General features: G+C 64.6%; 49 protein-coding genes and 1 riboswitch (1 of these 50 running past the window's edge). Of the genes, 15 read left to right on the forward strand and 34 right to left on the reverse strand.

What is annotated here, in order from left to right:
- Nucleotides 1-130 precede the first annotated feature (130 nt).
- Nucleotides 131-1,885: a chloride channel protein gene (locus tag ACZBJS_RS29340; protein ID WP_253625349.1), complete on the reverse strand. Its 1,755-nt coding sequence runs from the start codon at nt 1,883-1,885 to the stop codon at nt 131-133.
- Nucleotides 1,886-2,076: 191 nt separating this feature from the next.
- Here ACZBJS_RS29340 and ACZBJS_RS29345 point away from each other — a divergent pair, with 191 nt between their 5' ends.
- A complete protein-coding gene (locus ACZBJS_RS29345; protein ID WP_016845270.1) occupies nt 2,077-2,634 on the forward strand; it encodes an HNH endonuclease in 558 nt (185 codons plus the stop codon).
- Between the two features lie 58 nt (nt 2,635-2,692).
- Here the strand turns inward: ACZBJS_RS29345 and ACZBJS_RS29350 are convergent, their stop codons facing one another.
- The 4 genes from ACZBJS_RS29350 to ACZBJS_RS29365 are packed head-to-tail and all read right to left on the reverse strand — an operon-like array spanning nt 2,693 to nt 3,606.
- Complete coding sequence (locus tag ACZBJS_RS29350; RefSeq protein ID WP_028333636.1) at nt 2,693-2,905, reverse strand: hypothetical protein; 213 nt, start codon at nt 2,903-2,905, stop codon at nt 2,693-2,695.
- A 29-nt stretch (nt 2,906-2,934) separates the two neighbouring features.
- Entirely contained in the window at nt 2,935-3,171 is a 237-nt protein-coding gene (locus ACZBJS_RS29355; RefSeq protein WP_229190373.1) for a hypothetical protein, read from the reverse strand.
- Complete coding sequence (locus ACZBJS_RS29360; RefSeq protein ID WP_316398132.1) at nt 3,168-3,395, reverse strand: DUF6894 family protein; 228 nt, start codon at nt 3,393-3,395, stop codon at nt 3,168-3,170. Before ACZBJS_RS29360 ends, ACZBJS_RS29355 begins: the two co-directional genes overlap by 4 nt.
- A 16-nt stretch (nt 3,396-3,411) precedes the next feature.
- On the reverse strand, nt 3,412-3,606 hold the full coding sequence (locus tag ACZBJS_RS29365; RefSeq protein ID WP_316398131.1) for a hypothetical protein: 195 nt from the start codon (nt 3,604-3,606) through the stop codon (nt 3,412-3,414).
- Nucleotides 3,607-3,818: 212 nt separating this feature from the next.
- On the opposite strand from ACZBJS_RS29365, the gene ACZBJS_RS29370 reads away from it, so the two are divergent.
- From ACZBJS_RS29370 to ACZBJS_RS29385, 4 genes are read left to right on the forward strand one after another with little or no spacing between them, the layout of a single operon-like run.
- Nucleotides 3,819-4,304, forward strand: a complete 486-nt coding sequence (locus ACZBJS_RS29370) for a MarR family winged helix-turn-helix transcriptional regulator (RefSeq protein ID WP_057017738.1) — start codon at nt 3,819-3,821, stop codon at nt 4,302-4,304.
- A gap of 2 nt (nt 4,305-4,306) precedes the next feature.
- Nucleotides 4,307-6,358: an FUSC family protein gene (locus ACZBJS_RS29375; protein ID WP_316398130.1), complete on the forward strand. Its 2,052-nt coding sequence runs from the start codon at nt 4,307-4,309 to the stop codon at nt 6,356-6,358.
- On the forward strand, nt 6,355-6,561 hold the full coding sequence (locus ACZBJS_RS29380) for a DUF1656 domain-containing protein (protein WP_076827400.1): 207 nt from the start codon (nt 6,355-6,357) through the stop codon (nt 6,559-6,561). The genes ACZBJS_RS29375 and ACZBJS_RS29380 overlap by 4 nt, the downstream gene beginning before the upstream one ends.
- A complete protein-coding gene (locus tag ACZBJS_RS29385; protein ID WP_225646561.1) occupies nt 6,558-7,424 on the forward strand; it encodes an efflux RND transporter periplasmic adaptor subunit in 867 nt (288 codons plus the stop codon). Before ACZBJS_RS29380 ends, ACZBJS_RS29385 begins: the two co-directional genes overlap by 4 nt.
- Nucleotides 7,425-7,496: 72 nt before the next feature.
- On the opposite strand, the gene ACZBJS_RS29390 is transcribed toward ACZBJS_RS29385, so the two are convergent.
- Together ACZBJS_RS29390 and ACZBJS_RS29395 are read right to left on the reverse strand one after the other, a co-directional pair.
- Complete coding sequence (locus tag ACZBJS_RS29390) at nt 7,497-8,360, reverse strand: tetratricopeptide repeat protein (RefSeq protein ID WP_168857815.1); 864 nt, start codon at nt 8,358-8,360, stop codon at nt 7,497-7,499.
- Between the two features lie 37 nt (nt 8,361-8,397).
- The gene (locus ACZBJS_RS29395) at nt 8,398-9,036 is read right to left on the reverse strand and encodes a FecR family protein (protein WP_194295347.1); all 639 of its coding nucleotides are present in this window, start codon (nt 9,034-9,036) and stop codon (nt 8,398-8,400) included.
- Nucleotides 9,037-9,482: 446 nt separating this feature from the next.
- Between ACZBJS_RS29395 and ACZBJS_RS29400 the strand changes: the two genes are divergently transcribed.
- Nucleotides 9,483-13,991, forward strand: a complete 4,509-nt coding sequence (locus tag ACZBJS_RS29400) for a DUF5801 repeats-in-toxin domain-containing protein (protein ID WP_463439623.1) — start codon at nt 9,483-9,485, stop codon at nt 13,989-13,991.
- 104 nt (nt 13,992-14,095) lie between these two features.
- Here the strand turns inward: ACZBJS_RS29400 and ACZBJS_RS29405 are convergent, their stop codons facing one another.
- Nucleotides 14,096-15,865, reverse strand: coding sequence for an alkaline phosphatase family protein (locus ACZBJS_RS29405; RefSeq protein WP_316398128.1), 1,770 nt, complete (start codon nt 15,863-15,865; stop codon nt 14,096-14,098).
- A 306-nt stretch (nt 15,866-16,171) separates the two neighbouring features.
- On the opposite strand from ACZBJS_RS29405, the gene ACZBJS_RS29410 reads away from it, so the two are divergent.
- A complete protein-coding gene (locus ACZBJS_RS29410) occupies nt 16,172-17,602 on the forward strand; it encodes a cytochrome c peroxidase (RefSeq protein WP_316398127.1) in 1,431 nt (476 codons plus the stop codon).
- A gap of 12 nt (nt 17,603-17,614) precedes the next feature.
- On the opposite strand, the gene ACZBJS_RS29415 is transcribed toward ACZBJS_RS29410, so the two are convergent.
- The 4 genes from ACZBJS_RS29415 to ACZBJS_RS29430 form a co-directional block, all read right to left on the reverse strand.
- Nucleotides 17,615-18,298, reverse strand: a complete 684-nt coding sequence (locus tag ACZBJS_RS29415; protein WP_463439624.1) for a hypothetical protein — start codon at nt 18,296-18,298, stop codon at nt 17,615-17,617.
- 118 nt (nt 18,299-18,416) lie between these two features.
- Complete coding sequence (locus tag ACZBJS_RS29420; protein WP_410469796.1) at nt 18,417-20,468, reverse strand: alkaline phosphatase family protein; 2,052 nt, start codon at nt 20,466-20,468, stop codon at nt 18,417-18,419.
- A gap of 243 nt (nt 20,469-20,711) precedes the next feature.
- Nucleotides 20,712-22,088 carry a cytochrome c peroxidase gene (locus ACZBJS_RS29425; RefSeq protein ID WP_463439625.1) on the reverse strand — a complete coding sequence of 459 codons (1,377 nt, stop codon included), beginning with the start codon at nt 22,086-22,088 and terminating at the stop codon, nt 20,712-20,714.
- Entirely contained in the window at nt 22,085-22,870 is a 786-nt protein-coding gene (locus ACZBJS_RS29430; RefSeq protein ID WP_092080432.1) for an EfeM/EfeO family lipoprotein, read from the reverse strand. Before ACZBJS_RS29430 ends, ACZBJS_RS29425 begins: the two co-directional genes overlap by 4 nt.
- A 298-nt stretch (nt 22,871-23,168) precedes the next feature.
- Between ACZBJS_RS29430 and ACZBJS_RS29435 the strand changes: the two genes are divergently transcribed.
- On the forward strand, nt 23,169-23,606 hold the full coding sequence (locus tag ACZBJS_RS29435) for an A24 family peptidase (protein WP_316398124.1): 438 nt from the start codon (nt 23,169-23,171) through the stop codon (nt 23,604-23,606).
- Nucleotides 23,607-23,626: 20 nt separating this feature from the next.
- Here the strand turns inward: ACZBJS_RS29435 and ACZBJS_RS29440 are convergent, their stop codons facing one another.
- The 10 genes from ACZBJS_RS29440 to ACZBJS_RS29485 are packed head-to-tail and all read right to left on the reverse strand — an operon-like array spanning nt 23,627 to nt 31,812.
- A complete protein-coding gene (locus tag ACZBJS_RS29440; RefSeq protein WP_463439626.1) occupies nt 23,627-24,271 on the reverse strand; it encodes a hypothetical protein in 645 nt (214 codons plus the stop codon).
- Nucleotides 24,268-24,831: a type II secretion system protein GspM gene (gspM, locus tag ACZBJS_RS29445; RefSeq protein WP_316398122.1), complete on the reverse strand. Its 564-nt coding sequence runs from the start codon at nt 24,829-24,831 to the stop codon at nt 24,268-24,270. Before gspM ends, ACZBJS_RS29440 begins: the two co-directional genes overlap by 4 nt.
- On the reverse strand, nt 24,828-25,901 hold the full coding sequence (locus ACZBJS_RS29450) for a PilN domain-containing protein (RefSeq protein ID WP_229190383.1): 1,074 nt from the start codon (nt 25,899-25,901) through the stop codon (nt 24,828-24,830). Before ACZBJS_RS29450 ends, gspM begins: the two co-directional genes overlap by 4 nt.
- Entirely contained in the window at nt 25,901-26,815 is a 915-nt protein-coding gene (locus ACZBJS_RS29455; protein WP_316398121.1) for a type II secretion system minor pseudopilin, read from the reverse strand. Before ACZBJS_RS29455 ends, ACZBJS_RS29450 begins: the two co-directional genes overlap by 1 nt.
- Nucleotides 26,815-27,522, reverse strand: a complete 708-nt coding sequence (locus tag ACZBJS_RS29460; protein WP_316398120.1) for a PulJ/GspJ family protein — start codon at nt 27,520-27,522, stop codon at nt 26,815-26,817. The genes ACZBJS_RS29455 and ACZBJS_RS29460 overlap by 1 nt, the downstream gene beginning before the upstream one ends.
- Complete coding sequence (locus tag ACZBJS_RS29465; RefSeq protein WP_463439627.1) at nt 27,519-27,938, reverse strand: prepilin-type N-terminal cleavage/methylation domain-containing protein; 420 nt, start codon at nt 27,936-27,938, stop codon at nt 27,519-27,521. The genes ACZBJS_RS29460 and ACZBJS_RS29465 overlap by 4 nt, the downstream gene beginning before the upstream one ends.
- Nucleotides 27,904-28,368 (reverse strand): prepilin-type N-terminal cleavage/methylation domain-containing protein, encoded by a 465-nt coding sequence (locus tag ACZBJS_RS29470; protein ID WP_316398118.1) that lies wholly within the window; start codon nt 28,366-28,368, stop codon nt 27,904-27,906. The genes ACZBJS_RS29465 and ACZBJS_RS29470 overlap by 35 nt, the downstream gene beginning before the upstream one ends.
- 15 nt (nt 28,369-28,383) lie before the next feature.
- On the reverse strand, nt 28,384-28,902 hold the full coding sequence (gene gspG / locus ACZBJS_RS29475; protein ID WP_316398117.1) for a type II secretion system major pseudopilin GspG: 519 nt from the start codon (nt 28,900-28,902) through the stop codon (nt 28,384-28,386).
- Between the two features lie 17 nt (nt 28,903-28,919).
- Nucleotides 28,920-30,131 carry a type II secretion system F family protein gene (locus ACZBJS_RS29480; protein ID WP_316398116.1) on the reverse strand — a complete coding sequence of 404 codons (1,212 nt, stop codon included), beginning with the start codon at nt 30,129-30,131 and terminating at the stop codon, nt 28,920-28,922.
- Nucleotides 30,132-30,135: 4 nt separating this feature from the next.
- Nucleotides 30,136-31,812 carry a GspE/PulE family protein gene (locus ACZBJS_RS29485; RefSeq protein ID WP_463439628.1) on the reverse strand — a complete coding sequence of 559 codons (1,677 nt, stop codon included), beginning with the start codon at nt 31,810-31,812 and terminating at the stop codon, nt 30,136-30,138.
- Nucleotides 31,813-32,148: 336 nt separating this feature from the next.
- On the opposite strand from ACZBJS_RS29485, the gene gspD reads away from it, so the two are divergent.
- Both gspD and ACZBJS_RS29495 read left to right on the forward strand, forming a co-directional pair.
- Nucleotides 32,149-34,536, forward strand: coding sequence for a type II secretion system secretin GspD (gene gspD, locus ACZBJS_RS29490; protein WP_316398114.1), 2,388 nt, complete (start codon nt 32,149-32,151; stop codon nt 34,534-34,536).
- Between the two features lie 76 nt (nt 34,537-34,612).
- Nucleotides 34,613-35,086: a tetratricopeptide repeat protein gene (locus ACZBJS_RS29495; RefSeq protein WP_076827489.1), complete on the forward strand. Its 474-nt coding sequence runs from the start codon at nt 34,613-34,615 to the stop codon at nt 35,084-35,086.
- Between the two features lie 7 nt (nt 35,087-35,093).
- On the opposite strand, the gene ACZBJS_RS29500 is transcribed toward ACZBJS_RS29495, so the two are convergent.
- The 6 genes from ACZBJS_RS29500 to ACZBJS_RS29525 form a co-directional block, all read right to left on the reverse strand.
- The gene (locus tag ACZBJS_RS29500) at nt 35,094-36,593 is read right to left on the reverse strand and encodes a PepSY domain-containing protein (RefSeq protein ID WP_316398113.1); all 1,500 of its coding nucleotides are present in this window, start codon (nt 36,591-36,593) and stop codon (nt 35,094-35,096) included.
- A gap of 2 nt (nt 36,594-36,595) precedes the next feature.
- Nucleotides 36,596-38,878: a TonB-dependent receptor gene (locus tag ACZBJS_RS29505; protein ID WP_316398112.1), complete on the reverse strand. Its 2,283-nt coding sequence runs from the start codon at nt 38,876-38,878 to the stop codon at nt 36,596-36,598.
- Nucleotides 38,879-38,983: 105 nt separating this feature from the next.
- A riboswitch (cobalamin riboswitch) is annotated at nt 38,984-39,178 on the reverse strand.
- Nucleotides 39,179-39,405: 227 nt separating this feature from the next.
- Nucleotides 39,406-40,335: a CobW family GTP-binding protein gene (locus ACZBJS_RS29510; protein ID WP_229192543.1), complete on the reverse strand. Its 930-nt coding sequence runs from the start codon at nt 40,333-40,335 to the stop codon at nt 39,406-39,408.
- A 1-nt stretch (nt 40,336) separates the two neighbouring features.
- Nucleotides 40,337-41,827: an amidohydrolase family protein gene (locus ACZBJS_RS29515; protein WP_168857765.1), complete on the reverse strand. Its 1,491-nt coding sequence runs from the start codon at nt 41,825-41,827 to the stop codon at nt 40,337-40,339.
- A gap of 153 nt (nt 41,828-41,980) precedes the next feature.
- Nucleotides 41,981-42,373 carry a hypothetical protein gene (locus ACZBJS_RS29520; protein ID WP_225646584.1) on the reverse strand — a complete coding sequence of 131 codons (393 nt, stop codon included), beginning with the start codon at nt 42,371-42,373 and terminating at the stop codon, nt 41,981-41,983.
- Nucleotides 42,374-42,525: 152 nt separating this feature from the next.
- Complete coding sequence (locus ACZBJS_RS29525) at nt 42,526-44,382, reverse strand: ABC transporter ATP-binding protein/permease (protein WP_283067604.1); 1,857 nt, start codon at nt 44,380-44,382, stop codon at nt 42,526-42,528.
- Nucleotides 44,383-44,576: 194 nt separating this feature from the next.
- Between ACZBJS_RS29525 and rpmE the strand changes: the two genes are divergently transcribed.
- Nucleotides 44,577-44,804, forward strand: coding sequence for a 50S ribosomal protein L31 (gene rpmE / locus ACZBJS_RS29530; RefSeq protein ID WP_016845230.1), 228 nt, complete (start codon nt 44,577-44,579; stop codon nt 44,802-44,804).
- A 398-nt stretch (nt 44,805-45,202) separates the two neighbouring features.
- Here rpmE and ACZBJS_RS29535 read toward each other — a convergent pair whose 3' ends face one another.
- Entirely contained in the window at nt 45,203-45,775 is a 573-nt protein-coding gene (locus ACZBJS_RS29535; protein ID WP_057017714.1) for a hypothetical protein, read from the reverse strand.
- Here ACZBJS_RS29535 and ACZBJS_RS29540 point away from each other — a divergent pair.
- Nucleotides 45,765-46,832, forward strand: coding sequence for a LysR family transcriptional regulator (locus ACZBJS_RS29540; RefSeq protein WP_316398111.1), 1,068 nt, complete (start codon nt 45,765-45,767; stop codon nt 46,830-46,832). The two genes, ACZBJS_RS29535 and ACZBJS_RS29540, sit on opposite strands and share 11 nt — an antisense overlap.
- 110 nt (nt 46,833-46,942) lie before the next feature.
- On the opposite strand, the gene ACZBJS_RS29545 is transcribed toward ACZBJS_RS29540, so the two are convergent.
- Entirely contained in the window at nt 46,943-47,497 is a 555-nt protein-coding gene (locus ACZBJS_RS29545) for a hypothetical protein (protein ID WP_253588773.1), read from the reverse strand.
- Nucleotides 47,498-48,053: 556 nt separating this feature from the next.
- On the opposite strand from ACZBJS_RS29545, the gene ACZBJS_RS29550 reads away from it, so the two are divergent.
- On the forward strand, nt 48,054-50,597 hold the full coding sequence (locus ACZBJS_RS29550; RefSeq protein ID WP_463439629.1) for an MASE1 domain-containing protein: 2,544 nt from the start codon (nt 48,054-48,056) through the stop codon (nt 50,595-50,597).
- Nucleotides 50,598-50,683: 86 nt separating this feature from the next.
- Here the strand turns inward: ACZBJS_RS29550 and ACZBJS_RS29555 are convergent, their stop codons facing one another.
- Both ACZBJS_RS29555 and ACZBJS_RS29560 read right to left on the reverse strand, forming a co-directional pair.
- Nucleotides 50,684-51,301, reverse strand: coding sequence for a LysE family translocator (locus ACZBJS_RS29555; protein ID WP_316398109.1), 618 nt, complete (start codon nt 51,299-51,301; stop codon nt 50,684-50,686).
- 148 nt (nt 51,302-51,449) lie between these two features.
- Nucleotides 51,450-52,076: an FMN-binding negative transcriptional regulator gene (locus tag ACZBJS_RS29560; protein WP_316398108.1), complete on the reverse strand. Its 627-nt coding sequence runs from the start codon at nt 52,074-52,076 to the stop codon at nt 51,450-51,452.
- Between the two features lie 110 nt (nt 52,077-52,186).
- On the opposite strand from ACZBJS_RS29560, the gene pdxR reads away from it, so the two are divergent.
- On the forward strand, nt 52,187-53,701 hold the full coding sequence (gene pdxR / locus ACZBJS_RS29565) for a MocR-like pyridoxine biosynthesis transcription factor PdxR (protein ID WP_316398107.1): 1,515 nt from the start codon (nt 52,187-52,189) through the stop codon (nt 53,699-53,701).
- 13 nt (nt 53,702-53,714) lie between these two features.
- Here the strand turns inward: pdxR and rcdA are convergent, their stop codons facing one another.
- Together rcdA and ACZBJS_RS29575 are read right to left on the reverse strand one after the other, a co-directional pair.
- A complete protein-coding gene (gene rcdA, locus ACZBJS_RS29570; RefSeq protein ID WP_028340279.1) occupies nt 53,715-54,227 on the reverse strand; it encodes a protease adaptor protein RcdA in 513 nt (170 codons plus the stop codon).
- A 574-nt stretch (nt 54,228-54,801) separates the two neighbouring features.
- On the reverse strand, nt 54,802-54,993 hold the full coding sequence (locus ACZBJS_RS29575) for a DUF1192 domain-containing protein (RefSeq protein WP_016845225.1): 192 nt from the start codon (nt 54,991-54,993) through the stop codon (nt 54,802-54,804).
- A 273-nt stretch (nt 54,994-55,266) separates the two neighbouring features.
- On the opposite strand from ACZBJS_RS29575, the gene metG reads away from it, so the two are divergent.
- On the forward strand, nt 55,267-56,669 hold the 5' portion of the coding sequence (metG, locus tag ACZBJS_RS29580; RefSeq protein ID WP_316398106.1) for a methionine--tRNA ligase. The gene runs 277 nt beyond the window's last position; 1,403 of the gene's 1,680 nt are visible here — the first part of the coding sequence; its start codon is at nt 55,267-55,269; its stop codon lies beyond the right edge, outside the window.

A 56,669-nucleotide genomic window follows, 5' to 3' on the forward strand; every position in this document is an offset into this window, starting at 1 on the left:
CAACCGAAGCTGCCTGGCTGCTGATTGCACACATCAGGCTCCTGACCCGCAGACTCGCGGCTGCAGCTAAGGTTGGGTGATTTATGAGTCAGACTCTCAGGATGACGGGTCGAAAAGCGTTCCCGCGCAATCAAATCTCGCCGATCACCTCGCGGCGGCGCTGCTCGGATTCTTCCGCGTAGCGCCGCATGGCGTGCGCTTCGGTGAGCAGGCCGATCGGCCGGCGGTCACCTTCGACCACGGCGAGCGATTCCGCTTCGGCCGCGTCGAACACCGCGATCGCCTCCTGCACGTTCATGCCGGGATGCAGCACCACATCGGCATAGCGCAGAATCGCGGCAAGCCCCTTGTCGGCCTCGATATCGGGCGCATGCGCTTCGGCGACCAGCGCAAGCCCGGCGTAATGCCCCTCGCCGTCGACCGCGACGACCTGGGTCTTCGAGCCCGGGGGGAATTCCTCGCGGAACGCCTCGATCGGCATCGCGGCGTTCACCGTCGTCATGTCCTGCCGCATCATCTTGCCGACCGTGAGATCGCGGATCCAGCCGATATCGGCGGCGCTGCGGATGGTCTCGCCGCGCAGATGCAATCGCCAGGTCGCGAACGAATAGCCGAATAGCTCGCGCGTGATCGTGGTCGAGATGATGACCGCGACCAGCACCGCGGTGGTAAGCCAGAGGTTGCCGGTGGATTCCAGCGCGATGAACGACATCGTCAGTGGACCGCCGATCACCGAGGCCGACAGCGCGCTCATGCCGATCACCGCATAGGCGTTGGGGTCGAGGTTCAGCCCCGGCCACACGATGTCGACGCCGGCGGCGAACAGCCGGCCGCCGAGCGCGCCCATGAACAGCGTGGCGAAGAACAATCCGCCACGAAAGCCCGAGCCGAGCGAGATGATCGAGGCCACCGCCTTCAGCGCGAACACGCCGGCGATGAAGGCAAGCGGCATCGCCACGATGCCCGCGAAGCGCAGCGCGCCATGGCCCGACGACATCACCTGCGGCGTCAATAGCGCCATCGCGCCGACCGCAAGCCCGCCGAGCGCCGGCCGCAGCGGCGGCCACAGCCGGCTCTTGGTCAGCAGCGCCTCGCACAGCGTCACCCCGCGCATGATCGCAATGCCGGTCAGGGCCGCGACCATGCCGAGCAGCGCTGCAATCGCAAGATCCCGTCCGAGCACATCGCCGACGGTTCCGACGCCGACGCCGAGCGGCAGCGGTTCGAAGGCATGGGCAACGAAGTAGCCGGTCACCGCCGCCACGCCGACCGGGGTCAGGCTGGCCGGCGTATAGCCGCCGATCACAAGCTCGAAAGCGTAGAACGCACCCGCAAGCGGCGCGCTGAAGGCGCCGGCGATCGCCGCCGCCGCACCGCAGCCCACCATGATTCGCTGGTCGTTGCGGCGGAGGTGAAAGCCGCGCCCGAGCGAGGCGGCGAGGCCGCTGGAGAGCTGGGTGTAGCCGGCCTCGAGCCCGACCGAGCCGCCGACGCCGCTTGACCAGATCGTCTGCAGCGCCACGATCACGCTGCCGCGGAACGACATCCGCCCGCCATAAAGCGCGTTGGCCTCGATCGGGTCGATTTCGCGGGCCGGCCGCACCCGGAGCAACAGAAGGAATGCAAATCCCAGCAGCAGGCCGCCGATCGTGGGAACCACGAGCGCGCGCACGGGATCGATGCTGGGCTGGCTCGACAACCGGTCGCCGAGCGGCAGATTGAACAGCACCGAATGCAGCACCGTGACGAGGCCGCTCATGACCGCCACCACGAGGCCGCCAATGGCGCCGATCAGCACCGCCAGCACCACAAGGCTCGTCTCGTGCGCGCGCACGAACGCGCGCAACCGGCGCGGCGCCTCGAGATAGCTTGAGGTCGTGGTCATCGGCAGGGTCCGTCACTGGCCGACAGGGCCTTGCGGCTCCCTTTACGGGCCTCGCGGGCGGGAGGCAATCGGGGCAGGAACATGGCAGGGCGCGGCGGATAAGCCGCTCATTGCTCTTCACAATCCCGTCACGCTGCCTGTAGTATGTGAGTGCATGCTGCTTCGCAGCTAGTGGGAGTCAGGAGCGTTATTTGAACGCACATGTCTCGCAAGGCGGTTGGCCGGTGCTGGTCTTGAATGCGGACTTCCGGCCGCTGAGTTATTACCCGCTGTCGCTCTGGTCCTGGCAGGACGCGATCAAGGCGGTGTTCCTCGATCGTGTCAACATCGTCGAATATTACGACCGGGCGGTACGAAGTCCTTCCTTCGAAATCCAGCTGCCGAGCGTCGTATCCCTCAAGTCCTTCGTCAAGCCGACCACCCACCCCGCCTTCACCCGGTTCAACGTTTTCCTGCGCGACCGATTCAGCTGCCAGTATTGCCTGTCGGGCGACGATCTCACCTTCGATCACATCATTCCGCGCAGCAAGGGTGGCCAGACCACCTGGGAAAACGTCGTCGCCGCCTGCTCGCCCTGCAATTTGCGCAAGGGCAATCTGACGCCGCAGCAGGCCAAGATGTTTCCGAAGCAGACGCCCTACGCCCCGACCGTGCATCAGCTGCATCGCAACGGCCGGCTGTTTCCGCCGAACTATCTGCACGAGAGCTGGCTCGATTATCTCTACTGGGATACTGAGCTCGATCCGTAGAGCGCGCTGGCGCGCATCGTCGTCACATCGAATGCAAGCCGTACTGCTGTGATTTGGATCAGGCGGGTCGCTTGGTGAGGGCCGCTTCACCCTCCTCGCGCCCGGGAACGCTGACGTGGACCTCGTGCCCCATCCTGATCGCCAGAGCCGCGGCGGCCGCCGCGGATTCGAATGCAGCTTCCTTGGTGGCGTATCCGCCGTTGAGATTGCCGTCGTGCAGGACGCCCCATTCCTCGCCGGCTGCAATCACCGCATATTGAGCCAATCCCATCGTCTCCTCCTTGCGCCAGCGGCGCTGCGTCAGGTCTCATTCCGCTTGTATCTGTCGCGGACGACCTCCTCGCCGGCCTGCACCGTGCGCCTGCTGCGAAAATGGTGTTGAAGCACGCCGAAGATCAAAGCGGTCAGCAGCACGAGCGCTCCGATGCCGTAGATGATCTCAAGGCCCATATCCATTTGGTCTCTCCAGGCCTTGTTCTCAAAGCCTTGTTCTCGAAGCCTTGCTCTCTTGCCGCCCGCCGGGGCGGCATCGTTCATCCGCTCTTCGCGGCACTGTCGATGCTTTCGCGGTGAATTTCGCGGGCGTCGCTGCGGATCACCGAGATGTAGTAGCCGCGGCCCAGATATTCCTGTCGGGTCTCCGCAAGGTCGATGGCGAGCCGCTTGGCCACCGCAATGGCTTCATCGCGGTCGGCAACCGGCTGACCGGTTGCATCGATCACACGCTCATCATTCACGATCGCGAAATGAAAGGCGGACATTGGCTATCTCCGCGCATCAATGCGTGTTCGATTCATGCCACTTTTCCAGGTCCGGCTTCTCGTCTTCGGAGGCCTTCGCGTCTCCTGAGCGCCTCGCATCTCCGGAGCGCTGCTCCTTCTCCGGGTTTCCCTTCCACGGCTTGTCGGTTTGCGCGTGGGAACCCCAGTCGCTCGAGCGTCCGGAATCCTGCGTTACCGGCTTTCTGTTCATGACAATCTCCTCAAGAACAGAAGCATCTGTATCCCGATGTGTTCCTAACCCGCCGCGCTCAAGGTCCGCCCGCAACCGAGCATAACCAGCGCATCGAGGTCGATCCCGCAGCAGTACTGACACTCCCTCACGCAGGATCGCATTCGCGTGATCATCCGCGATGTTCGTACTATATCGTTGCATCCTAATAGTTCGTATCCTATCTAGTTTACATGCCTTCACAGTCCCACATCCACGCCGAGATCGGCCGCCTGGTGACCAGGCTGGCCCGGATCTGGCGCCGCGAGTCGGATCAGGCCTTGTCCGACCACGGACTGTCCTACGCGACGGCGATTCCGCTGCTGGTGTTGTCGCGCCAGGGGGAAAACGTCCGGCAAGGCGTGCTTGCGGATGAATTGGGAATCGAGGGGCCTTCACTGGTGCGGCTGATCGATCTGCTGCAGTCCGAAGGCCTGGTCGAGCGTCGCGAGGACCCGACCGACCGGCGCGCCAAGACGCTGCATCTCACCGCGGCCGGCGGAGCCAAGGTCGAGGAGATCAATCGGGTGCTGCGTCGCGTACGGGCCAGCCTGCTGAAGGATATCGGCAGCGCGGAACTTGCGGTAACCTTCGAGACGCTGCAGCTCATCGAGCAGCGGGCGAGCCGCCTGCAGGACGCCAGGACTGCGCCAGCCAGGACTGCTCCAGAGGCGAAATAGTCATGCGCGCGGAAGAGCCGTTCCTGGTCCGCCACGCGGATCTCATCTTCGCGTTGAAGACGTTCGCGGCGTCGATGCTGGCGCTTGTCATCGCCCTGGCGATCGATCTGCCGCGTCCCTATTGGGCGATGGCGACGGTCTACATCACCTCGCAGCCGCTGGCCGGCGCGACCAGCTCGAAGGCGTTCTTCCGCGTGATCGGTACGCTGGTCGGCGCGAGCGTCACGGTCGCCCTGGTGCCGAACCTGGTCAATGCACCGGAGCTACTGTGCCTCGCGATCGCGCTCTGGGTCGGGCTCTGTCTCTATTTATCGCTGCTCGACGGCACGCCGCGCAGCTATGTCTTCATGCTGGGCGGATATACCGTCGCGCTGATCGGCTTTCCGTCGGTGGCCGAACCGGGCAGCATCTTCGATGTAGCGCTGGCACGAGTCGAGGAGATCTCGCTCGGCATCATCTGTGCGAGCCTGGTGTCGACGGTGGTGTTTCCCCGCAGCGTCGCGCCGGCGGTCGGCGGCCGCATCAGGAGTTGGCTGTCGGATGCGCGCCGTCTGTCCCGCGACGTGCTGCTTGACCGCGGGACCGGCGAGACGCGCCGGGCCCAACGCCTCCGTCTTGCGACCGACATTGTCGAGATCGATACGCTGGCGACCCATGTCGCCTATGACCGGCTGGCCGACGCCGGCACCGTGCGTGGCCTCGGCGAGGTCCGGCTGCGCATGCTGATGCTGTTGCCGATCATCACGTCGATCGAAGACCGGCTTACCGCACTTGGCGAAGCGGCGCTGCAACGGCAACCGGAGCTGCAACGCCTGATCGGCGATCTCGCCGCATGGATCGTGGACGAGGACCGCCAGCGGCAATCCGGCGAGCAGATCCGCACCGCAATCGCCGAGCGGCAATCTGCGCTCGACGGAATCGCGCCGCGGGAACGCATCATCACGGTCAGCCTGCTGCTCCGGCTGCGCGAGCTTGCCGACATTTCGGCCGACTGCCGCGCGCTGGGCGATGCGATCACCGCGGGCCGGGATATCTCCAGCGTCCAGCTGGCGTTCCACCCGGAGTCGGGGGCCGCACCGGTCCGTCATCGCGACCACGGCATGGCGCTGTGGTCGGCCGCGGGCGCGGCGGTCGCCATCCTGATCTGCTGCGGCCTGTGGATTGCGACCGGCTGGGCCGATGGCGCCTCGGCGCCGATGATGGCGGCGGTCGCCTGCTCCTTCTTCGCCGCACAGGACGAGCCTGCGCGCAGCATCCGGGCCTTCGGCCTGTTTTCACTGGTCGCGATCGTCATCGTCGCAATCTATCAGTTCGCGCTGGTGCCCGGCATCTCCCATGTCGAGGTCCTGATCGCGGCGCTGGCGCCGACCTTCCTCCTGTACGGCTTTTTGATCGCACGACCCAAGACCGCGCCGATCGGCATGGCGCTCGCCGCCAACACCGCGACGCTGCTCGCGCTGCAATCGACCTACAGCGCGGATTTCGCCAGTTTCGCCAACACGTCGGTCGCCTTCTTCCTCGGTGTTGTGATCGCGGAGATCGTGACGCGGATCGCGCGCGGCGTCGGCGCCGAATGGATCGCCAAGCGGTTGATGACGTCGAGCTGGCAGACGCTCGCGGTCGCGGCCGAACGGCGCGGCCACGGCGATCGCGCGCAGTTTGCCGGCCTGATGCTGCATCGGCTCGGACTATTGGTCCAGCGCATCGCCTTCATCTCGGAGAGCGACCGCCGTGATGCCGACAGCTTGGTCCAGCTCCGCATCGGGCTCAACATCATCGACCTCCGGCGGGCCCGCTACGGCCTCGCCGCAGTGACCGTGCGTGCCATCGACGACATGCTGGACGACTTCGCGGCGGCGTTTCGCGCCCGTGCGGACCAGGCAATGCCGGCCGAACTGTTGTCATGCATCGATGCGGCGCTGACCGCGGTCGTCAAGGACCCCAATGAGCGCGCGCGGGACGATGCGTTGCTCGGCCTCGTCGGCATCCGCCGCGGCCTGTTTCCGGATGCACCCGCGTATCGATCGCAGCCCGAGGAGAGCTTTGCCGCATGAGATATGAGCTCGACATTTACGGCGTGCTCGTTCCGGCGCTGCTGCTGTGGCTGATCGTTGCCTATGCATTGAGCGCAGTGGCAAGCCGGATCTTGCAGCGCTTCGGGTTCTACCGGCTGGTGTGGCATCGCGCGTTGTTCAATTTCGCCCTGTATGTATGCCTGCTCGGCGTCGTGGTTTATCTTTCGGAGTTTCTGCCATGAAAGGGAATTTCGCCTGGCTCGGCCGGGTTGCGCTGACCGCGGTCGCCGTCATCGCTGCACTCGCTGTCGCTCGCGCGCTCTGGGTCTACTATATGGAATCGCCGTGGACCCGCGACGGCAGGGTTCGCGCCGACGTGATCCAGGTGGCTCCCGACGTCTCCGGCTTCGTCACCGACGTGCTGGTCAGGGACAATCAGCCGGTGCGTCGCGGCGACATCCTGTTCCGGATCGATCGCGCCCGCTTTGCCCTGGCGCTGAAGCAGGCCGATGCTGCGGTCGCCGGCCATCGCGCGACGCTGGATCAGGCCGACGCCGACCTCAAACGCTACAGCTCGCTGACCACCGATGCCGTGTCGCAGCAGAAGCAGGAGCAGGTTCTGGCGACGCAGCTGCAGGCCAAGGCGGCCTATGACCAGGCGGTCGCCGACCGCGCCGTCGCGCAGCTCAATCTGGATCGCAGCGAGGTGCACGCTTCGGTGAACGGCACCATCACCAATATGGACCTGCGGCCGGGCGCTTACGTCACCGCAGGCAAGGGCGTGATGGCGCTGGTCGACACCGACACGCTGCATGTGGAGGGCTATTTCGAGGAGACCAAGCTCGCGCGCATTCGCGTCGGCGACAAGGCGCAGATCCGGCTGATGGGCGAGCCGGTGCGGCTCACCGGACATGTCGAGAGCATTGCGGCCGGCATCGAGGATCGCGACCGCGCGGCAGGCGCGAGCCTGCTCGCAAACGTCAACCCGACCTTCAGCTGGGTTCGGCTCGCACAGCGCATCCCCGTGCGCATCGCGCTGGACCACCTGCCGGATCGCATCGCGCTGGTCGCCGGCCGTTCGGCGACGGTCGAGATCATGGACTAGCCGGCTGGCCGGGCGCATCCGCGGCGACAGCATCGAGCCGGTGCACCTTACTGCGGCTCGTCGACCACTCGCCTATCGCACGCCGTAGCGTGTGAAATCGTCGCCGATGCTGCCCTGGATCGCCTTGGCCGCCGCCATGTCGGTATTGCCGCCGGCCTTGTCACCCTGCTTCAACTTCGCCAGGCCGCGGCCATAAAGAGCGCTTGCGAGCTTGGGATCGATGCGAAGTGCGGAGCTGTAGTCGGCGATCGCCGCGCCCAGCTCGCCGGTCTTCAGATAGATAAGGGCACGCGAGTCATACGTCGCGGCGTTGGTTGACGCCAATTGAAGGGCCTTGTTGCAATCTTCCAGCGCCGCCTGCAATTCGCCGAGGATGGCCCGGCTCCAGCAGCGTCCGTTCCACACCCCGTCGAGCTTCGGCTCGAGGCGAATGGCCTCGTCGTAGTCCTGCGCCGCGCGCGCATAATCGTTCTTCTTCAAATAGGCGCCGGCGCGGTTGGCGAAGGCCTCGCCGTAGTTCGGGTTGAGCTTGATCGCCTGATCGAAGGCGTCGGTCGCGCGATCATATTCGCGCTTCCTGAGATAGGCCACGCCGCGGTTGTTGAACGGCTTGGTGTAGGTCGGATTGAGCTCGATCGATCGATCGAAATCCCGGATGGCGCCGTCATAGTCTCCCTTGGCGGCGTAGGCGTTGCCACGGTTGTTGTAGGCGATCGCGAGGCCAGCCTGGGTCATGTCCTGCCCCGCATCGATCAGCGCCGTGCAGGCAGCAATGCGCGCGTCGGCCGGTGTGCGATCGAGGCCGCTGCACAATCCGATAGTGCGGAGATAGCTATCCTTCTTCGGGTTCTGCGCGATCGCCGGCAACACTGGGAGCGTCGCAACGAGGAGCGATATCAGGCTGACAATTGCGCCGGCGCTTGCACGAAGTTTCATATCGGGCCTTGCTTGCACGAAACTGGCTGCGCCTGGCCTAGCACCCTCGACAGATGTTGGGATTGAACTTGTGAAGGGTGTTTTGCTCAGGTTGCTGCGGCGTTCGAGTCCCGACCTTCCTGACCTTGCTCTTGCCCTCTTCAACGAGCGTGGCGAACCTCACCGTTCCATCGTCCGATATCTCGATGCGTGGCGTGGTGCCTCGAATGCCCATCGTTGCGACAGGGGTGTCGATCTTCATGTCTCCGGTCTTCGCAATGTTGCCGGCAACGAAGGTGAACGTCCCATTGGTCAGTTTGAGCAAGGTCGAGTTCGACTTGCCGTTCGGGTCGTACACGAACTCGGTCATCGCCATCTTGGCGTTGCTCGACAGATTGAACGAAGTGCCGTCGGAGAAATTGATCCCAACGCGTCCGTCGGCTCCAGTTTGCACCACGTCGCCCAGATACACGGGGTCGCCGACCTGCGCCTGAGGCAGTTTGCCGGGCAGCCCTGCCTGAACGACGACTGCATTCGGATGCTCGATCGTGACCGAACCGGTGGCGGCTACGACCCTTCCGATGAATTTCAATTGGATATTGTCCGGTTCGGTTTGCGCCTGCACCTGGCCGGGCGTGAGCGTTGCGAGCGCCAGGACGAAGCTTGCAAGCAATTGAACAATCAAATGGATGCGCACGATCCCCTCCTCGAAAAGGTCTTGTCGTGCCGGGGCTCGATGGGTGACCGGAACCACCGGGCCGAGACCGCAGGACCTTGAGTGCCAAACGAGTTGTCGCAGACAGGCCTAAATGCCTGACGCAGTTCGACTAAAAATTAATAAGTGGACAATTTGCATGGTAATCATACTATTAATTTTGCGGGGCTGCACGCGCGATAAAGGACAGCTGCTCTGACCTTTTCGTAAGGCTCCCCCGCAGTATTGGAATTCCATTTTTACTGCCGAATTTGGTTTCAATCAGGACGTTTCAGCGGACAAGCCTATGGCTGACGGCGCGGGGTTTTTCGCCGCGTGGCCGAACCAAGCCAAAATAAAAAGACTGCGGCGCCACTTTCCGCTCGAACTGCCTAACAGGCAAAAAGCCAATGTCAGTTGCGTCCGGCGTAGAGTTCGGGGACGCGTGCATGGCCGTTTTCGGCCAGCCGCCCCGCTTAGTTGGCACTGTTCGGACGGCGATCGGCTGCGGCACGATCGCGGGAGCCCGGGGCATACCGATTCAAATCGTAGCTGGCGATTCCGTTCGCCAGGGTGACGTCATCGAGGTCGGAGCCGGCGGGCGGATCGAAATCCGCCTGGTCGATGGCAGGGTGCTCAATTTGCCGGCCGGCACCCGGCTGGAGTTGGACATCGCGCAGGACCCCACCGGGGGCTTGCGGCCGGGTCTGTTCGCGAAAACCAGAAGCCTCTTCCGCCTCATCGGCAGCCGGCTCGCAGGGTCTGGCGTCCTGACGGCGGACACACCGGTTGGCACCATCCGCGCCAGCGGCCTCGGCATGCTGTCGCTGGCCGCCCTGACCTTCTCGCTGCTGGAGGACGCCCGGGCCGCGGAGCCGAACGTCACGCTCCTGGACGACGACAACATCAAATACAAGGACCTCCACCACGGCGTGTTCGAACTCGTCACCAAGGAGGCGATCCCCCGTCACATCATCGTCGAGGATCCCGAAGAGACGATTATTCTGAGCAGAAAAGGCTCCTCCGTCGGGGTGAACCAAGCCACGAATTCCCCTGCGCACATGGAGGAACTACGGGAGGCTCAACAGGAGACCCTTGCCTATTTCGAGAAAGGACCGGCATCGAAAGGGTCCGGCATGCCTGCTCTCGAAGGCGGCCAATTGCTGCTGCCGATCAATTTTATTCAGCAGTCCCCGCTGTCGCCGGTGCAAGATACGCTCGGGCCGCTACCGGTGGCGACCTTCGCCAAAAATGATCTCTTCAAGCTGCCGCCGGCTCCGCCGAAGCTGAACCTCGGAGCGGGGCCGACTGAAATCGATACGGTGATATTTGACGACTTCAATGCGGCGAGCGGGACCTTTTCCGCGATCAGCATCAAGGGCGGCGCACTGAAATTCGGCATCAGCGGAGGCGCCACAGGCGATACGGTGCTGGGACAGGCGACATACGACGTGTCTAGCGTCGGTACATTTGGCACGCTTTATCTCAACAGTGCGACCGGAAATTACACCTTCGTTCCGAACAATACCGCAATCAACGCGCTGAAGGCCAACACGACCCAGAGCTTCGTGATCACGGTCTCGGACGGCGCGCTTTCGGCCAGCGAGAGCTTCGACATCAGCATCCTGGGCGCCGACGACGCCTCCATCATCTCCGGCACCATGGCCGGCTCGGTGGTGGGTGCGGTCGGCGTCAGTCATGCTTCGCCCGGCCTGCTCATCGCAAAGGGCACGCTCACCGACACCGATGTCGACGATCCCGCCAATACCTTCACCGCCGTGAACGCGCCGACGACAAGCGCAGGTGGCTACGGCTCATTCACGCTCACAACGGCCGGCGTGTGGACCTATACGCTCGACAACGCCAACAGCTCCGTGCAAGCCCTCCATGTCGGCAACACGCTGACCGACAGCTTCACGGTGACCACGATCGGCGGAACCCCGCAGACGGTGACACTCACCATCCACGGCCCGCTGATCGAGGTTGGGACCGCGCCATCGCTGACGTTGAGCGAGACCCATCTGACAGCGACGACGCTGGACGACAATATCGCCGGCTCGGCACCGGACGCCGCGCTGATGACGACATCGGGCGAGTTCTCGGCGGCATTCGTCACCGAACCGGGTCTGACGGTCAGCTACGCACTGACGATCACCGGCGGCAACGGTACGGCGTCAGGGCTGATCGATTCGCATACCGGCCTCGCTGACCTGCTGGTTCTGAACGGCAACACCATCGAAGGCCATGTCGGCACGGCAAGCGGGGCGCTCGCGTTCACCATCACGGTTGACCCGGCCACGGGCCGCGTGACCTTCGTCGAGCACCGCGCGGTCGAACAATCGTCGGGCACCAGCCCTGACAGCGGCGAAGGGATCGCGCTGGGGACCGGCCTCGTCAACCTGATCGCGACGGTCACGGAGAGCGACGGCCAGTACCAGGATCTAAGCATCGATCTCGGCAAGCAGCTGACAATCACGGACGATGGCCCGCGCATCGAGGCGGCGGGCACAGCCCCATCGCTGACGCTGAGTGAGACGCATCTGACGGCAACGGCGCTGGACGACCACATCGCCGGCTCGGCACCGGACGCGGCGCTGACGACGACTTCCGCCGATTTCTCGACCGCGTTCACTTCGGTGCAAGGCGCCGATGGCGCGACCATCCGCTACGCGCTGACGATCACCGGCGGCAACGGCACGGCATCGGGGCTGATCGACTCGCATACCGGCCTCGCTGACCTGCTGGTTCTGAACGGCAACACGATCGAAGGCCGCGTCGGCGCGACCAACGGCACACTGGCATTCACCATCACGCTCGATCCGGCTACGGGACGCGTGACCTTCACCGACTACCGGCCGGTGGAGCAGCCGCTCGGCACCAGCCCGGACAGCGGCGAAGCCGTATCGCTGGCCGCGGGCATCGTGGGCCTGACTGCCACGATCACGGACAAGGACGGCGACTTCCAGAGCGCCGGCCTCGACCTCGGCAGCAGGCTGACCATCAGCGACGATGGCCCCTGCATCCGGGCCAATTGCACCGCTCCGTCGCTGACGCTGAGCGAGACGCACCTGACGGCAACGGCACTGGACGACCATGTCGCGGGCTCGGCACCGGACGCGGCGCTGACGAAAATTTCCGCCGAATTCTCGACGGCGTTCAGCTCGCTCCAGGGCGCCGACGGCGCGACGACTCACTATGCACTGTCGATCAACGGAGGTGACTGGACCCCATCCGGTCTGATCGATTCGCATACTGGCTGCTCCGACGTGCTAGTTCTGAACGGCAACACCATCGAAGGCCATGTTGGCACAGCAAGTGGCGCGCTGGCATTCACCATCGCGGTTGATCCGGCCACGGGATGCGTCACCTTCACCGAATATCGCGCGGTGACGCATCCGGCCTGCGCCGGCCCTGACAGCGGCGAAGCCGTGTCGCTGACCGCCGGCGTCGTAAGCCTGGTTGCCACCATCACGGACAAGGACGGCGACTTCCAGAGCGCGTGCATCGACCTCGGCAAGCAACTGACGATCACGGACGATCACCCGACCATTTGCGGCTTCCCGGAGACCTTCGTCGCCGCTCAGGATCATCAGACTGCGACAGGTACCTACGATATCAATTTCGGCGCGGATGGCGATGCCGCGATGTTCGTTGCCGTCCACAACGGTCCGGTCGGCTGCTCGGGATATGATCTGGCCACATCATGCCTGGGCAACGGCATCACCGCGGTGCACGTCACCGGACATGGCGATGATTACAACTTCTACTATACGACCCATGAGGTGGGCCGCGGCGTCGAGCTCGACGCGTATCTTACCGATTGCGGCGGTAGGTTGGACGATCCTTATTTCAAGTTGCTGATCAATCCGGATGGAACATTCTGCTTTGATCTCGAGCACGCCGGGCCGTCGAAGGACGTCACCGTCCATGGCTCCGATTTTGATGCCCCGATCTGCGGCACGCCGTCATTGACGGCTCCGGACGGACAACTGGTTATTACCGGGTCGGACTGCGCCGGCCAGCCGCTCGATGTCAAGGCATCGGACTGCGGTATTGCGGTCGGCGACAGTGGACTGCAGATGGACCCGGCCGAGCAGTTGAATCTCGCGTTCACCGAGAAGCAGTCGCAGGTCGGCTTCAATCTCACGGAATGGCAGGGCTACGGCACGGCCGGTGTGATCCTCAAGGTTGTTGATGGCAGCGCCGACGTTCACGACTTCTGCATCGATGTTCCCAGGCCGCTCTGCGGCAGTGCCGGCTTCGTGGTGCAGGAGACATCGGATGCTTCGCTGATCGACACCTACACCTTTGATGCCACGACGACGACGTATACGCTTTACGTTGACAGGTCGTTCGATCAAGTCCAGGTCGACTACGATCGGGTGGAAGCCGGGTGTCCCACCTTCGCGATCAACAACATCAGCTATACCGAAAAGACGAGCATCAATGCGGATCTGCTGTTCGATGTGACGGCGGTCGATGCGGACGGCGATTCGGCCACGAGCAGCCTTCAGGTCGATATTCAGTGCCACACGGCGGGGATGGACACCTTCATATTCGCCGCCAGCCAGGACAGCCCCGCGCCGCCGGTCGGCGCCAGCGCTCCCGCACCCGATGTTAGTCCGATGTCAACGAGTAGCCACGAGGACGCGGCGTTGTCTCAGGCAATCTTGCCCTTTGTAGACGGCGGAACGTCGGGAACGACCGAGCAGTCCTTTCATTTCGCGGAGCCTTCGAGCCTTGAACAGCAGGGAGCTTCGTCCCCTCCACAGTTTGATCAAAGCCTCGCGTGGTTCGGCCGCCACGACGATTCCGCCGGATTTCAGCTGGCGCAAGGAGTTGCAACTGGTGGAACGCCGGCAATGGGGCCGGCTGTCCCGGAGCACCAAACAGATTTCTTCCCGGACCATACGCCGGACGCCGTCGTGACCCATCCGCTACACGATCTGATCATGTAGCGATCGCTTCTTGTAGCGATCCCTTCGTCTAGCGATCCCTTGGGCGCGTGGCCGGCACTCCGGCCCGCGTCGGACGTTGACGCGGGCCGGCAGCGTTTCTCGTGTCAGTGCCAGCCTTCGCCGGCCTTCAGCGCCGCCGAGAGGCTACGCACCGGGCGCGTTACCAGCGGATCGAGGTCGAAGCGCTTTTCAAGCATCTTGAGGATCGACGTGGTGTCGAAGTCCTCGTGCGCGACGCCCGACTTGTTGAAGCGCTTGGCGATCAGGAGCGCCGGAATGCGGGTGCCCGGGCCCCACTGGTCCGCAGCCTTGGCTTCGGCACCATGGCGGTTGAACGGCGGCGGCGGAACGTGATCCCACTGCCCGCCGAACTCGTCATAGGTGATGACGATCAGCGTGTCCTTGCCCTCCGGCCCTTCGACGATCGCCTTGACGAGATCGACGAGATGCTGGCTGCCTTCGGACTCGCTGGTGTAGCCCGGATGCTCGTTTTCCTCGCCGATCGGCTTGATGAAGCTGACCTGCTTCAGCCGGCCGGTCTTCGCCGCCTGGATGAACTCCGCCTCGTCCTTCAGGCGATCTTTGCGGGCCTGCGTTCCGGGCGCGTAGTTGGCGAAGTAGTTGAACGCCTGATGGTGGTACTGGAAATCCACGTCCGGGCAGTTCGGGAACACCGCCGTGGAAACATGGTTCGGGTCGGTGCAGGTCGTACCGTTGCCGTTGGTCCAGCCCGAAGCGCCGACGTCGCCGTTGGCGTTCGACCAGCCGCCCGAATACCAGGCCCAATCGACGCGCTTTGCCGACAGCCGATCGCCGATGTTCGGCGTGTGCAGCGGCGGCAGGCGCTTGATGTCGGCGGTGCCCGGGGAATAGGGCTGATAGAACGGCTGCGTGGTGTTGACCGCGTAGTCGCCGCAGGCGAGGCCCGCCGGCAGGCCGGCCTGATTGCACTTCGCCGTCAGCTGCGCATCCTTCACGGTCGAGAGCGGCGTGTAGAGCGGCGTGCTGGTCGGCATGCCGTTGGCATCGACGATCGAGTGGAAGTCGTTGGCGCTGCCGTCATTCAGGGCACCGACGAACTGCGGCGCCGCGGCGGCGACCAGGAACTGGTGGTTGAGGAACGAACCGCCGAAGGCACCCTGGAAGAAGCTGTCGGCAATGATGTAGTTCGGCGCGCCGTTGCCGTGGAGATAGGTGTAGATGGGTAGCTTCTTGGTGTCGTAATAGCCCATCACCAGACCGGCCGCATCACTGCCGGTCATGTAGCGGTTTTGCCGGCCGCCGTTGAGCTGATACTGCTCGCTGTAGAAGCGGTGCACGATGTCCGCGGTGCAGCCGCCGGGCGCGCCGGTGCCGTTGAGGAAACCGTGAGCCGCGAAAGCGCCGAGCGGCTTCGGGCAGGTTGTGGCCGAGGTCGGAATGAATTCATTGATCTCGAACGGCTTGTTCTTGAAGGCACTCAGGATCGCGACCGTGCCCGTATTGTCGGTGCAGCTCGTCGGTTGCGGCGACGGAGAAGTCAGGTTGACGTCGTTCTGCAGCAGACAAGCATAGACGGTCTGGTTGTCCTGCCGAACCTGCAGGGTGTGCGCCTGATCGGCGTAGGATGTGCCGTTGATCCGGTCGCGGCCGACGTCGCCCCAGTGACCGTAGAGGTTATCGAAGCTGTGGTTCTCCTGAAAGATGACGACGATGTGCTTGTACTGGTGCACGCCTTCATGGCCACGATCCCGTAGGTCGCGCAGCTCGTCCTTGATCTCGTGCTTGAACTCATCAACGATCTTTTCGACCAAATTCTCTGCGTTTGCTACCGGCGAGATGGCAACGGCGCCAGCAACAACCGCGAGCGCCGGAATGGCTCCCCAAAGCCGCATAGTGCTCTCCTGATTTAGAAAGAAATAGAAATGGAGCTACACGCTATGCAAAACACATTTCGCTGGGATGACTGTTTTTCGACGCGCGCGCAAACGCGCGGAAAGATGCTCGCGCACCAACAGACTTTCATCGTGTCAAACGCAGACTGCGTTGCGCTTCGCTGATCGCGCGTCATCAAACCGCAATCAAAATTCGTCTATCCAGTCAGATGGTCATTGATCCTGCCGACAGGAAACTGTCACCTCCGTGACATCTTCCGACGCGCGGCAGCGCATATACATTTGTGACAGGGACGTTTCCGCGCGATGGCTTGGGATATTCTGGCGTCCGGCTCCGGAAAACATCGCGCGACAGCCGCCGATCGCGGCGTCAGACCGGCACGGGGCGCGTGGCTGGCGCTCGTCGTTGCCCTGCTCCCGTTGCGCGCGACGGCGTTCCCGCTCGGCGGCGACCAGACCGTGCTGCCGGCCGGCACTGAATTTTCCGAGGAGGCGCTGGCGCGGCCGCGCGAACTCTTTCATTCCGAAGCCGTCGGTGGGCGAAAGTCCTATTTGGTCAATCTCGGCGATCTCGCGTTCAACTCGCCTTCCATCCTCGGCGGCAAGGCGCGTCAGGCCGAGATGAGCTGCGGCACCTGTCACGTCAACGGCGCATCGAACCCGAAACTGTTCGTTCCGGGCGCATCCTCCCGGCCGGGCACCTTCGATACGACCAGCCTTGTCTTCAACGCGAAGACGTTCAACAGCATCCTCGATCCGGTGAGGATTCCGAGCCTGCGCGGCGCCCGCTTCCTCGCCCCCTACGGACATGACGGACGCATCACCTCGCTGCGCGACTTCGTCTACAATGTCATCGTCAATGAATTTTCCGGTCCGAAGCCGCGTGACGAGGTTCTCGACGGCCTGGTCGCCTATATCAACGATATCGATTTCCTCCCCAATCCGAAGATTGCGCCCGGCGGCAGGCTTGCCGCGCAGGCGAGCCTGGCCGAGCGCCGCGGCGAAGAGCTGTTCTTCAAGCCGTTCCCGAAGCAGGCCGAGCTGAGCTGCGCCGGTTGTCATGTTCCGGGTGGAACCTTCAACGACCAGATGCGCCACGACGTCGGATCCGGTGGACTGGTCAAGACCCCGACTTTGCTGAACGCCAACTTCAACGCCCCGTATTTCCACGATGGCCGCTACGACAGCTATGAACAGGTGGTCGATCATTTCGATCGTGTGTTCGACCTCGAACTGTCAACCCAGGACACCCAGGACCTCGTGGCCTATCTGAATGCGGTCGGCGACGGCGAACGCCCGTTCGACAAGGACGGCGTCATGCTCCGGATGAAAGAGGTGCTCGAGCTCTCGAGCGTCCTCGAGGTCGCGATCCCGGCTGCCGACACCGCGGTGGTGTCACTGGCCGTGACCGGGGTCGGGGCCGAACTGCGCGAACTGACCGAGCGCATCCCGGACATCAGGAACACCGCGATCGGTGGCAAGGACGAGCGGCTGGCGGCGCGCGCGATCCTGAAGGACCTCGTTCTCACCCTGCGCCGCATCGATCTCGACGTCGGCGCCGGCCGTATCGACGATGCGATGGCCGAATATGGCAACTTTGCGCAGCTGGTGCACTTCGACGTACCCGTCGCTCTGAAAAAGGCCGAACCCTGGTCGCTGTTCAACAGCAACGTGCATCAGTCGCACTACACCGCGCTCGGCCGGATCCTGCCGGTGACAAGCCAGCAGTCGCAATAACGGACAGCGTGCTCACTCCGAAGCCGGCGGCTCAACCCATACGTCACTCTGCTGGATCCGACGGATCAGCGCTTGCGGGTCGAACTTGCGCAAGCCTGCGGGGATTTCAAACGTCTGCGCCGGCTGCGGCTCGTCGCGGATGTGATCGGCAGCGATCACCGTCCCATCCGCGGTCTTGATCCGTACCGGAAATCTGCGCGCGCGGTCGATCCAGCCGACAAAGCTCAAACCGGACGGCGCGGCGATTCGAAAGACGTCGGTGTCGTGCCCCCCGATCCTTTCCGCTCCATGGCGCTGGCAGTGCCACGTCGCGAGGTCGATCGGCGCGGACAGCTGCGCCATCGCCAGCCATTGCCGGCAGGGATCATCCGGATCGACCGGAATGAACATCCGGGTGAGCGGACTCGATTGCCGCGCGTCCATGTAAACCCGTGCCGCCGGACGGACGAAATAGGCTGCGGGCTTACCCGTATCGATCAGGAAGAAGCCGTCGGACAGCGTGCTTGTCTCGATCCGTGCTCTTCCGCCCGAGACCCGCAAGGCTCCCATGGCGGTTGCCGTGTCGTCCTTGTTCGCGACGAGGTCGGCGGAAAACTGCTGCGCCATGGCAGGGATCGCCGCGCCGGCCAGGATGGCGACGGCAAGCAGGCTGGCCACGACGCTGCTGCTGATCGCGCACGTCTTATTGCGTTTCATCGCATGTCTCCGGTCGATCAGGTGGCAGGGACAGAACATGACGGCGCCGACCGAACCATTGGTTCGATCGGCGCCGCCCTTGGACGCAGTCAAGACCTCGCCGTGGGCGAGAGCTTGATCACTCGGTGTAGGACAACGTGACCGGCTTGCTGAAGTCGAACGCGTCGAACATATCAGACAATGCCGGGCTGTTGGTCGGAACATACTCGTTGTTCTTCGAGTAGGTCGGGTTCGGCAGGTTGTCGCGGCTGCGGTTCGTGAGCGGCTGGAGAGCCCAGTTGCGCTCGATGAACTTCAGCAGCGAAACGTGGTCGGCGTAGTTGTGGTTGACCTTGCCGCCCGTCGAATAGGGCGAAAGGATCAGGGTCGGAATGCGCGGTCCGTCGCCGAAGAAGTCGATGGACTGCTGGTAGCCGGAGTCCCAATAGCCGCCGGCCTCGTCCCAGGTGATGAAGACAGCGGTTTCAGCCTTCAGCTCCGGGTTGTTGTCCAGCGAGTTGAGCACGTTCAGGACATAGGCCTCGAACAGGTCAACCTTCGAGCTCTGCGGATGACCGTCGAGCAGGCCGTCCGGCTTGCCGAACGACACCGCAGGCAGCGTGTTGTTCTGGATCGCCGTGATCAGATCGGCAGTGTCCTTCATGTGAGCCTGACGCACGGCCGGGTTAGCCATGATCGAGGTCGCATACTGGAACGGATTGCAGATCTGGCAGTAGGCAACGCCGAGCGCGTGCGCCGGATCGGCGACCGCAGCGGCGCTGAGGTTGGGGTTCGACGGATTGGCGGCAACCGCGGCGTTGGAAAGCGCCACGGCGTCGTTGAACGCGCCACCGTAGAACGCCCAGGAGACGTTCTTCTCCATGAGCGCATCGCCGATCGTGCGAACCGACGACGGCGGCACGTTGTTGCCACCCGACAGCGCGCCGTTCGGCAGATAGCCCGGGTTGACGTTGTTGAGCATGTAGTAGTGGTTGGGCTTGCAGTTCGGCTCCGCCGCGTATGGCAGATTGTTGAGGTAGGTGACGATCGGCTTGACGCCGGGCTGGAAGACATCAGAGCAATTGCTCCAATTGCCATCGACGGTGTAGCGGTTGACCGAACCCGCGACCGGATTCGGATTGGCGATCAGGTTGGCCGGCGGCGTCACCGGATTGCCCTTTCCGTCGCTCCAGAAGGCCGCGTCACCGGTACCGAGCATGAAGTGGTTCGCGCCGGTGCCGCCATGGAACGACTGGTGGAAGTTGTCGCTCAGGGTGAAGCGGTCGGCCAGCATCTTCAGGACCGGAGCCTGACCCTGCTGGGCGTTGTAGTAGCCCATCGAGTTGGCCATGCTCTTGTTGGACGCCGAATAGGTCGCCATCACGAACGGGAACAGATCGTTCAGGCAGCCCGAATTGTTCTTCTTGGTGGCGTTGGCGGCGCTGCAGTCTTCCTGCTGCCAATCCTGGTAGAAGCGATGCGTCGAGTCGCCGGTGTAGTCGTCGTCGCTGATCTGCTCACCCTGCAACTGGAACGGTCCGTTCAGACCGCCGGCGCCGGGAATGCGGGTATCCAGCACACCGGTCGGCAGGCCGCTGAAGCCGGTGGTGAGGATATCGAGATCGGCCGGGTCCATGTCCTTCTCGACGCTGGCTTCGGCGATCGTCTTGAACGGGGGCGCGGTGTCGCTCTGCGCGGTCGGCGTGCCGGCCGTGTTCGGCTGCGGCATCGGGTTGGTCGCGTTGTAGGGCGACTTCGCGATGGTCGGTGCGCCGATATAGTACAAGGGCTGGCCCGCGACCGAGGACTGCTGCGCCTGCGCAAAGTTCGGTCCCGGCGTTCCATCCTCGTTGACGATGCCCTTCGACAACAGGTTGGAGATGGTCTGTCCCTTGCCCTTCGGCTTGTAGATACCGAAGGTGTGATCGAGGCCGCGGTTCTCACCGATCAGGATGATGACGTGCTTGATCGGCGACGCGGTCTTCACGCCGTGATCGCCGTCACCATGATGGCCATGGTTCTCATGATTCGCACGATCGCCCTCTTCGTGCGCCTGGTGATTGTGATGCGGACGCTTGTCCCAATCACTGCGACCGCCCGGATAGTGAGCGGCATATGCGGCCGTTGCGACGAGCACCGTTGACGCGATGCAGAGCGCGGTGCTGGTTCGCCAGTGCTTTTTGTAATTCAAACTCATTGTCGACCTCAGGGTGTTTGCGGTTAGCAACACACACTGCTTAGTGCGACAATATGACGCATGGTTTTCGCTTACATGAAAGCGCGCAAGAAATTTCGAAACGTTCAAATATTTTCTGAGGAGACATCTGCCGCCGCGCGGTGCATCTCCACGATTCAATCATGCAACCAATGATCGAAAATTGATCGAGCATCCGCGCCGCAGCGCAGATCGCAAAATCACTTCAATACAACGCAATCAGTGCGAAAGGTGCTTGGAGCGCATCACCTGGCGAAGCGCAGCATAATGCTGGTCATGCACGCCTTGATTGAATAGCGACCATGGCTCGGCGCTGGCCAACAGCGCAGGCACTGCAGCAGCCATCAGATTGCGATAATTCCTGAACTCGGTTGCGGCATCCGCGTTGCGCCCTGCCGCAGCCGCCATCTCGATTCGCCGCAGCGTGAGCACGAGCTCCTTGAGGCCGTTGCGCGCAAGTACGCGCTGCTGCTCGCCGCCCGAGACGCTGGTGTTCTTGCGGTCGGGATATTGCTCGGTCAACTCGCGCAACTCGCGGCCGATCGTATCGACCGCCAGCGCGACGATGTCCTTGTCACCGGACGGAATCGCGGTCGCGAGCACCGTCGAGAAATCGTTGATCTCCTTCAGCGTTGCCCCGGCGCCGGCGCGCTCATAGGGCTGAACGCCATCGCCGACTGCCGTGAGATAGGCGACGAGGTCGCCCTTGTCCTGCGCCGAGAGCTCGAGCTGAAAGGTCCGGTCGAAATAATCGACGACCTGGTCGTAATTGTCGAAGCGGCCGTCGTGAAAGTACGGCGCGTTGAAATCGGCATTGCGCAGCGTCGGCGTCTTGAACAGTCCGCCCGAACCGACATCGTGCTGCTGGTGATCGACAAAGCCGGACGACGGAACGTGGCATCCCGCGCAGCTCAATGATGGATCGTGCGGGAACGGCTTCGCGAACAGCGCTTCGCCGCGGCGCTCCGCGTCGCTGATCTTGCCGGCCAGCCGTCCGGCGGGACCAAGGCTCGGATTGGGCAGGAAGTCGATGTCGTGAATATACGCCACGATCGCATCGAGCGTTGCCGGCGACGGCTCGGGACCTGCGAACTCGTTGGTGATGACGTTGTGGACGAAGTCGCGCAGCGAGGCGAAGCGGCCGTCGGCGCCGTAGGGCGCAAGATAGCGGGCGCCGCGCAGGCTCGGGATCCGCACGGGATCGAACGCCAGATTGTTGGCCTTCGGATTGAACAGCGGACCGGTGGTGTCGAACGTGCCGGGCCGGCTCGACATCTTCGGCATGAAGAATTTGGCGTTATTCGCGCCATTGACGTGGCAGGTGCCGCAGCTCACGCCGGCCTGCCGCGCCACGTCACCGAGCAGCCCGGGCGAATTGAATGCGAGATCGCCGAGATTCACCAGATACGACTTGGCTCCGGTCCGCTCGGACTGGAACACCTCGCGCGGCTTGTCGAGCGCATCCTCGTTCAGTTCGGTCGCGACAGGCAGCACGGTCTTGTCACCGTCGACCGGAAACGCCACCGCACGCCCGAGCAGTGCCAGGGCGATGACACCGGAGAGCAGCGTGGCCAGACGCAGGTGAAGCGATGTCATCGCGCCTGGGCCTCCAGGGTCGGCCGCTGCAGCCCGAGCTTTGCCGAGGCGCTCTGCAGCGCAACCACCAGTTCCTCACTGGTCTGGCGCAGTTCGGCAATGTTGACATGCGGCAGGTCGGGCGTGGCGACAATCGCTTCGAGCTGTTCGATCCGGTTGGTTACCATCTCGTCGAGCTTGCCGTCGACCGTGTTGAGCGCGGCCGAAAAGATCGTGTGGTAGGCGAAGTCGATGCCGGCGATGTTGTTGCGCATGTCGTCCAGCGAGGTGCCGCTGATGCGCGACTCGCCGCCATCCGCCTTGCTCTCTCCGACTTCGTAGGCAAGCCGCACCGTGCCATCCAGAAGGCCCTGCGGCGTCAGCTTGATATCCTTGAGCTTGCCGTGGAGATCGTTCAGATGCTCGACAAGGCCGGTCGCATCGGTGGCAACGTCGGTGCTGGCAGCCCCGAACAGTTTCGCCTCGATGGCGTGGAACCCGCTGTCCGCGTTGGGCCAGGCGTCGATCTGCGCGTCAAGCTCAGGCACGAAGCCCGCGGTGAACACCTCCGAGCGCTCCCAGCCGGCGCGCGCCGACAGCCAGGCCTTCTTCGCTCCGGGCAAATCCGCCGCCGCGGCGCGCTCGCGCAGCGCACGCGCGCCTGTCAGCGCACTGGCGACGCCCTCGATCAAATATGGCCGGTAGCGCTCGGCGCCCTCCTCGAGAGCGCCGGCATTCGCGGCGCGCACGCCGGCGAACGCTGCCAGCAAAGCAAGGCACGCCGCCACTTGCATCTTGTGCATAGTCAACCCACTCGTCTGCCACGAAGGGCTCGCGGCATGTAGCGGGGCGAACTATTGTCGGTATCCTATGCGGATTTGTGACAGCGCAGACTTTTTGTCGCATCTTTTCTGCTTTGCGATCGTCGATGACGATCACAATTTTGCAAACTCGTTCGCACTGCTGCAGACGGATTGAAATTGGACTGTTCAACGCGCGTGAGTTGTTGCAACACAACGTTCGCACCCGTCACACTTGTCCGTCGCCATGCAGATTGATCGCGAAGCTCTCTATTTTATCGGATCTTACGGCGCGCTTTGCATGCTTTGCTGCGCGGTCGCGCTGATCGATCTTCGCCACGGCATCATCCCGAATTGGCTGAACCTTGCGATCGCGGCGCTCGGTCTCGCCAACGTCGTCGTCACCGAAGGCACGATGGCCGCCTTCACCGCCATGGCGATCGCGGTCCTGGTCGGCATCGTGTTCCTTCTATTGCAGCGTGTTTACTTCGCCTTGCGGCAAGTCGACGGATTGGGACTTGGCGACGTCAAGTTTCTTGCCGCCGCGGCGATCTGGGTCGGCGCGACAGGCGTTCCGACCTTGCTGCTGATCGCGGCACTCGCGGCGCTCGGTGTTGCCGGCGGCCTGCAACTCGCAGGTCACGAGATGAAGCGCCAGACCTCGATCCCGTTCGGCCCGTTTCTGGCGCTCGGGCTTCTCGTGACGCCGGCCCTTCAGAGCTGGCTCGCGTTGAACTAGCATCTCGGTCCGACGCGCGGTCACATCTGGCGCCGCGCGGCCAAGGGCTTCCTTTCGGTGCTGACCGGAACCAGGCGGACATCGCCGCTCTCGTCGCCGCCGGGCTGGGGCAATGTGAGCACTGCCCCCTGATCGTCCTTCTGCATCGTGACTTCGCGGCCGTTGATGGACCGCAGCTTCCATCCCTGGAAGTCATCGCCGATCTTCAGCCGCAGCGCCGTCTTGTTCGACTGATCGAGAAAGATCCCGAAGCTTTCGTCATCTCCCGCAATCGTGCCGACCAGCGACAGCGGCGGTGGCTCGATCGCGACCTTGCGCGGCGGCGGCGCTGGCTTGCTGACCTCCGGTTCCGCAACGACGGCAGGTGGCGGTCGCCGCGACGGCGAGAACACCGGCCGGTCGCGCGTGTTGGACAGTGTCTTGAGCGGGATGCCCCACAACGGATTGGCGCTGAGCGGCCGGGGTGTCGGTGCCGGCGACGGGGCCACCCGGACCGACGTCACCGGTTCGGACGGCGGCGGTGAACTCAGCACCGGTCCACCGAGGCGTGTATCGTCGAGCATCCCGGCGTCCAATGCATCGCCGGACGAGGCAGGCACCGCAGCCGGCGCCGAATAGGCCGACACCGCCAACAGCACGATGGTCGCAGCGAAGCGTCGCATCATTTGGCTCCTCGCCATTGTCCGGAGACGCCGAGCAGCACGCGCAGCTTGCCGGGATCGGCGCCCTTGGCGGCCTCGTCGGCGACGGGTTGCACGACCAGTTGGTCGATGAACAAAAACGGCATGCCGGCTTCCAGATCGTAGAGCACCTGCTGCAATTGCGCTTGCTCGATCTCGCTGCTCGCGACCATGCTGATGAAGCCGGCCTTGGCCGGCGCGTTCGGAACGTCGAGCTGCGTCGACAGCACGTTGCCGCCGGCCTTGATCACCGCACCCGACACCCGTTGCAGCAAGGTGGCGCCGGCCACCGTGACGGTCGCCCCCTCGAGATAGGCCGAGCCGGTCGGCATCGGCGGCTGACCGGGCGCGGTATTCGCCCTGGATCTCCCCTCCAGTTGCTCGAGCATTCCGGCCGCTGCCGCGACATCGCTGCGCAGGCCGATGATGTCGGAGATTGACGAGATGACGACAAAGAGCAGCAGCACGAACAGGCCGAGATAGCTCGCGGTCGCGACCATTGGCGAGGTGCTGACAGCGGTCAGCGATCGGGATGCTGCGCTCATGAGCCGGACCCAAAATAAGCAGTGATGTTGGCCTCAACGTGGAACCGCTCGGCCGATTCATTCGCCGCGCGCGTCGTCGGCGCGAAGAACGTCGCGCGGGTGAATTGCGGCGACTGTTCCAGCAGCCGGATCAGGGACGGCGCATCCTGGGTCAGCCCCACCACCTGCACCTTGTTGCCCTCGATGCGAAGTTCCGTCACATAGGTCGTGTCGGGCAGCACGCGCGAGACCGCTTCCAGGACCATGACGCTCGACGGCGTCGTCTGCTTGCGCTTGGCCAGCAGGCCGAGCCCGGACGAGTCGCCATTGGCATCGAGACGCAGCGCGGCGCGGCGCTGCGCGATCCGGTGTTGCAGATCGTCCTGCTCGGATTGCAGCCGCCCGCCGAGATAGATGTTCAGCAGCAGCGAGCCCGCGGCCGCGGCCGCTGTCGAGACCAGGCCGACGCGCAACAGGCGCGGAACCGAAGGCCCGGCAAGGCCGCGCAGCGACTTGTCGAGCAGCGTCACCTGCTGCGCGGCGCCGTCGCCGCCAACCGCCGGCGCGAAGACCGCGACGGAGGCGGCGCCGAGCATCCTCGCCATCCGGATCAACGGATCGACCTTCGCCGCCGCGGTCGCGCCGAACGCGACTTCGATGCGGTCATTGGCGATCGGTTGCGGCGAACTCCAGCCAAACACGGCATCGGCAGCGCTCCATGGAGTCAGCCGGTCGACCTGTGCGCGGATCATGCCGTCGAGGAAGTCGCTTGCCTGGCTCGGGAAATCGAGCACGCGGCTGACGATTTGATCCGATCGCAAACGCACCTCGATGCGGCTGCCGTCGAACGCGGTCTTCCACTCCGCCGGCAGCGGAGGCTGCGGCGCATCGTGATCGAGCCGGAACGAAACCGGCATCGAAGGCGAGCCATCCTTCGAGACCGCGAGGCGGGCGGTGAACGTACCATCGCCATTCTCGTCGAGCTCGATGCTGCGCCGGCGCATGAACATGCCGGCGACGCCGTCGACGGCCGTCGCGACCGCGGCGATCCATTGCTCGAACCATTGCCGTGCCTCGGCAAGCATTGCCATCAACCTCTCCTGCGCGGCAGAGCCGTAATTCGCGCCTCGACGTCGTTTTGCCAGGACAACACCCGATAGGGCTCGACCTTGTCACCGAGTGCGATCACCGCCTCGGATGTGGTCCGGTGACCGTTGCGGAAGCGGATCGAGATTGCGATCCGGTAGCACGGGCTCTGCGCCGTCGATGCCGCGCTTTGCTGGCTTGGGGCCTGCGTTCCGGCAGCGATTCCGTTCGGCGAAGCCGGGCGCGCCCCGAAGCCGTCCTGGTCCTTCCCCGGTGCCTTATCGACGGCGAGAGCGACTTCCGGCGCGGCAATGGTCGGATCAACGTCCGGACCGCCGTTGAACACCGTCACGAATGGCAACACGCGATCGACAAACGCTTCGGGGATGCCGGCGACCAGCGCCAGCTCGTTGACATGGGTGAACAGCCCCTGCCGCGGCGAATAGCCAAGCGCGTTGTAGCGCGCCGCCTCCACGTTCTCGCTGCCCGGCGCGGGCCGGGTTCGCCAGCCGACGATCCGGTCGGCATATTCGGCGGCGGCGTCCTTGCGGGCACCGAGCACGACGAACAGGCCGATCAGCATCTCCTTCGATGCATAATTCAGATCAAGGCGGCCGGCCTCCGACGTGAAGGTGACATCGACGCTGGCATCGTCGAGACCGAAATGAAACGTCCCCTGCTGCGGCCTCGTCTTCTCGTCCGTCAGCGTCAGCTGATAGGCGGTGAGCTCAACCCCGGCCGACACCAGCGCCTCGGTCTGCAACGACAGATCGCTGGCCGCCAGCGCGCGCGCCGACGCGGCCAGATAGGCCGAGAAGATGATCGCCAGCGACGACAGCGCCAGCAGGATCCAGAGCACCGCAACGATGACGAAACCGCGATTGGCCGGCGATCGGCCGATCTTGCCGGACGCGCCCATCACGTCTTCCCCTGATCGGTGGCACTGCCGGAACTCTGCTTGTCGCCGCAATTGCCGTCCGGCTTGGTGCAGTCGCTCGGAATCTGGACATGGACCGGCGCGATGGTCGAAACCGACAGGACGCGCTGGCTCGCCGCGTCGCGCACGGTCAGCCGGATCATCGCCGGCAGTCTGTCCGCGTCCTTCCACGCGCTCTTCCAGGCCCGGTCAGCACCGGCATAGGCGAACGACAGCCGATAGGGCGCGCGCAGCAGCACCACCGGGCTGGCGAGATGGACCTGTTCCGACCGCGACACCCCGTCAGCCAGCGGCGTGAACCGCGTCTGCGTGCGAACCGTGACGAACTCGCCGCGATCGCGCGTCTCGCCAAGGCGCACCACGTCGAGCCCCGGCCCGGCATTCGGCCCCACCGACGTGCGCACAAACATCACGGACAACTCCGATCCGTCGAACAGCGGCTTGTGGCTGTCGCGGTTGGCGGCAACGAACTCCGCGGCCGCAAGATCGGCGCCGATCCGCTCCAGCGCGATCCCGATCAATTCGCTGCGCTGGATCCGGTCGAGGCCCCTGTTCCAGCTCGGCAGCCACTGCGCCGTGATGCTGGCGAGCGCCGACAGCAACAGCCCCATCAGCGCCAGCGCGACGATGGTCTCGATCAGCGTGAAGCCGCGCTCGCCCGTTCGCTGGTCTGCCCATGCCCGGGTCATTCCGACGACCTCGGCATCAGGCGCACGGTGCGAATGTCGGACAGCGCACCGCCCGGAGATTTGACGCGAATCCGTACCAGCTCCGGAGCCCAGGGCACATTGCCCTCGGGCACTTTCCAGTTGCCACCGAGCGGACTGACATCAATCGTCCAGCGGTAGCCCTCCGCCTGCCCCGTCGAGGTGCCCGACTGCAATTCCGCGCGGGGCGGGATGCCGACCGTCATCAAGGTGCGCACCGCCTGCATCAGCGCCACGTGCTGCTCCAGCGCCCGCACGCCGCGCGTCTTGACGCCCATGACGGCGCCGATCGCAACGATCGAGACGGCCACCAGCGCCAGCGCCACCAGCACCTCGATGATGGTGAACCCCGCATCAGTGCGGTTAGTTGGCGGCGACGTCGCGAGCAACGATTTCAACCCTTCCGGTAAGCCAGTTGACGCGGACCTCATATCCCGCATCGAGCCGCGTCAGCGCGATGGAGCCGCCGCAGGAACCGCCATTGGCGAAGAAGTGGATCGTCGACAGTGCGGCGCGGCGCTGACAGCTCTGCGGCAGCACGGCATCGAACCGCACGTCTTCGGGGATCCGCACCGTCATGCGCGACGCGCCGGAGTGGATCACCCGGCTCGGCGCATCGACCAGCGTCGCAACACTGGTGCTGCGCTCGATGGCGGCATTCCGATCCGCCTTCAGCAGCGTCGCGGTCTGCAACGCATAGGCCTGCAGGCGCGATCGCGAGGTCTGGTGCGGAATGAACGGAAGCAGCACGGCCGCCAGCAGCGCGATGATGGCGAGCACGCACACCATCTCGAGCAGGGTGAAACCGCGGTGCGTCGCGTCACTCATGCTTGCGATGCATCCTTACTGGTCGTTGTTGTTGGCGGCGGTGGTCTTCTCGAGCGAGATATCGGCCGAGGTGCCGCTGCCGCCTTCCTGACCATCGGAGCCGTAGGAGACGATGTCATAGGGTCCGTGCTCGCCGGGCGAGCGATAGAGATAGGGGTGGTTCCAGGGATCGTTCGGCACGTTGCCGCCCTTCAGATACGGGCCGTTCCAGGCCGCGACCCCCGGCGCGCGCCGCACCAGCGCGGCAAGCCCCTCAGCCGTGGACGGGAAGCGCCCGGCGTCGAGATAGAACAGGTCGAGCGCGCTGGAGAAGCTCTGCAACTGAATGCGCGCGGTCTTGACCTTGGATTCGCTGAGATAGTTGAGCACGCGCGGGCCGATCAGCCCCATGATCAGGCCGATGATCGCGATCACCACCAGCATCTCGACCAGCGTGAAGCCCTCCTGCCCCGAACGCCTCTGGCTTTGCGACGGCGCGCGAGCGCGTTCCACTCGCGTGGCGAATGCCTTTATGATGGTGTTGCGCGATATCATGGCCGATGACCCCTGCTCTAACCGACTAGCTGCGTGACCGAGAGCAGCGCCGTCATGACCGACACGATCAGTCCGCCGACGACGGTGCTGATCGTGATGATCGCCAGCGGACCGACGATGCCGACGACCCGGTCCAGGCTGCGCTGCAATTTTGCTTCGTAGAATTCCGCGACCCGCCCGGCCAGCACCGGCAGCTGCCCGGTCTCTTCACCGAGCCGCAGCATGCGGACCGCCATCGGCGGCAGACTGTCCGCCACGGCGAGTGCTTCCGACAATTTGCCGCCATGGCGGACGCGGTCGGCGGCGGCGGTCCAGTTCGCCTCGCTTCCGGTCACTGACATGATGTCGACCAGGATGCGCAACGCGGCGGTGAGGTTGACGCCGCTGCCGAGCAGGACGCCGAGATTGCGGCAGAACAGGCTGGCGCGATAGAACTGGAAGGCGCTGCTGATGCCCGGCACCCGCGAGATGGCGTTGACCAGCGCGGCGCGGACGCCCGACTGCCGCAACAGCCACCATGCGAGCGCAATCGTCGCCGCGCTGATCAGGCTTGCCGCGGTGGCATTGGCGCGCAGGAAATCCGACACCGCGATGAAGCTGGCGAGCGCCGTGTCCGACTTGCCGCCGAAATCGCCGAGCACGGTCGAGAATTGCGGCAGCACGAACAGCAGGAAGAACAGCATCACGCCGGACGCCGCGACCAGCACGAAGGCCGGATATTGCATGGCGTCGGTCAGCTTGCGCCGCATCTGCTCGGAACGCGCGCGCTCGGTGCCCAGCATCTCCAGCACAGAATCGAGCGTGCCGGAGATTTCTCCCACCCGGACCAGGGCGATGTACATCGGCTGGAACAGGGTTGGATGATCGGCGACCGCGTCGGCGAAGCTCTCGCCGGTGAGCAGGGCGGCGCGAATTTTCGCCACCACCGGACGCATCCGGCCCACGTCCACGTCGCCCGACAGCAGCTCCAAGGCATCGTCGAGACGCGCACCGGCCTTGAGCAGCAGTGCGAGATCACGCGTGAACGTAGTGACCTCGGCCGCGCTCGGCCCGCCGAACAGGCTGCGGGCGCCGACGGCGCCGGATGCGCGCTTGTCCTCGGTGGTTTCGATCGGCAGCAGCTTGAGATATTCGATCCGCCGCGCCACCTCGGCCGCCGTCGGGGCGGAGATCGTGCCGTTCACGATCTCGCCGGCCTGGGTCAGAGCGCGATAGCGATAATTCGGCACGGCGTCACCGCACCGTTGCGACGCGGAGGATCTCGGCGGGCGAGGTCAATCCGGCGCGGCATTTGGCGACCCCGTCGTCGAGCATCGTGGTCATGCCCGAGCGGATCGCCATCGTATCGATCTTCAGCCCGTCGGTTCGCTCCCCGATCAGTTCGCGCAGTTCATTGGACAGTTCGAGCAGTTCGAACACGCCGAGGCGGCCGCGATAGCCGGTCCCGCCGCAGCGCTCGCAGCCGCATGGCTCGTGAATGATCTCGTCGGCCTTGAAGCCGAGCGCGGCGAGCCGGGGGTCCTCGGCGAAATCGGCTGTTGCAAGCGGCCGCGCCGTCTTGCAGCGCTCGCAGAGTTGCCGGACCAGACGCTGCGCGATCACGCCGCGCAGCACCGAACGCAACAGATAGCCTTCGACCCCGAGGTCGAGCAGACGCGGCACCGCGGCAGCCGCGGTCTCGGTGTGCAGCGTCGTCAGCACCAGATGCCCGGTCAGCGCCGCATGCACCGCGACATGCGCGGTCTCGGAATCTCTGACTTCACCGACCATGATCACGTCAGGGTCCTGGCGAACGAAGGACCGCAGGGCGGTGGCGAAGGTCAGGCCGATCGCGGGCTTGATCTGGGACTGGTTGACGCCGGGAAGCTCGTATTCGACCGGATCCTCGATGGTCAGGATCTTGCGGCTCGGCTCATTGAGGATCGACAGGATCGTCGCCAGCGTCGTGGTCTTGCCGCTGCCGGTCGGTCCCGTGATCACGACCATGCCGTGCGGCAGCTTCAGGAGCCGCCGCAGCTTGGCTTCGTCAGGCTCGGAGAACCCGAGCTTTTCGACTACCAGCAAGCCGCGATCCTTGGGCAGGATGCGGATGACACAGGATTCGCCGTGCTGCGTCGGCATGATCGCGACGCGGATATCGATGTCGGTGCGACCGGCCCGCAGCCGCGCCGCGCCGTCCTGCGGCAGGCGGCGCTCGGCGATATTGAGGTTGGCGATGATCTTGATGCGGGAGACCACCGCCTGGGGCAGCACGCCCGACAGCGCGGCGACCGGCCGGAGCAGACCATCGATCCGTAAGCGCACCATCAGCCCGCCGGAGAACGGCTCGATATGGATGTCGCTGGCGCGAAGCTCGACCGCCTTTTCGATCAGATCGTTGACCGCGCGCACCACCGGCGCGCCGCTGGCGAGATCGCGCAGGCTCTCGATGTCGTCTTCGCGGGGCAGCGCCACCGCGCTATCGGCGGCCTCGGCCTCTTCAGTGCTGGAAGAGTTGTTCAGCGCGATGGCGACGTCTTCCGACGATGCCACTTTCACATTGATATCAGCGCCAAGCACGATCTGTGCCGCGCGCAGCGTCGCCTGATCGGTCGGGTCGACGACCGCGAGCACCGTGGTCCCGTCGGCCGCCCGGCACGGATAGACCATGGTCTCGCGCAGGAAGCGCGGCGAGAACGCCCCGGCCAGCGGTTCGGCCGAGGTCATCTCCTGGAGCGTCAGGCGGCCGAGCGCAAAGAAGCGCGCGGCTTCGTCGGCGAATTCGGTCGGGGAGAGGCTGGTGACCTCCCACAGCTTCAATTGCCTGACATCGGCGCCCTGCCCGGTCCGCTCAGCCGGTCCATCGCTCGGCGCCAGGTGATTGTTCTGACGCAGATAATCCACGAACCGAACGGACAGGTCGTTGGCCATTCTCGATATCCCGCCACACTATCCCGGATCAGTTCGTGCCAAGCGCCGCTGCGTGCCGTCGCGTTCGGCTCCCGGCAATTGTGCGGTTATCGATCCGAAGTGTGACAGCTGTGCGAAGTCACATCATTCGTCGCGCTCAAGAAACTTTGAGGGTGGCATCGCGGACACAAGCAGCGCGCCGGCAGCACGATTTCGGTGCGATGCGATGGGCAGGTCGCGAACGACAATCATGTAACCAATTTATTTCTGTCATGTTCGATCGCTAAGAGTCCCTCCGGGGCAGGACCGATCGTCGCAAGCAATCGAAATTTCAGTTAGTCAAAGCGAAGGGCCTTCATGCAACGCGTAGGCACAGTGGGCCGCTGCCCGACGATCCGTGGCGGCCTCGCAGCCATTTTTGCCTTGACGTCACTGGGGCTGTTGGCGTCCTGCAATTCCGCGACGGTCGGCGAGAGCGTGGACGCATCCCAACTCGACGTCACCGACAAGGTGCGCTCGCTGGATCTGGCGCAGCGCCAGCCGCAACCGGTGAACGCACTGGCGGCGACGGGCGGCAGCCAGAGCGGCAGCGTCCGCGCGGCGATGTATGACGGAAGCGAAGTGACGGCGGTCGCGGACGCGCGGCCGCAACCGGCGTCGAACGGCAACGGCTTCGATCTGAATTTCGAGAGCACGCCGGTGGCGACCGTCGCCAAGGTGGTGCTCGGCGACATCCTGCATGTCGGCTACACCATCGACCCGCGGGTGCAGGGAACGGTCAGCCTGGTGTCGGTCCGCCCGGTGCCGAAGTCCGACATGGTGTTCGTGCTTGAAAACGCACTCCGCCTGAGCGGCGTTGTGCTGCTCAAGGATACGGCAGGCTATCGCCTGACGCCGCTCGGCGACGCCGTCGGCGGCGGCCGCGTCGATACCGCGGCGGCCAATCCGGAACCCGGATTCGGCATCTCGGTGGTCCCCCTGCAATATGTGTCGGCGCAGACCCTCATGAAGCTGACCGACAGCTTCGCCACCAGGGCCGGCGCGATCCGCGCCGACACGACGCGCAACCTGCTGCTGATCCAGGGCACCGGCGCCGAGCGCCGCACCGCGGTCGATACCGTGCTCAGCTTCGACGTCGACTGGATGCGCGGCCAATCCGTCGGCATCTTCCCGATCTCGAGCGGCTCGCCCGCGCCTGTCATTGCCGAGCTGGAGAAGATCGTCGATTCCGGCGAGAACGGCCTCAGCCAGAATGTCATCAAGCTCATGCCGATCGCGCGCCTGAACGCGATCCTGGTCGTGACCAAGAAGCCCGACATGCTGCACACGGCCGCGACCTGGATCAAGCGCCTCGACCGCAACGACACGGCGCGGACCTCGGTCCATGTCTACCGCGTCAAATACGGCGATGCGCGCCAAATCGCGCGGGTCCTGACCGACATGTTCCTTGGCGGATCGTCCGGCAACCAGCTCGACAGTGCCGACAGCCAGCTCGCGCCCGGCTCCGGCACCTCGTCGACCTCGAGCGTCGCCGACCGTCTGTCGCTCAACAACAACAACGGCGCGAATTCAGGCATGAGCGGCTTCGCATCCCGCGGCACGTCGGGGACAGGCGCAACAGGCCAGGGCCTTGGCCAGGGATTCGGCGCCGGCGGGCAGGCGAACAATCCCAACAATCCGGGCCAGGGCAACAATGCCGCGCTGGATGCCGGACGCGGTGCCGGCGGCGGCAACGGGCAGCCCGTCATGCAGGACGTCCGGATCACGCCCGATGTCGTGAACAACAATCTCCTGATCTATGCCGACCAGGCCAACTACCGCATTATCGAGTCGACCCTGCTGCAGATCGACGAGCCGCAGCTCCAGGTCGCGATCGACGCGACGATCGCCGAGGTCACGCTCAACAACACCTTGTCCTATGGCGTGCAGACCTATCTCACCAGCCAGAACCTCGGCCTGAAGCCGAACACCGGCTCGATCCTCGGCACCCAGGCCACTTCCGCTCCCGCGACCACCACCGACGCGACCACCGGCGCGGTCTCGGTCGCGGGGTCGCTCACCAATGCCTTCATCAACCAGAGCTTCCCGGGCTTCAACTTCCTGATCGGAAATACAACGCAGCCGAGCCTGATCCTGGATGCGCTGCACGCCGTCACCAGCGTCAAGGTGCTGTCCAATCCCTCGCTGGTCGTGATCAACAACCAGGTCGCGACCCTGCAGGTCGGCGACGTCGTCCCGGTCTCGACCGGCAGCGCGACGGTGCTGACCACGAGCAACACGGTGGTCAACACCATCGACTATCGCAACACCGGCATCATCCTGAAGGTCTCGCCACGCGTCAGCGTGAACGGCACCGTGCGGCTCGATGTCGAGCAGGAGATCAGCAACGTTCCCCAAAGCAGCGGCAGCACGGTCAACCTGACGCCGACCGTTTCGGAGCGACGGGTCAAGAGCCAGATCTCGGTGGCCAACGGTCAGACCGTGCTGCTGGCCGGCCTGATCAGCGAACAGCAGAGCGGCGCCCGCAACGCGCTTCCGGTGCTCGACCAGATTCCGGGCCTCGGTGACGCCTTCGGACATCAGAGCAACGGCACCCAGCGTACCGAGCTGATCATCTTCATCCGCCCGCAGATCATCCGCAACGGCTCCGACGCCCAGACCGTGGCCGAGGAGCTTCGATCGAAATTGCGCGGCAGCATCGCCACGACATCGACCAATGCGCCGATCACCACCAGCTATCACTGAGCCGGGCAGCAGGATGCGCCGCGTTCTCGCACAACGGACGGGCCTCTCGGCTTCGCTTGCGATCGCACTTTGGGCGATGACCGCCTCTGTCGCGAGCGCCGACAGCGTCGCGCGCGGATCGACCGCCTTCCATCGCGGCGACTATGTCCGGGCGGCCCGGGAGCTCGCGCCGGCCGCCGAGCGCGGCAATCCGCGCGCCCTCGGCATGCTCGGCTTCTTGTACGAGCACGGCTTCGGCGTGCCGCAGGCCTACGCAGCCGCCGCCGACTGCTACTATCGCGGCGCCGTGCAGGGCGACCCGTTCGCGCAGGCCCAACTCGGCCTGATGTACGACAAGGGTCACGGCGTTCCGACGGATTTCGTGCTGGCCTACAAATGGCTCAATCTGGCTGCGGCCCGCTCGAACGGGCGGCAGCGCGATGTCTATCTCCGGTTCCGCGATGCGGTCGCATCCAAGCTTTCGACCTATGAGATCATTGCCGGACAGCGGTTCGCACTGGAATGGGCACCCGATCGGCCGGCGCCGGACGTGCACCTGACCGTCAAGTAATCGCGCCTTACGGAGGTGTGCGCACGAGGCTCGCCGACACGCGCCTGCCTCGTACCTTCCGCCGCCGCAACCGGCGCCACCCGATCACGATCCCGCTGATCGAGATAATCGTACCAGCCGCCGATAGCAGCCACACCACGACGTCGCGCGCCGGCCAGATGCGCAGCAGCAGCGGGACATCGAGGCTGTGCAGCGCGTTGAACAGCCAGCGGTAGGACCGGCGGCTGTCGTCGCTGCGCTCGAGGATCTCGCCGGTGACGGGGGAGATGTGCAGCCAGGTGCGGGCGGGATCGTCGAACCCGATCCGCAATACCGGAAGCTCGCGCGCCTGGTGCAGCGTGTACCAATAGGCGTCGGGTTCATCGAGCTGCCGCGCTGATGTCATCGCAGCGCCGGGCATTGCGTGTCGGGCGGCAGCGATGACCTCGTCGCGCGAGAGGGTCATCCGCGCACCGGTCACAGGATCGGCGATGCTGCGGCCGCCGTTGCCGTCGTCGAGCAACATTAACCGGTGTCCGCCGATCCAGACGAAGCGGGCCTCCACCGCAGGCATCGATGGCGACGACTGGAAGCCAGCGACGATGTCGGCCGTGTCATGGCCGCTGTAGCCGATCGCGATCTCGCGGGTGACGCCGCGGCCGGAGAACGCGCCGCCGGGATTGAGCGACAGCCAGCCGCTAAACATCCAGGTCAAGACGCAGATGCCGCCGATCAGGCCGGCGATGTGATGCCAGGCCATCCAGCCGCGATAGGGCGAGATGGCGCCATCAGCGTAGCGGCGCATCAGCCGCAGGCGGAGGACGCCGATCCAGAAGCCGGTGACCGCGACGACGAGGCAGATGCCGGAGATCCACAACACCACGTCGCGCCACAGCGAACCGTCCTTGCGCAACACGGTCGGATAGATCCAGTGCGGGATCGAGCCGAGCCAATTCCAGATCCGCTCGCAACGTGTGGTGTCGAGCGCGATCTCGCCGGTGCGCGAGGAAACATAGAGCTCGGTGCCATCGGCGTCACCGAGGCCGATCAGATAGAGCGGCCGCAACGGATCGAAGCGCGACGTGACTGACCATTGGTCGCGCGTGATCGTTTCGATCAAGCGAGGCTGCAAGGCATGCGGATGATGAGCGGCAATGGCCAGCGCCTGGTCCGGCGTGATCCGGTCAATCACGCTGCCGTCGGTCGCCGAAATGGTGATCGTCCCTCCCTTCCAGCCGGTCACCCGATAGACGGGCGTGTCGTCCATCATCGAAAGCCGCAGGTCACGCGGATAACGCTCGACACCTGCGATCGCCATCGCGCGATCAGGCGTGACCCGCACCTTGCTCCAGGGAATGACAGGAAGCGCGGCGAGGCGCTCGCTGTCGGTAAGGCGCGGAAAGGCCACGTACATCATGACGAGGCCGGAGATGAACCACATCGCGAACAGGAGACACGTCGCAATGCCGATCCAGCGATGGACGATATAGAGCCACCGCCGCCCGCGCCGGATCAGAGCGTTGCGCATGGTCAGAACTTCACGTTGACGGACAATTCGGCGGTACGCGGCACACCGAGCAGCCACTGCCCGGTGCCGTTCGAGGTCACCGCGTAAGGCTTGTCGAACAGATTGTAGAGGCGGAACGCGACCGTGGTGCGGTCGTCCGGCTTCCACCTGACGCCGCCATTGACCACGTTGTAGCCCGGCCGCAGCTGGGTGTTGGCAAGATCGGAGTACATCGCACCGACGATCTGCACGCCGCCATAGACCGACCAGTTGGGCGCGAAATCCCAGGTCAGCCAGACATTCGAGACCTGCTGCGGCACGTTGACCGGGACATTGCCGTTGAAGCTGACGATCTTGCCGCCGACCACCTGGCTGTTGTTGTCGTATCTGGCGCGCAACAGCGCAAGATTGGCGTCGACGCGCCAGCCGTCGTTCAGCGCGAGCCCGATCGATCCTTCGACCCCGCGGGATGATTGCTGGCCGATCTGCAATGCCACGCCGCCGGTAGGGTTGCCGGGATCGGGAATCGTGAGCCCGGTCTTGACGATCTCGTAGGCGGCCAGCGTCCACTCGCCGCGGCCGCCCCAGAACGACTGCTTGACCCCGATCTCGGTCTGCTTGCCGGTCGCAAGCTGGAATGTCTTCTGCGTGGTCGACAGTGAGATCAGATTGCTGACCGGATCGACGCCGACCGCGTACTGGCCATAGAACGCGAGGTTCTTGATCGGCTCGTAGACGAGGCCCGCGCGCCAGCTAGTGCCCGATAGCGTCGTCTCAAAACTGTTTGCCGGCGTCTTGTAGTCGGTGCGGTCCACTTCGGGGCGATCATACCTGACCCCGGTCACCAGCGACAACTGATCGGTCAGCGAGAGCCGATCCTCGGCGAACAGCGCGTATTGATTGACGATCGCGTTGAAGCCCGGCGTGGTCGCCGTCGTCGTGGCGAAGAACGATCCGGGATCGAACACATAAGGATTGACCGAGGACGCGCCGCCATAGGGCGAGTTGTTGGTATGGGTGAAGTCGATCCGGTTGACGTCGAACCCGGCGACGACCTGGTTCGCAAGGCCGAACACGTGGCCGCTGAAGGTCGTATCCATCCGGTTGCCGAGCTGCTTCTGGTCGTGGAATATCTCGATATAGCTCGTGCGATCGATCAGCTGGGTCTTCGGATTCCAGGTGTAGTTCTCGATGTCGCGCCAGTGCCGCTCGCTGGTCAGATAATACAGCGTGTTGTTGACCTTGATGCCGTCGGCGACGTCCCACTCGGTCTTGAACTGGGTCCAGCTGTCCTGATAGCGGATCGCGCTGTCCAATGCGTTGTAGTTCTTGAAGCGCAGCGCATCCTGGATCGAGCCGTTGATCAGCGGCGTGCCGAAATAGCGCGACGGGCTGCGGTCGCCGTAGTCCTCCGACAGCGTGAAGGCCAGATTGTCCGACGCCTGCACCCGCACGGCAGCGGAGACCACCGCGTTCGAGGTCTTGTCGCGATCGAGCCAGCTGTCCGACATGTTGCCGGTGGCGTTGATGCGGTACGACACATTGGGATTGATCGGACCGGTGCTGTCCACCGAGAGCCGCCGCGTCATGTTGCTGTCGAGCGAAACCTCGGCCTCGTTATAGGGCGTGCTCTGCGGCTTCTTCGGAATCACGTTGATGACGCCGCCGATCGCGCCTTCGCCGTACAGCACCGAGGCCGGGCCGCGCAGCACTTCGATGCGCTGCGTCGACCAGGTGTCGTAGGGGAACGTCAGCGTGCCGGAGCCGATATAGAAGCGCGTGCCGTCATACAGCGTCATCACCGAGTTGCTGCCGGCAAAGCCGCGGGTGCTGAACGACAGGCCGCCGTTGCCTGGCGCCGGCGTTGCGACGAACCCGGCCGCGTCCTGGGTGACGGCATCGAGCACATTATGCTGGCCGCGTTCAGCGATGGTCTGCGCCGTGATGATCTCGACGCTGGCCGGCGTCTGCAGCGGCGTCAGGTTGAGACGACTGCCGGTGCCGCCCTGCGTGGTGGCATTGAGCGTCGGCGATGCCGTCCCTGGTGTGCCCGACGAAGCCGCGCGCGACGTGCTGCCGGCTGCGGCGGCCGTCGCGGGCCTCGGCCGTGGCCGCGCCGCGGCGGCCGTGTCACGACTGCGCGCCGCAGGCTTCGGCTTTGCCGCAGCCGAGGGCGCGACCTCGATCGGATCGAGCCTGGTTGGTGGCGGCGTTTGTGCCGAGCCTTCGGCCGGCAACAGCAGCGATGACAGGGAGCAGAGAAGACCGAGGCGCCATTTGCGCGCAACGGGAGAGGACGGAGACATGAAAGGACTCGCGGTAACGTGGCACGTCACCGCGAACGCGGATGGCGCATTGCCGAAAAGGCAGTGCTCCGATCCCACCAGGACGCCCCCGCCCGATGTGCTCGCGTGTGACCACGACTGACGGCAGGTCTCCTGGCTCACGGGTCATCGCCTGTCGACGCCTTCCCGGGCCGATGGCCCAGTGGCAAATTGACGAAAGGCTCGCCGTTTACAGTTGCGGGGACAGCTGCGGCATTGGGGTTACCCTCGCACCGCATTCCCTTTTGATCCCCGAAGGGAACCGTCGGCAAAAACGATAGGTGGTGCCGGCAGGGCTGTCAATTCGATGATCGTCGCACACATGCTTTGCGAGATGCTGCTGCGGCGATGACACAGCGACGTCGAGGGCTGACGCCGAAAGGCAACCCGTCATCCTGAGGAGCGCGGCACGCGCGTCTCGAAGGATGCACGGCCCGGCTGGTGGCCGATTCATCCTTCGAGACGCCGCTTCCCTCGCACCTCAGTATGACGGGAAACGTAGGTTCGCGTCACTGAGCCTCGACGCATCCCTGCATCACCTCATCAATCTCCGCGCGCGACAGCGCACCCATCTCGGCGATGAACACGATGCGCGTGCGCGGCACGCCGGGCGACGGCACGCCGCTCGCAGCCAGGGTCGCGCGGCCGCCGGCGAGTTGAAGCACGGTCAGCCGCCCGGGCTGCTCCACCGTCTCGAACAATCCCTTCGCCCGCGCCAGCTTCGGCGCCAGTCTGCCGATCGCCTGCTGCAAGCGCGGCAGCACGACGGGCCGCTCCGAGGTCCAGCTCAGCGTCTCGAAGCGATCGGACGCCGGCCGTCGCGGCGCGGTCTCGCGCGGAGCCGGCACATGATCGAGGTCCGCCGGGAACAGCAGCGCGGCCGGCACCTCGCCATGCAAGGCATCGACCACCACGGCCGCCGGACGCACCGCGCGCACGGCGTCGCGGATCGCGGCGCACGCAGCGGCGTCAGTCAGATCGACCTTGCTCAGCGCCACCACGTCCGCCGCCCGGAGCTGCGAGCGCAGCAGCGCATCGTTCAGCATCGCCGCAGGCTGCGTCGCGTCGACCACGCACAGCACGGTCTCCAGCGGCGCCTCCTTCCAGATCACGGGATCCATCAGGTTGCGCACGATATCGGCGGGATCGGCGATCCCGCTTGTCTCGATCACGATGAATTCGGGACGCGGATCACGCCGCAGCAACGTGGCGAGCGTGCGCAGCAGGTCGCCCTCCAGCGTGCAGCAGATGCAGCCATTGCTCAGGCTGACCACGCCGTCGCTGGCGCCGGCGATCAGCTCGGCGTCGATATTGATCGCACCGAAATCGTTGACCACGGCGGCGATGCGCCGCCCTTGCGCATGCGCCAGCAGATGGTTGACGACCGTGGTCTTGCCCGCCCCGAGGAAGCCCGCGACCAGCAGGATCGGGACCGGCACCTCAGCCCCCCGTGATAGGCCGGCGCACCGGCCGGCCGGGACGCGCCGCGACATCGAGCACACCATCGCTGATCAGCGGCTGGCCGCTGACCACGAGATGCCGCACGCCCTCCGCCGGACGATTCATCGCCGAGAAGGTCGCGCGATCGCTCAGCGTCTCGTAGTCGAACACCACAACATCGGCGTCGGCGCCGACCTGCAGCCGGCCCTTGGCCCGCATCGCCGGCGTGCTCGCCGACAGGATCTCGGCCGGGATCAGCGCGCATTTGCGGATGCCCTCGAGCAGCGACACTTTCTTGCGCTCGCGCACCCATTCACGGATGAAGCGGGTGAAGCAGCCGGCCGAGCGCGGATGCGAGGTGGCATCGTCGGGCAGCGGCCAGGCGTCGCCGCTGTAGGGGCGGCCGTCCGACAGCGTCCACGGCATCGCGTCGGAGGCGATCGCGCCGCCCGGATACAGCACCGCCATATCGAGCAGATCGCGATGATGCGCGTTGTTCTCGATGTCGAGCACATGCCACAGCACCAAGGTCGAGGGCTCTTCGGCCTGTGCCGCCAGCAATTCCTCGCGGCTGCCGAAGCGGTGACCGTCGGTCACGCGCTGCACCGAATCGTAGCCGAGGCCGTTGCGCTCCTCGAATTTCGGATCGCTGAAGAAGGTCGCCGCCAGCACGGTCGAGCCGGTGCCGTAGGGATAGGCCTCCACCGTGATCGGCAGGCCCTGCGCCTGCGCTTTCGCGATCAGCGCGACACAGCGCTCGATATCCGTCTTGCTCGACGAGTTGAAGTGGCAGATGTGCATATGCGCGCCGGTGGCGCCGGCATAGCCGATCAGGCGGATATAGGCTTCCGCCGCGCTCTCGGGATCGATCCGCGACATGTAGGCGACGTGGGTAAAGGTCGGCACCGCATGATCCGCCGCGAGCTGGCACACCGCGGTCAATTCCTGCACGCCGGCGCCCGGCGCATAGGCGTTGAGAATGCCGATGCCGATGCCGCCCTCGTTCAGTCCGTTGGCGAGGCGCTCCAGGATGCCGCCGACCTCGCCTTCGGTCGCGACGTTTTCGATCCAGCGGCGATCGCGCATCGCGGCACCAAACGATTCCAGCGAGCTCTCCGAATTCGAGCCGGTCATCGCACCGATGCGCGCGAAGGCCCAGTTGGCGGCGGCGCCGTAGTTCAGCACCCTGCCCTTCTCGGCCTGGCGCTTGTACCAGGACGCGACCGGCAACACGCCGGCCTCGAGGTCGAGCGAGGTCGTCACCCCGTCGAACGCCTGCATGCGGTCGGCTGGAATGGTCTGGCCATGCGCGTGCAGGTCGATGAAGCCCGGCGCCACCACGAGCCCGGTCGCGTCGATCTGCCGTTCGGAACCGCCGAGGCCGGTGCCGACCGCGGCGATCTTGCCGTCGACGACGGCGACATCGCCGATCGCGTCCATCCCGCTGGCCGGATCCACCACCCGGCCGCCGCTGATCACCAAGCCACCCATCTCGCCACTCCCCGCATTCCGAAACCGACCGGTCTCCTGTCGAGCACAGAGAAGCGCATCGCACTGATCGCAGCAAGCCGGCCAGGGTTGTGGCGACATGCTGTGACGGAATATCCGCCGCGCCGTGATGGCGATTGCAGAGTGAGGCCCCTCCTACGTTCCGGTTGCACGCCGCGACGGCAGCCCGCGCCAGAGATCGGCGCCGGGCTTCACGCGGCTCGCCACGAGTTTCGGCGGCGTGCGGTCCCTGGCTATCGCCGCTTCGACCGCACGCTTGAGCCTGACATTGTCGATCTGCGCCAGGAACCGCCGGATGACGGCATCCTGATCCGCGCCCTGACCGGAGATCGCCGCGCACAGCTCCGCGGTCGTCCTGCGGAAGAAGTGGAAGGCGTCATCGGCCGCGCCGCCTAGCCGGTCGACCTCGCCGGCCACACCGAGCGCGTGCATCCGATCGTCGTCGTCGAGCGTCACTGCGAAGCGCAGCACGGCAAGCTGCCAGGCACGGAGCAGCTTGCTCTCCGGTTCGGTCGCATTCTCGCGCATCAGTCGAACACCCCGCGCGCCGGACGTCCTTCGGCTGTCGATGGAGGTCGGGCGCGGCGCGACTATCCTTGCGCAGGAATAGGTTTTCGAGGGGAGCGCGCGCCCGATTGCATAGGAATCGCATAGGCGGAGCGCGCCGAGCCCCAATTCTTTCAGATCCCCTCGAATTGCAGCCGGGCCAGCCGGGCGTAGAGTCCGCCCGCGGCGACCAGTTCGGCGTGGGTGCCCTGCTCGACGATCCTGCCCTGGTCCATCACCAGGATGCGGTCGCAGGACAAGACGGTCGCCAGCCGATGCGCGATCACTAGCGTGGTGCGGTGGCGCATCAACTCCTCCAGCGCGGTCTGCACCAGCGTCTCGCTCTCGGCGTCGAGCGCCGAGGTCGCCTCGTCGAGCAGCAGCAGCGGCGCGTCGCGCAGGATCGCGCGCGCGATCGCGATGCGCTGGCGCTGGCCGCCGGACAGCGTCACGCCGCGCTCGCCGAGCTGGGCGTCGAAGCCTTCGGGCAGGCGGCGCAGGAACTCGGTGGCATGGGCGAGATCGGCGGCACGCTCCACCTCGGCGTCGCTGGCATCGGGCCGGCCGAACCGGATGTTCTCGCGGGCGCTTGCGGCGAACACCACGGAATCCTGCGGCACCAGCGCGATGCGCGCGCGCACCTCGGCCGGATCGGCCTGCCGGATCGGCACGCCGTCGAGCGAGATAGTGCCCGATTTCGGATCGTAGAAGCGCAGCAGCAGATGGAACAGCGTGCTCTTGCCGGCGCCGGACGGGCCGACGATCGCGACCTTCTCACCTGACCGGACCGAGAGCGACACTTCATCGACCGCAAGCGCGTTGAGCCGGGTCGGATAGGCGAAGCTGACATTGTCGAAACCGACATCGCCGCGCGCCGGCTGCGGCAGCGCGCGCGGCGACGCGGGCGCCGCGATCTGCGGCCTGACGCGCAAGATCTCGAACAGCCGCTCGGCGGCGCCCGATGCGGCCGAGACCTCGCCCCAGACCTCGCTGAGCTGGCCGAGGCCGCTCGCGGCGAACGCCGTATAGAGAATGAACTGGCCGAGCCGGCCCGGACTGATGGTTCCGACCAGCACATCGTGCGAGCCGACCCAGAGGATCACGACGACGCTGGCGAACACGATGAAGATGACGATCAGCGTCAGCACCGCGCGTGCTTTGGTCGAGCTGCGCGCGGCTTGATAGGCCTGCTCGACCTCGCCGGCAAAGCGCGTCCTGGCGAGCCGTTCGCCGGTATAGGCCTGCACGGTGCGGATCGCGTTGACCAGCTCGGAGGCATAGGCGCTGGCATCGGCCAGCGTATCTTGGGCGGTGCGCGACAGCCGCCGCACCCAGCGGCCGAACGCCACCAGCGGAATCACGATGATAGGGATCGCGAGCAGCACGAAGCCGGACAGCCGCGGGCTGGTGATCACCATCATCGCGGCGGCGCCGAAGAACAGCATCAGATTGCGCAGCGCAATCGACACCGACGCGCCGACCGCGGACTTGATCTGCGTGGTGTCGGCGGTAAGCCGCGACACCAATTCGCCTGATCGCGCGGAATCGAAGAACGAGGGCGACAGCGAGATCAGATGCGCGAACACGTCGCGCCGGAGATCGGCGACGATGCGTTCGCCGATCGTCATCACGAGGTAATAGCGCGAGGCGCTGGCACAGGCGAGCACCGCGACGACCGCGATCATCACGCTGAAATAGCTGTTGATCATCGCGATGCCTTCGGGCGTGAAGCCCATGTCGATCATCCGCCGCACCGCGACCGGCACGATCAGCGTGGTGATCGCGGCGATCGTCAGCGAGATCAGCGCGAGGATCGCCCGGCCCTTGTAGCGCGCCACATAGGGCGCGAGCGCAAGCAACGGCCGCAACCGGGCACGGCTCTTCGCCGGCTCCGTGATCTGGCTCTCGATGAAGGCTTCCTCATCGAGCAATGCGTCGCGCGGAGGCTGCGGGGCGCCGCGCGGGGTCTCAAGCTGTTCGGCTACGCTCATCAATCTAGACCGGTTCTATCGCCCCCCACATAGGCCCGCCGACCCCCGGCTGGCAAATCCGGTAAAGTCCCAATCCGGTGATGGGCTTAGGCCCTTTCTTGGCTTGTTTTGGCGGGCTCCATGGGTTATAGACCCGCGCAAATCCCGTATTCCAGACATCTTGAGACGGGCGCCGGCGCGCCGAAGGAACTGTCATGAAAGCCGATATTCATCCGAATTATCATACGATTAAGGTCGTCATGACCGACGGCACCGAGTACCTGACCCGCTCGACCTGGGGCAAGGAAGGCGACACGCTGAACCTTGACATCGACCCCAAATCGCACCCGGCCTGGACCGGCGGCACCCAGCAGCTGATGGATCGCGGCGGCCGCGTCTCGCGCTTCCAGAAGAAATTTTCGGGCTTCCTCAAGAAGGACTAAAGTCCGCTTCGGGATCGCCCCGGCGATCACACGCAAAACGCCCCCGTCTCGGGGGCGTTTTTGTTTTTGGGGGCCGCTCCGGACCGGCGGGCTGAACGGGCCCGCGATCCTCCCGATGCGTCGTCCTGGCAAAGGCCAGCACGACAGCGAATGTGTGGCACGGCCTCCATCCACAATCGTCGCCCCTGCCTAGTGCGCAATTGCGCACGGGAGCAGGGACCCATAACCACAGGGCTGTGTTGTTGAAGAGGGCTGCGGCCCCAGCGTCGCGCAACTACTGTCATTTGTGGTTATGGGTCCCGGGTCAAGCCCGGGACGACACTGAATGTGTGGCTCGACTTTTGGGTCATACATCTGCAAGCAAGCATGGATGGGCTACTTCTTTAAGCGCGCTGCAGTCAGCCGGCGGCCTCGCGCAGACTTGCTTCGTAACGCGCGCTCGCCCGTTCGAAGTTGCGGCGCGCTTCTTCGCGGTCGGAGCGGCCCTCTTCAAGCGTCAACGAATCCCATTTGCTCCGTTCCGTGGCGAAAAAATCGCCGCCATAGACGTGGATTGCGCCGCTCAGCCGGTCGATTGGATTGATCACCGAATGGATGATGTCGGTGCCGAGCGGCACGGTATCGCGCACGCACAAGGCCCTGGCGCCGGCAGCCTCGATCCTGTTCGGCTCGCTCGGAATGCGCCGCCAGAAGACGTTGTCCTCACGGCCCCCATAAACGCCGATCACGGCCCACATGTGATGGTCGTGAGGTGGCACGATATAGCCGGGGGGCCACACCACGTTGAGGATGGTCAGCGTCTCGGAATGGAAGAGCGCGCGGCTTTCGGGACGCTGCGGCTCGCCGAGTCCCTTGAATACCGCAGCCGGTTCAGACATCGCGCGGGCAACGACCTCATGAATGGCTCGGTGAGACGGGTCCGCAGCGAACGCTGCGCGGCAGTCGGCAACGAAACGCTCGGTGTCAAACATCGCGATTCCCCTTTTGGACAAATCTCGGCTGGGCGGCGTAAGGATGTCGCGGCTTGCTCAATGTGTCCAATGCATTTATTATCCATCTATTCATGCATTTGGTGCATTGAAAATGGACCTTCGCCAGCTGCGCACCTTCGTCGTCGTTGCCGAGGCAGGCGGCTTTGCCGCCGCTCAGCAACAGCTGCGTCTGAGCCAGCCGGCGGCCTCTCGCCAGATCCAGGCGCTCGAGGACGAACTCGGAATTCCGTTGTTCGATCGCGTCGGCCGCGGGATCAAACTGACTTCAGAAGGCGAGGATCTGCTACGGCGCGGCCGACGTCTCCTGCAGGATGCCGAATCGTTCGGCGAGCGTGCCCGCGCGCTGAGAACCGGCAAGGCCGGCGCGCTGCGCGTCGGCTGCAGCACCCAACATATGGAAACGGTGCTCGCCAATTTCCTCCCCCTGTTCCGGCGCAAGCACCCCTCCGTGGCCATCGATTTGATCGAGGATGGTGGTGCCCGCGTTCCGGATCGTCTGCAGCGGGGCGACGTTCATCTCGCGATCATTCCGGCCGCCGACGACGGCTATCACCGCCGGTTGCTGGCTCCCGTCCATATGCTTGCTGCGGTTTCGCCGCGGCATGGCTTCGCAAGCAGGCGGAAGCTGGAGATTGCCGAACTCGCCGAAGAGTCATTGCTGCTCCTGCGGCGGGACTTCGCATCTCGCGGCTGGTTCGATGCCGCCTGCAACGTCGCACACATCAGGCCACGCGTGATCCTCGAAAGCGCAGCGCCTCACACCTTGCTCGCGCTGGCAAAAGGCGGCAACGATGTCGCCATCGTGCCGTCGAATGTCCAGATCCCGTCCGCAGGCGTCCGCGCCTTTCCGCTGATTCACAGGGGCGCCTCGATCGGGCGATGGACTGCGGTGGCTTGGGATCCGCAGCGCTTTCTGGCTCCTTATGCCAAATCCTTTATCGACGAACTCGTCGCCTATTGCGGCCAGCACTATCCGGGACGCGAGTTTGCCAAGCGCGTCTCCCCTCTACCGAGGCCGGAAGAAACAAAGGCGTAGTCGCCTTGCGGGAATTGCCGCGGATGGCCTGCTTCCGGGACCCGCAACAACGACTCAATCACGAACATGAAATGGTAGCTCGCGCCGTCGCGCGGATTCCGACGGCGAACCTAGCGCGGACGTTTCGGTCGCTTGAGTTCGGCGACCTTAAACTTCCCCGCGGCCTGCAGGCTGCTGCAAAGCCACCAGGCCCTGTTTCGGTACTCGCCCAGGAACCATTTGGTCTCGACGCAATCGACGTAGGACTTGTAGGTGAGGTTGTCCCGGCACGTCGACGAGAACGGTCCGTGGGTTTGTCCGCCCGTCGACTCGCTGCACCCGACCCAAGGGTCCTTGCCATGCGGGAGGCTCGATTCGCAGCCACCGTTGCAATTGCTGGCGACTTTCTCCAGCGCGGCAATCCTGCCCAGCACTGAATCCGGCGCCGGCGACGGCGCTCGAGCGGTTGACGACGACGTCTGGGTGGTTCTCGATCTCCGGTGAGATACCCCCGTGGTCACCACCTGTGTCGGACGATTTGGCCTTGCCACCGGCTTCGGCGCCTCGACCGTGATGGAGGGAAGCGGCTTGGCTGGGTCTGTTTGCGACGCTGCCGGGCCGCACAGCCAGACAGTTGACAACACGGCGACGGCTGAAGGCGCGACAAGGCTCGACGGCAATCTCATGACATAGCCCTCCCAAATCCGGGACGGAAATGCCGTCCCGACGAGGGCACGGTACCATACCGCCCGAGCTTGGCTACCTAGGGTTGAGGATAAATCTCCCGGTGTCTCACGATCGACGTCGACATGGCGGCGAGAGAACGCCCACCGCTCGCACCGTTCCGGCGTCTAGCCCAAAGCTGAGCTCGAACGGCTCTTGCCGATATTCGCCTTTGACCCGGAGCGGTTACTTGAACGACGCCGACACGCGGCGGGATCGGGTCGATTTTGCAGGCCCACGCCGTTAGGTCAGCGGTTCTGCCCCATGGTCTCTTGTTCAGAAGTTGCTGGCGCCCCCTACTCTCGATCCAGCGGCCATGCTTTGGTCAAAACTGCGTTGAGTGTTTGGCAGGGGTCATCGACTTGGCGAAAATACGATCGCCCTCCTTCGGGTGACATGGAACCGGGTGCCAGGTCGTTCCCTACCGCATTCTTGAGGTGCCCACCGCAAAGGCTTGTGATGGAACGGGCAAGGTTCGATAAGGCCGGGATTTTCGCTTTTGGCGATGCTCGGAGCGCTGTGACCTACTCGATCGAACTTTTTATCGTCACCGCGATCTACGGGAGCCTTGCGGCCTCCGCACATTTCCTTCCCGCTATCAATCCGACCGCGACACCGCTGTGGCCGCCAACCGGGGTTGCGCTCGCGCTTATGCTGCTGCGTGGCTACCGGATCTGGCCCGCGATCCTAGTGGGCGCCGTCGCGCCTTACCTGATAACCGACCGATCGCTCCTGGAATTTGTCGCCGCCGGGATCGGCACCCTCCTTGCTGCACTGGCCGGGACATGGCTGATCGGACGCTGGTCGAACGGTTGCCAGACGTTTGCCACGCCATCCGGTGTCGCAAAGTTTGCAGGCGTCTCCTTTGCGCCGACCGCGATGATCAGTTCATTCTCCGCCTTGGCCGGATCCATCTTCGTCAACGAACCGAGCTTTCCCGATTCCGTCGCCGCCGGGCTGACCTGGTGGCTTGCCGACGCAGCCGCGATCCTGGTGATTGCTCCGGTCATCGTGCTCTGGGCGATGATGCCCTTACGGATTTCCTCCAGATGGGATCTGTTGGAATCGATCGCAGTTATCGCCCTCGCTGGTCTCATTGGGATCGTAGCCTACAGCCCGCTCATCGGCAGTGACCTCGTCAGCGACGATCTCAACGTGGCGTTGCCGCATCGCAGCCTGCTGGGTTTTCTGGCTTTGCTCCCGTTGATCTGGACCGGTCTGCGCGGCAATCGATGCACCGCGGCTACGGCTGCGCTCATTTTCACCGGAATCGCAGTCTGGGGTTTCGCGTTCGGTAATGATCCGTTTCCGAAAACGGATCCGAACGGAGCATTGTTGTCACTGCTCGTGCTTTCGATCACCGTATCGGCCCCCTCTCTTGCCCTGGCAGCGGCAATCGCCACGCGTCACACCGCGGAAGCCCATCTGCTTTCCGTGCAGGACCAGTTGAACGGTCAACTTGAACGGAACGCTTCGGCGCTCGACAGCATCAGACGGCACTTCCAAACCCTTATCGAAGGCGTCGTCGATTATGCGATTTTTGCGCTTGATAGAGAAGGACACGTTACGAGTTGGAATAGCACCGCTCAAAAGATCATCGGCTACACCTCGGAAGAAATCATCGGCAAGCATTTTGGAATATTCTATCGGCCGGATGAACGCCGCGCGGGTTCGCCGACACACGCGCTGGAGACGGCAATCGAAAGAGGCAAGTACGACGTAGAGGGTTGGCGCATCAGAAAGAATGGTACGCCGTTCTTCATCACGGGCTCGGTCTCGTCGAGCCATGATGACTCAGGAAATCTGATCGGCTTTATCAGTATTCTGCGGGACGCAACCGAGCGACGCGACGCGGAGGAGAAGCTGGTTCAGGCACGCGAACAGCTCGCGATGTCGCAGAAAATGGAGGCAATCGGCAAGCTGACCGGCGGGATTGCACACGACTTCAACAATCTATTGATGATCATCGGAGGCAGTGCCCAGATCTTCACACGCCTGCTTGATCCAAAACTGCCCAAGGCAATTGAAGCCATACAGACCGCGGCCAAGCGCGGCGAAAGCCTCACCCGCCAATTGTTGACATTCTCTCGTCATCAGCATCTCAGCCCGACGGTCGTCGATCTGAATGCGTCCATCAAGAACATGCGGACCATGATCGAGAGCTCGCTGCGCGGGAACATCGTGTACAATGAGAACGTCGGCGAGGGTGTCGCGTCGGTCAAGGTGGACCTCGCCGAGCTGGAACTTGCGATCGTCAACATCGCCGTCAATGCGCGCGATGCAATGCCAAGCGGCGGCACGTTCACCTTATCCGTGCATGCGGTGACCGCGAACCAGGAAACCGGCGGCGATCGCCGCGCAAAGGCTTTCTTTGCGATCGCGCTTGGCGATACCGGCACCGGCATTCCGCCAAACCTGCTGTCCAAGATGTTCGATCCGTTTTTCACGACCAAAGAGGTCGGCAAGGGTACCGGGCTCGGCTTGTCCCAAGTCTATGGTTTCGCGCACCAGGCCGGCGGAACGGTGACGGCGGACAGCAAGGTTGGACAGGGAACAACGATTACAATCTACTTGCCGTCCTGCGCGGACGAGCAGGTCACCAGTAAAGAGCTGGCCGCTGCCAGAACAAGAGCAAGGCAGCCGCAGCGGCAGACGGTTCTCGTTGTCGACGACAGCCCCGAAGTGGCGGATGTGACTTCCTCGCTGTTCGAGCATCTGGGTTATGACACGATCTATCGAGATTCGGCCGAAGCGGCGCTGAAATTGCTCGACGCCGGTACAAAGATCGATCTCGTCTTCAGCGATATCGTCATGCCCGGGACCATCGATGGCGTCGGGCTCGCGAGAGAAGTCCGGTCGCGATACCCCGGTTTGCCGATCGCCCTTACAACCGGCTACAGCGATGCCGCAAAAGCAGCTCCGCCAAGTCTAAAAATACTCCGCAAGCCGTTCGATACCGACGCACTGAGAGATTTTATCCACGATCTTGCGCCGCCGCGACCACCGCGATCATCCGCCGCGCCCATGACGTCGAACACGACTGAAGCCTCGGGCAGAAATTGACCGGTCGCGCCATTGCAGAAGCAGCTCGTCGCGCAGCTTGGCGAAGCGTTGATCCGCACCATCGCCGCTGGTGGACATGACGGCTTCTAGCGATCCTGGAAGGCCAGCCGCGCGCCAAGCGCGACCAGGATGCTGCCGCCGATCCGCTGCATGATGCGCTGCGACCGCTTCGAGCGCTGCAGCTTCGACATCACGGCGCTGGCGAAAAACACGCAGACGATGTCGACCGCCGAGAAGGTCAGATTTACCGTTGTGCCAAGCAGAAACAGCTGGGCCCAGACCGGCAGGCTGGCCGACGCATCGACGAATTGCGGCAGGAACGCCAGGAAGAAGATCGCCGTCTTCGGATTGAGCACCTCGACGACGATGCTTTGCGCGAAGGCGCGCTCCGCGGAGAGCGGCGCAAGTGTGGGGCGCTTTGCATTGTCGCGGTCGCGGAACAGCGACAGCCCGAGCCAGACCAGATAGGCCGCACCGGCAAGCTTCATCGCCATGAACAACGGCGGCACCGCATGAAACAGCAGCGCGAGGCCGGCCGCCGCGGCGACGACATGGACATAGCCGCCGAGATGCAGCCCGAGCGAGGCCATCAGCCCCGCGCGCCGGCCGCCTGCCAGCGTGCGGGCCGCGGCATACAGCATGGCGGGACCCGGGATCAGCGCGAAGGTCGCGGTCGTGATCGCGAAGGCGAGGTACAATTCCATGTGTGGGCGTCAATCTCTGCGGGCGCAACTTCCTCCGCCGTCATTGCGAGCGAAGCGAAGCAATCCATCTGCCCGCAAATGCCGATAGATGGATTGGTTCGTCGCTATCGCTCCTCGCAATGACGGTCTGGAATTTGTTCAAGGCGTCTCAGCTCGCCGGAATCATTGCCGCGACCTCGCGATCAGTCGGATTGTCGCTGGCCTCAAGCCCCGCGATCACGCCGGCGCGATCCTCGAGCTTGCGGTTCTGGCTCATCTTCTTCTTGGCATCGATCCGCGTGATTGGCATCCGGAAGCCGACGATCCCGCGCAGCTGCGCCTTGATGAAATCACCAGGCGCGTCACTGACCTGCCAGGCTTCCGGGCGCGAAGTCTCGTGCAGCTCGGTCAACCGGGTCACGACGTCCAGCAGACGATCGGCATTCTCGAAGAACTCGGCCGCGCCATAGGCGTGGACGGCGACGTAATTCCAGGTCGGCACCACCTTGCCGTGCTCGGCCTTGGTCGCATACCAGGACGGCGTCACATAGCCGTCGGGCCCCATGAAGATCGCCATCGCCTCGCCGACCGCGGCCAGCTTCCACTGCGGATTGGGCCGCGCGACGTGACCGTACAGCGTGCCGTAGTAGCCCTCGTTCTCATTGAGGATCAGCGGCAGCGGCGTGCCGATCAGGCCGTCGGCGGTTGCGGTGACCAGCGTCGCAAGCTTTGAGGCCCGCATCGCGGCGTGGATCGGACCGAGCTCATCCATCTTGAAATGCGGCGGCAGGTACATTGCGAACCTCTTGGCAGACACTCTGGCAGGCCTGATCAATTGCTGCTCGCACCATAGCGTTGAATTGGCCTATGATAAGAGCCACTTTCGATCATCTTGATTGGTCCACTATGCCCCGCCTGCGCGCCACGATCAGCATCCCTTCGCTCCGGGCCGTCGACCGCGCCGCCGGACAGGTCGGGCGCCAGATCGCGCAGGCCCTGCGCGCCGCGATTGCGAGCGGCGAGCTGAAGGCCGGGGATTTTCTGCCGTCGACGCGCGCGCTGTCGGCCTCGCTCGGCGTCGCGCGCGGCACGGTGACGGAGGCCTTCGAGCAGTTGCTGGCCGAGGGCTATCTGGAATCGCAGGTCGGTGCCGGCACCCGCGTCGCGCCGACGCTTGCCGAGCAGGCACGGCCCGTCGTGGTCAATCGCAAGCCTAACAAATCAGTGCCGATCCGGTTGCCGCCGCGCGCGGCGCGGCTTGCCAAAGTGGCGGCGGCCTTCAGGCCGATGCCGGAGGTCCCGTTTGCGATCGCGGTCCCCGGCGGCGCGGTCGCGCCCGACGACCATTGGCGCCGCCTCGGCAACCGCGTGCGCGCATCGCGCGCCGCGGCGCCTGCGAGCTATGGCGATCCGCGCGGCCTGATCGAGCTGCGGCAGGCGATCGCCGACTATGTGCGCAAATCCCGCGCGGTGCATTGCGAGCCCGAGCAGGTCGTGATCACGGCCGGCACCCAGCAAGGCCTCTATCTCGCCGGCCGCGTGCTGCTGTCGTCAGGCGATCCTGTCTGGGCCGAGGATCCCGCCTATCCCGGCATGACCGCCGTGCTCGACGATCTCGATCTCGTCACCACGCGCGTTGGCGTCGATGCGCAGGGCATCGACGTCGATGCCGCCACCGCCGCGTGCCCGCACGCACGCGCGGCGTTCGTGACGCCGTCGCATCAATATCCGCTGGGCATGCCGATGAGCATGGCCCGCCGCAATGCGCTGGTGGCGTGGGCGCAACGAAGCAATGCGTGGATCGTCGAGGACGATTACGACAGCGAGCTGCGCTACGCCGGGCATCCCTTCCCGTCGATGCAAGGCCTCGCCCCATCGCGGGTGATCTATTTGGGCACGCTGAGCAAGGTGCTGTTTCCCTCGCTGCGGCTCGGCTATGTCGTGGCGCCTTCGCCGCTGATCGACGCTTTCGCCGGCGCGCGGGCGCTGCTCGACCGGCATTCGCCGACCGCCGACCAGCATGTGCTGGCAGCCTACATGCGCGAGGGGCTGTTCGAGGCGCATATCAGGCGCATTCGCGGCGTCTACGCCGCACGGCGTGCGACGCTGATCGCGGCGCTGACGCGTCACATGCCTGGTGACGTCACGCTGCAGCCGAGCGACCAGGGCATGCATCTGCTGTTGTGGCTGCCAGAGCGCTTCGACGATGTGCAATTGGCAAAATCAGCGCTTGCCGCCGGCATCGTCGTGCGGCCGATTTCGCCGATGTACCAAGCCGCACCACGCCCCGGCCTGATGCTCGGCTTCGGCGGGTTCGAACCGGAGGAGCTGGAAGCGGCGACGCTACGGCTGCGGCGCGCAATCGATCAGCACACGTCGCCGCGGCGGACCAAGCCACGCCGCGCGGACGCGTCACACTGATTTGCTGCCCGGATTACTGCTCGAACGCCGCCTTGAGGCGGTTGAGCTGCGGCACCAGCGGGTTGCCGATCGACGAGCGATCCGGCGCCGGCGCGTGGATCGTGGTGTCGAGGCGGCGGACGCGCGCCTGCAGATCCATCGAGCGGGCGATCAGCTGCTGCAATTGCTCCGGCAGCTTGGTCACCATGTCGGCCGGGCCGGGATCGGCGGCCGACAGCTTCACCTTGGTCTTTTCGCGATTGGCCTGGGTCAGCGTCATCTCGCCTTCCTTGACCGCGCGATGCAGCAGCAGCCAGGAGGCGAGCTGCATCAGCCGTGTGGTCAGGCGCATGCTTTCGGTGGCATAGGTCAGGCTCACGGACCGTTCGAGCGCCTTGGCCTCGGCACGTCCGTCGCCGTCGAGATAGGCGGCGGTCTGCTCGACCAGATCCATGCCTTCCCGGAACAGCACGCCGAATGCCGCAGAATTAGTCAGCCGCTCACTGAACAGCACAAGCCCGGCTTCGCTCTGGGAACGATCGGCCATGGTTAACGCCCTCACACCACCGTAACGCCCGCTGGCATCTGACGCGCCAGCTTATGATGAACAAATCATTGCGCGGGCGCGCCGAAGAGTCCAGCCGCAACCGGATTTATGGTTTCCAGCCGCTAGGACGCACAAAAAAGAGCCGCCGTTTCCGGCGGCTTTGAAGTTGATAACAGGGAGGCGTCAAACAGAGTGGACAGGAGCCACTCGGTGTCCAAACGAGGACAATGCAGTCATAATCGAGAAAGCTTAACCGATCGTAAATGAACGGATTTCTTGACACTTTGTTTGCCATGTCGGCCATTGACCTAGTTTGGGACAGGCCTCTTCTCCTTCCCCTTGAGAGGGGAAGGTCGGGATGGGGGTCAACCGCAGGCGACGGCGTATGTGAAGAGAGCTGATCCCCACACGCTTTGCTCTGGCGAGCAAAGCGACCTCCCCTTTTCAAGGGGAGGTGGAGCCGCGTAGCCCGGATGGAGCGCAGCGAAATCCGGGAACGGTCCATCCGCGGATAGCGCGGCTCCCGGATTGCGCTTCGCTTCATCCGGGCTACGACAGAAATGATGGCGCAGCGCTACGACTTGAAGAACGCGTTGGCGGCGTCCTTCGACGCGCGCTTCTTCGTCATCGCCTCTTTCAGGCGATCGACTTCGGCGTTGAGCAGCGCGATGCGCTCCGTCAACTCCTCGACCGACAGCAGCGAGAGATCCTGGCCGATCTCATGGCTGATTTTCTTCCGCGGCCGGTCCTCATCCTCAATCGGCATGTGTCTTCCCCGCGATGCTGATCTGGCGTCCTGCGTCCAGCGATGATAGATATCCGTCCAGAGGAGAATTTTGCAGTGACTTTCGTGTGCGCGCAACATCTGACGCGAATGCCCCGGCCCGACCGCAAGGAGTCTGACCGGACGGGATAGTTGCGCGCCTGCGCGCGAGGCATGAGCCGACCCCAAGCCCTTCCGGTCACGCGGGAGGGCTTTTTGATTTTCCGCTTTGATTCTTGCGGGGTCGGCATCACCGAACGCGAAAGACCTTAATCCATGACCAAGATTCTCATCACCAGCGCGCTGCCCTACGTCAACGGCGTCAAGCATCTCGGCAATCTCGTCGGCTCGCTGCTGCCCGCCGACGTCCACGCCCGCTTCCGCCGGCAGACCGGCTGCGACGTGCTCTTCATCTGCGCGACCGACGAGCACGGCACACCGGCCGAGCTCGGCGCCATCGAGGCCGGACAGGATGTCCGGGCGTTCTGCGACGCACAGCACGCCGTCCAGGCCGACATCTATCGGCGCTTCGGCCTGTCCTTCGATCATTTCGGCCGCACCAGCTCGCCGCACAACCATGCGCTGACTCAGCACTTCTATCGCCGGCTCGATGACGCCGGGCTGATCGAAGCACGCACCTCCCGACAGGTGTTCTCGCCGGCCGACCGGCGCTTCCTGCCAGACCGCTACGTGCTCGGCACCTGTCCGCATTGCGGCGACGCCGGCGCGCGCGGCGATCAATGCGACCATTGCGGCACGCTGCTCGACCCGCCGGACCTCATCGATCCCCGCTCGGCGCTATCCGGCAACCGCGCGCTCGAGATCCGCGACAGCCGTCATCTGTATCTGCGCCAGTCGCAGCTGGTCGACAGCATCGGCGCATGGATCGACAGCCGCACCGGATGGCCGCCCTTCGTGGTGTCGACCGCGAAGGGCTGGCTCAATGCCGAGCTGCGCGACCGCTGCATCACGCGCGATCTCGCCTGGGGCATCGCGGTGCCGCGCGACGGCTTCGACGGCAAGGTGTTCTATGTCTGGTTCGACGCGCCGATCGGCTACATCGCGGCGACGCAGGAATGGGCCGACGCCGCGCCAGGCCGCGACTGGCGGCAATGGTGGTGGCAGGCCGATGACGTCAGCTACATCCAATTTCTCGGCAAGGACAACATCCCGTTCCACACCGTGAGCTTTCCGGCGACGCTGATCGGCTCCGGCGAACCGTGGAAGACCGCCGATGTGATCAAGGGATTCCACTGGCTGAATTACGAGGGCGGCAAGTTCTCGACCAGCAGGAAGCGCGGCATCTTCACCGATGCGGCGCTGGCGGAATTGCCCGCCGATCTCTGGCGCTGGTGGCTGATCGCCAACGCGCCGGAGAGCGCCGACACCGATTTTGGCGTCGCCAGATTCGTCGCCGACGTGAACAAGGATCTCGCCGATATCTTCGGCAATCTCGCCAACCGCATCATCAGCTTCGCGCATCGCGCCTTCGACGGCCGCATCCCGGATGGTGGCGCTCCCGGCGATGCCGAGCGCCAACTCGCGCTTGAACTGGAGCAGCGCATCGCAGCGCTGCACCGCCATCACACGGCGCTGGAATTTCGCGCAGCGGCAGCCACGACCCGCGCGATCTGGGACACCGCGAACGCTTATCTGCAGCACGCAGCACCCTGGACGGC

The sequence above is a fragment of the Bradyrhizobium sp. KZN70725 genome (assembly GCF_055264925.1).

What these genes read in the sequence shown, in the direction of transcription:
- ACZBJS_RS29340 (WP_253625349.1), bottom strand. Translation starts at nt 1,885, where the DNA reads ATGACCACGACCTCAAGCTATCTCGAGGCGCCGCGCCGGTTGCGCGCG.
- ACZBJS_RS29350 (WP_028333636.1), bottom strand. Translation starts at nt 2,905, where the DNA reads ATGGGATTGGCTCAATATGCGGTGATTGCAGCCGGCGAGGAATGGGGC.
- ACZBJS_RS29355 (WP_229190373.1), bottom strand. Translation starts at nt 3,171, where the DNA reads ATGAACGATGCCGCCCCGGCGGGCGGCAAGAGAGCAAGGCTTCGAGAA.
- ACZBJS_RS29360 (WP_316398132.1), bottom strand. Translation starts at nt 3,395, where the DNA reads ATGTCCGCCTTTCATTTCGCGATCGTGAATGATGAGCGTGTGATCGAT.
- ACZBJS_RS29365 (WP_316398131.1), bottom strand. Translation starts at nt 3,606, where the DNA reads ATGAACAGAAAGCCGGTAACGCAGGATTCCGGACGCTCGAGCGACTGG.
- ACZBJS_RS29370 (WP_057017738.1), top strand. Translation starts at nt 3,819, where the DNA reads ATGCCTTCACAGTCCCACATCCACGCCGAGATCGGCCGCCTGGTGACC.
- ACZBJS_RS29375 (WP_316398130.1), top strand. Translation starts at nt 4,307, where the DNA reads ATGCGCGCGGAAGAGCCGTTCCTGGTCCGCCACGCGGATCTCATCTTC.
- ACZBJS_RS29380 (WP_076827400.1), top strand. Translation starts at nt 6,355, where the DNA reads ATGAGATATGAGCTCGACATTTACGGCGTGCTCGTTCCGGCGCTGCTG.
- ACZBJS_RS29385 (WP_225646561.1), top strand. Translation starts at nt 6,558, where the DNA reads ATGAAAGGGAATTTCGCCTGGCTCGGCCGGGTTGCGCTGACCGCGGTC.
- ACZBJS_RS29390 (WP_168857815.1), bottom strand. Translation starts at nt 8,360, where the DNA reads ATGAAACTTCGTGCAAGCGCCGGCGCAATTGTCAGCCTGATATCGCTC.
- ACZBJS_RS29400 (WP_463439623.1), top strand. Translation starts at nt 9,483, where the DNA reads ATGGCCGTTTTCGGCCAGCCGCCCCGCTTAGTTGGCACTGTTCGGACG.
- ACZBJS_RS29405 (WP_316398128.1), bottom strand. Translation starts at nt 15,865, where the DNA reads ATGCGGCTTTGGGGAGCCATTCCGGCGCTCGCGGTTGTTGCTGGCGCC.
- ACZBJS_RS29410 (WP_316398127.1), top strand. Translation starts at nt 16,172, where the DNA reads ATGGCTTGGGATATTCTGGCGTCCGGCTCCGGAAAACATCGCGCGACA.
- ACZBJS_RS29415 (WP_463439624.1), bottom strand. Translation starts at nt 18,298, where the DNA reads ATGAAACGCAATAAGACGTGCGCGATCAGCAGCAGCGTCGTGGCCAGC.
- ACZBJS_RS29425 (WP_463439625.1), bottom strand. Translation starts at nt 22,088, where the DNA reads ATGACATCGCTTCACCTGCGTCTGGCCACGCTGCTCTCCGGTGTCATC.
- ACZBJS_RS29430 (WP_092080432.1), bottom strand. Translation starts at nt 22,870, where the DNA reads ATGCACAAGATGCAAGTGGCGGCGTGCCTTGCTTTGCTGGCAGCGTTC.
- ACZBJS_RS29435 (WP_316398124.1), top strand. Translation starts at nt 23,169, where the DNA reads ATGCTTTGCTGCGCGGTCGCGCTGATCGATCTTCGCCACGGCATCATC.
- ACZBJS_RS29440 (WP_463439626.1), bottom strand. Translation starts at nt 24,271, where the DNA reads ATGATGCGACGCTTCGCTGCGACCATCGTGCTGTTGGCGGTGTCGGCC.
- gspM (WP_316398122.1), bottom strand. Translation starts at nt 24,831, where the DNA reads ATGAGCGCAGCATCCCGATCGCTGACCGCTGTCAGCACCTCGCCAATG.
- ACZBJS_RS29450 (WP_229190383.1), bottom strand. Translation starts at nt 25,901, where the DNA reads ATGGCAATGCTTGCCGAGGCACGGCAATGGTTCGAGCAATGGATCGCC.
- ACZBJS_RS29455 (WP_316398121.1), bottom strand. Translation starts at nt 26,815, where the DNA reads ATGGGCGCGTCCGGCAAGATCGGCCGATCGCCGGCCAATCGCGGTTTC.
- ACZBJS_RS29460 (WP_316398120.1), bottom strand. Translation starts at nt 27,522, where the DNA reads ATGACCCGGGCATGGGCAGACCAGCGAACGGGCGAGCGCGGCTTCACG.
- ACZBJS_RS29470 (WP_316398118.1), bottom strand. Translation starts at nt 28,368, where the DNA reads ATGAGTGACGCGACGCACCGCGGTTTCACCCTGCTCGAGATGGTGTGC.
- gspG (WP_316398117.1), bottom strand. Translation starts at nt 28,902, where the DNA reads ATGATATCGCGCAACACCATCATAAAGGCATTCGCCACGCGAGTGGAA.
- ACZBJS_RS29485 (WP_463439628.1), bottom strand. Translation starts at nt 31,812, where the DNA reads ATGGCCAACGACCTGTCCGTTCGGTTCGTGGATTATCTGCGTCAGAAC.
- gspD (WP_316398114.1), top strand. Translation starts at nt 32,149, where the DNA reads ATGCAACGCGTAGGCACAGTGGGCCGCTGCCCGACGATCCGTGGCGGC.
- ACZBJS_RS29495 (WP_076827489.1), top strand. Translation starts at nt 34,613, where the DNA reads ATGACCGCCTCTGTCGCGAGCGCCGACAGCGTCGCGCGCGGATCGACC.
- ACZBJS_RS29500 (WP_316398113.1), bottom strand. Translation starts at nt 36,593, where the DNA reads ATGCGCAACGCTCTGATCCGGCGCGGGCGGCGGTGGCTCTATATCGTC.
- ACZBJS_RS29505 (WP_316398112.1), bottom strand. Translation starts at nt 38,878, where the DNA reads ATGTCTCCGTCCTCTCCCGTTGCGCGCAAATGGCGCCTCGGTCTTCTC.
- ACZBJS_RS29515 (WP_168857765.1), bottom strand. Translation starts at nt 41,827, where the DNA reads ATGGGTGGCTTGGTGATCAGCGGCGGCCGGGTGGTGGATCCGGCCAGC.
- ACZBJS_RS29520 (WP_225646584.1), bottom strand. Translation starts at nt 42,373, where the DNA reads ATGCGCGAGAATGCGACCGAACCGGAGAGCAAGCTGCTCCGTGCCTGG.
- ACZBJS_RS29525 (WP_283067604.1), bottom strand. Translation starts at nt 44,382, where the DNA reads ATGAGCGTAGCCGAACAGCTTGAGACCCCGCGCGGCGCCCCGCAGCCT.
- rpmE (WP_016845230.1), top strand. Translation starts at nt 44,577, where the DNA reads ATGAAAGCCGATATTCATCCGAATTATCATACGATTAAGGTCGTCATG.
- ACZBJS_RS29535 (WP_057017714.1), bottom strand. Translation starts at nt 45,775, where the DNA reads ATGTTTGACACCGAGCGTTTCGTTGCCGACTGCCGCGCAGCGTTCGCT.
- ACZBJS_RS29545 (WP_253588773.1), bottom strand. Translation starts at nt 47,497, where the DNA reads ATGAGATTGCCGTCGAGCCTTGTCGCGCCTTCAGCCGTCGCCGTGTTG.
- ACZBJS_RS29555 (WP_316398109.1), bottom strand. Translation starts at nt 51,301, where the DNA reads ATGGAATTGTACCTCGCCTTCGCGATCACGACCGCGACCTTCGCGCTG.
- ACZBJS_RS29560 (WP_316398108.1), bottom strand. Translation starts at nt 52,076, where the DNA reads ATGTACCTGCCGCCGCATTTCAAGATGGATGAGCTCGGTCCGATCCAC.
- pdxR (WP_316398107.1), top strand. Translation starts at nt 52,187, where the DNA reads ATGCCCCGCCTGCGCGCCACGATCAGCATCCCTTCGCTCCGGGCCGTC.
- rcdA (WP_028340279.1), bottom strand. Translation starts at nt 54,227, where the DNA reads ATGGCCGATCGTTCCCAGAGCGAAGCCGGGCTTGTGCTGTTCAGTGAG.
- ACZBJS_RS29575 (WP_016845225.1), bottom strand. Translation starts at nt 54,993, where the DNA reads ATGCCGATTGAGGATGAGGACCGGCCGCGGAAGAAAATCAGCCATGAG.